This is a genomic window from Nitrincola lacisaponensis (assembly GCF_000691225.1).
Taxonomy (GTDB): domain Bacteria; phylum Pseudomonadota; class Gammaproteobacteria; order Pseudomonadales; family Balneatricaceae; genus Nitrincola; species Nitrincola lacisaponensis.
Genome location: NZ_JMSZ01000032.1, coordinates 518,130 through 575,800, shown reverse-complemented (window position 1 = coordinate 575,800; position 57,671 = coordinate 518,130). Strand labels below are relative to the sequence as shown.

At 51.5% G+C, this 57,671-nt stretch carries 36 protein-coding genes (2 of these 36 cut by a window edge); 8 read left to right on the top strand and 28 right to left on the bottom strand.

From position 1 onward, the window contains the following. Nucleotides 1–267: the 5' end (the start) of a ribosome biogenesis GTPase YlqF gene (gene ylqF, locus ADINL_RS12575; protein WP_193364968.1), read on the bottom strand. The gene continues 642 nt to the left of window position 1, outside the view; 267 of the gene's 909 nt are visible here — the first part of the coding sequence; its start codon is at nucleotides 265–267; its stop codon lies beyond the left edge, outside the window. A gap of 115 nt (nucleotides 268–382) precedes the next feature. Between ylqF and ADINL_RS12570 the strand changes: the two genes are divergently transcribed. After that, entirely contained in the window at nucleotides 383–1,606 is a 1,224-nt protein-coding gene (locus ADINL_RS12570; RefSeq protein ID WP_036548401.1) for an EAL and HDOD domain-containing protein, read from the top strand. A gap of 33 nt (nucleotides 1,607–1,639) precedes the next feature. Here the strand turns inward: ADINL_RS12570 and ADINL_RS12565 are convergent, their stop codons facing one another. The 8 genes from ADINL_RS12565 to sohB form a co-directional block, all read right to left on the bottom strand. Continuing rightward, a complete protein-coding gene (locus ADINL_RS12565) occupies nucleotides 1,640–2,452 on the bottom strand; it encodes an amidohydrolase (RefSeq protein WP_036548398.1) in 813 nt (270 codons plus the stop codon). Continuing rightward, a complete protein-coding gene (locus tag ADINL_RS12560) occupies nucleotides 2,453–4,033 on the bottom strand; it encodes an HDOD domain-containing protein (RefSeq protein WP_204368239.1) in 1,581 nt (526 codons plus the stop codon). It abuts the gene before it with no gap. Nucleotides 4,034–4,124: 91 nt separating this feature from the next. Then, nucleotides 4,125–5,783, bottom strand: coding sequence for a thiol reductant ABC exporter subunit CydC (gene cydC / locus ADINL_RS12555; protein ID WP_036548393.1), 1,659 nt, complete (start codon nucleotides 5,781–5,783; stop codon nucleotides 4,125–4,127). Continuing rightward, entirely contained in the window at nucleotides 5,780–7,528 is a 1,749-nt protein-coding gene (gene cydD, locus ADINL_RS12550) for a thiol reductant ABC exporter subunit CydD (RefSeq protein ID WP_036548389.1), read from the bottom strand. Before cydD ends, cydC begins: the two co-directional genes overlap by 4 nt. A gap of 25 nt (nucleotides 7,529–7,553) precedes the next feature. After that, nucleotides 7,554–8,558, bottom strand: coding sequence for a beta-N-acetylhexosaminidase (gene nagZ, locus ADINL_RS12545; RefSeq protein WP_036548387.1), 1,005 nt, complete (start codon nucleotides 8,556–8,558; stop codon nucleotides 7,554–7,556). Nucleotides 8,559–8,566: 8 nt separating this feature from the next. Then, nucleotides 8,567–9,052: a L,D-transpeptidase gene (locus tag ADINL_RS12540; protein WP_036548384.1), complete on the bottom strand. Its 486-nt coding sequence runs from the start codon at nucleotides 9,050–9,052 to the stop codon at nucleotides 8,567–8,569. After that, nucleotides 9,052–9,708 (bottom strand): TetR/AcrR family transcriptional regulator, encoded by a 657-nt coding sequence (locus ADINL_RS12535; RefSeq protein WP_036548381.1) that lies wholly within the window; start codon nucleotides 9,706–9,708, stop codon nucleotides 9,052–9,054. Before ADINL_RS12535 ends, ADINL_RS12540 begins: the two co-directional genes overlap by 1 nt. Nucleotides 9,709–9,806: 98 nt before the next feature. Further along, nucleotides 9,807–10,871, bottom strand: coding sequence for a protease SohB (sohB, locus tag ADINL_RS12530; RefSeq protein WP_204368238.1), 1,065 nt, complete (start codon nucleotides 10,869–10,871; stop codon nucleotides 9,807–9,809). Nucleotides 10,872–10,963: 92 nt separating this feature from the next. Here sohB and ADINL_RS12525 point away from each other — a divergent pair, with 92 nt between their 5' ends. After that, nucleotides 10,964–11,287 (top strand): SCP2 sterol-binding domain-containing protein, encoded by a 324-nt coding sequence (locus ADINL_RS12525; protein WP_193364967.1) that lies wholly within the window; start codon nucleotides 10,964–10,966, stop codon nucleotides 11,285–11,287. On the opposite strand, the gene nudC is transcribed toward ADINL_RS12525, so the two are convergent. Genes nudC through ADINL_RS12505 form a run of 4 tightly spaced genes read right to left on the bottom strand, consistent with a single transcriptional unit; the run spans nucleotide 11,277 to nucleotide 13,876 of the window. Further along, entirely contained in the window at nucleotides 11,277–11,861 is a 585-nt protein-coding gene (nudC, locus tag ADINL_RS12520) for an NAD(+) diphosphatase (RefSeq protein ID WP_051632789.1), read from the bottom strand. The two genes, ADINL_RS12525 and nudC, sit on opposite strands and share 11 nt — an antisense overlap. Nucleotides 11,862–11,904: 43 nt before the next feature. Beyond that, the gene (gene dnaQ, locus ADINL_RS12515; protein ID WP_036548379.1) at nucleotides 11,905–12,657 is read right to left on the bottom strand and encodes a DNA polymerase III subunit epsilon; all 753 of its coding nucleotides are present in this window, start codon (nucleotides 12,655–12,657) and stop codon (nucleotides 11,905–11,907) included. Further along, complete coding sequence (gene rnhA, locus ADINL_RS12510; protein ID WP_036548376.1) at nucleotides 12,657–13,103, bottom strand: ribonuclease HI; 447 nt, start codon at nucleotides 13,101–13,103, stop codon at nucleotides 12,657–12,659. The genes dnaQ and rnhA overlap by 1 nt, the downstream gene beginning before the upstream one ends. Continuing rightward, on the bottom strand, nucleotides 13,100–13,876 hold the full coding sequence (locus ADINL_RS12505) for a class I SAM-dependent methyltransferase (protein ID WP_051632788.1): 777 nt from the start codon (nucleotides 13,874–13,876) through the stop codon (nucleotides 13,100–13,102). Before ADINL_RS12505 ends, rnhA begins: the two co-directional genes overlap by 4 nt. 118 nt (nucleotides 13,877–13,994) lie before the next feature. On the opposite strand from ADINL_RS12505, the gene gloB reads away from it, so the two are divergent. The 5 genes from gloB (at nucleotide 13,995) to ADINL_RS12480 (ending at nucleotide 19,971) form a co-directional block, all read left to right on the top strand. Continuing rightward, on the top strand, nucleotides 13,995–14,774 hold the full coding sequence (gene gloB / locus ADINL_RS12500) for a hydroxyacylglutathione hydrolase (protein ID WP_193364966.1): 780 nt from the start codon (nucleotides 13,995–13,997) through the stop codon (nucleotides 14,772–14,774). Nucleotides 14,775–14,837: 63 nt separating this feature from the next. After that, nucleotides 14,838–16,055 carry a transglycosylase SLT domain-containing protein gene (locus ADINL_RS12495; protein WP_051632787.1) on the top strand — a complete coding sequence of 406 codons (1,218 nt, stop codon included), beginning with the start codon at nucleotides 14,838–14,840 and terminating at the stop codon, nucleotides 16,053–16,055. Nucleotides 16,056–16,061: 6 nt separating this feature from the next. Further along, nucleotides 16,062–17,858: an extracellular solute-binding protein gene (locus tag ADINL_RS12490; RefSeq protein ID WP_051632786.1), complete on the top strand. Its 1,797-nt coding sequence runs from the start codon at nucleotides 16,062–16,064 to the stop codon at nucleotides 17,856–17,858. After that, the gene (locus tag ADINL_RS12485; RefSeq protein WP_036548373.1) at nucleotides 17,858–18,949 is read left to right on the top strand and encodes a microcin C ABC transporter permease YejB; all 1,092 of its coding nucleotides are present in this window, start codon (nucleotides 17,858–17,860) and stop codon (nucleotides 18,947–18,949) included. Before ADINL_RS12490 ends, ADINL_RS12485 begins: the two co-directional genes overlap by 1 nt. A 2-nt stretch (nucleotides 18,950–18,951) precedes the next feature. After that, nucleotides 18,952–19,971: an ABC transporter permease gene (locus ADINL_RS12480; protein ID WP_239644385.1), complete on the top strand. Its 1,020-nt coding sequence runs from the start codon at nucleotides 18,952–18,954 to the stop codon at nucleotides 19,969–19,971. A 13-nt stretch (nucleotides 19,972–19,984) separates the two neighbouring features. On the opposite strand, the gene ADINL_RS12475 is transcribed toward ADINL_RS12480, so the two are convergent. Both ADINL_RS12475 and ADINL_RS12470 read right to left on the bottom strand, forming a co-directional pair. Further along, a complete protein-coding gene (locus tag ADINL_RS12475) occupies nucleotides 19,985–20,464 on the bottom strand; it encodes a DUF4442 domain-containing protein (protein WP_036548367.1) in 480 nt (159 codons plus the stop codon). A 67-nt stretch (nucleotides 20,465–20,531) separates the two neighbouring features. Beyond that, on the bottom strand, nucleotides 20,532–21,302 hold the full coding sequence (locus ADINL_RS12470) for an EAL domain-containing protein (protein WP_051632785.1): 771 nt from the start codon (nucleotides 21,300–21,302) through the stop codon (nucleotides 20,532–20,534). A gap of 146 nt (nucleotides 21,303–21,448) precedes the next feature. On the opposite strand from ADINL_RS12470, the gene ADINL_RS12465 reads away from it, so the two are divergent. Then, the gene (locus tag ADINL_RS12465) at nucleotides 21,449–22,432 is read left to right on the top strand and encodes a glutathione S-transferase family protein (RefSeq protein WP_036548363.1); all 984 of its coding nucleotides are present in this window, start codon (nucleotides 21,449–21,451) and stop codon (nucleotides 22,430–22,432) included. Here the strand turns inward: ADINL_RS12465 and ADINL_RS16805 are convergent. The 13 genes from ADINL_RS16805 to ADINL_RS12405 form a co-directional block, all read right to left on the bottom strand. After that, nucleotides 22,429–24,177 carry a PAS domain S-box protein gene (locus ADINL_RS16805; protein WP_036548361.1) on the bottom strand — a complete coding sequence of 583 codons (1,749 nt, stop codon included), beginning with the start codon at nucleotides 24,175–24,177 and terminating at the stop codon, nucleotides 22,429–22,431. The two genes, ADINL_RS12465 and ADINL_RS16805, sit on opposite strands and share 4 nt — an antisense overlap. Nucleotides 24,178–24,200: 23 nt before the next feature. After that, nucleotides 24,201–24,791 carry a methyl-accepting chemotaxis protein gene (locus ADINL_RS16055; protein WP_051632784.1) on the bottom strand — a complete coding sequence of 197 codons (591 nt, stop codon included), beginning with the start codon at nucleotides 24,789–24,791 and terminating at the stop codon, nucleotides 24,201–24,203. Between the two features lie 23 nt (nucleotides 24,792–24,814). After that, on the bottom strand, nucleotides 24,815–25,825 hold the full coding sequence (locus ADINL_RS16050; RefSeq protein WP_051632783.1) for a methyl-accepting chemotaxis protein: 1,011 nt from the start codon (nucleotides 25,823–25,825) through the stop codon (nucleotides 24,815–24,817). Nucleotides 25,826–26,097: 272 nt separating this feature from the next. Continuing rightward, complete coding sequence (locus ADINL_RS12450; RefSeq protein WP_084154507.1) at nucleotides 26,098–26,592, bottom strand: invasion associated locus B family protein; 495 nt, start codon at nucleotides 26,590–26,592, stop codon at nucleotides 26,098–26,100. Nucleotides 26,593–26,806: 214 nt separating this feature from the next. After that, nucleotides 26,807–27,550, bottom strand: coding sequence for a SapC family protein (locus tag ADINL_RS12445; RefSeq protein ID WP_036548357.1), 744 nt, complete (start codon nucleotides 27,548–27,550; stop codon nucleotides 26,807–26,809). Nucleotides 27,551–27,578: 28 nt separating this feature from the next. Further along, a complete protein-coding gene (locus ADINL_RS12440; RefSeq protein WP_051632781.1) occupies nucleotides 27,579–28,304 on the bottom strand; it encodes an efflux RND transporter periplasmic adaptor subunit in 726 nt (241 codons plus the stop codon). Between the two features lie 3 nt (nucleotides 28,305–28,307). Continuing rightward, nucleotides 28,308–30,287 carry a preprotein translocase subunit SecA gene (locus tag ADINL_RS12435; protein WP_036548353.1) on the bottom strand — a complete coding sequence of 660 codons (1,980 nt, stop codon included), beginning with the start codon at nucleotides 30,285–30,287 and terminating at the stop codon, nucleotides 28,308–28,310. A 4-nt stretch (nucleotides 30,288–30,291) separates the two neighbouring features. Continuing rightward, the gene (locus ADINL_RS12430) at nucleotides 30,292–32,448 is read right to left on the bottom strand and encodes a PqqD family peptide modification chaperone (RefSeq protein WP_036548350.1); all 2,157 of its coding nucleotides are present in this window, start codon (nucleotides 32,446–32,448) and stop codon (nucleotides 30,292–30,294) included. Then, a complete protein-coding gene (locus ADINL_RS12425) occupies nucleotides 32,448–34,256 on the bottom strand; it encodes an efflux RND transporter periplasmic adaptor subunit (RefSeq protein ID WP_051632779.1) in 1,809 nt (602 codons plus the stop codon). The genes ADINL_RS12430 and ADINL_RS12425 overlap by 1 nt, the downstream gene beginning before the upstream one ends. Beyond that, the gene (locus ADINL_RS12420; protein WP_036548347.1) at nucleotides 34,240–34,524 is read right to left on the bottom strand and encodes a DUF3467 domain-containing protein; all 285 of its coding nucleotides are present in this window, start codon (nucleotides 34,522–34,524) and stop codon (nucleotides 34,240–34,242) included. The genes ADINL_RS12425 and ADINL_RS12420 overlap by 17 nt, the downstream gene beginning before the upstream one ends. A 21-nt stretch (nucleotides 34,525–34,545) precedes the next feature. After that, complete coding sequence (locus ADINL_RS12415) at nucleotides 34,546–41,961, bottom strand: filamentous hemagglutinin N-terminal domain-containing protein (protein WP_036548344.1); 7,416 nt, start codon at nucleotides 41,959–41,961, stop codon at nucleotides 34,546–34,548. A gap of 14 nt (nucleotides 41,962–41,975) precedes the next feature. After that, a complete protein-coding gene (locus tag ADINL_RS12410; protein ID WP_161667753.1) occupies nucleotides 41,976–44,072 on the bottom strand; it encodes a ShlB/FhaC/HecB family hemolysin secretion/activation protein in 2,097 nt (698 codons plus the stop codon). An 11-nt stretch (nucleotides 44,073–44,083) separates the two neighbouring features. Beyond that, nucleotides 44,084–57,671: the 3' portion of a VCBS domain-containing protein gene (locus ADINL_RS12405; protein WP_036548339.1), read on the bottom strand. The gene runs 4,886 nt beyond the window's last position; only the last 13,588 of its 18,474 coding nucleotides appear in the window; the start codon falls outside the window, past its right edge; its stop codon occupies nucleotides 44,084–44,086.

The following is a 57,671-nucleotide window of genomic DNA, read 5'->3' as shown; positions in this document are numbered from 1 at the left end:
TTGATCCAGCGCAATGGCTTGCATCCCTTCCTGCTGATTAAAGTGGTCCAGCCAAACCTGTGTAACTGCCGGATCCGCCAGATCCTGTTTATTCAGAATTTTCAGAACAGCTTTGCCTTTGCGCAATTGGTTTACCAGCGGGTTTTCACTGGAGCGTGGCAGGCGGGCATCCAGCACTTCGATGACCAGGTCAATTTCACCCATCACCTCGGCAATTTCTTTACGTGCCTTGTGCATATGACCTGGAAACCAGTTGATTTGACTCATATTTTCCAAACTATTCAAACTTAAGTGGAATCAGAACGTCTAACTAGTGCGCTCTAACTGCAAACATTATACACTTTCCTTAATCCCTCAGTAGACAATAAGGTTATCCCGTACCATGAGCAATCAGGCTCAGATGCTTCTAACCCGCCAGCCAATCTTTGATGCACATCAGAAAGTTGTTGCGTATGAACTCTTGTGCCAGACAGATTCTGTCCAACAACTGGTCAGCACTGAGGATGACAGTCTGTCTTCAGCGGCTGTACTGGATGCCTACACCAGCATTTCTGATCAGGGCGAAGTAAAACGCGTGCCGGCATTTATTGCACTGTCCTTTGCTCTGCTGCAGCAAACCGGTCTCCCAGGCCTGCCGAAAAAACAGGTAATCCTGGAGTTCAACCTGCGAGGCATTGACCCCAAAGAGGCTCTCAAGGCACTGGTACCGCTGATCAATGAAGGTTACCGCATTGCCGTCAGTGGTATTGATCAACCTGAGGCCTATGCATCACTGCTGAAGCTGGTGTATCTCATCAAGGTCAGTGTTGCCGATAAAACACCGACTGAAATCGAGGCTTTGCGTCAGGATATGGCAGTCTGGAAACGCCCGCTGATGGCAACACATATCAGCGATTATGAAACACTGGAACTTTGTGTAGAGCACAAATTCAGCCTGTTTCAGGGTAATTTCCTGAGCAAACCTCGGGCTCTGCCAGGCCAGAAAGTTAAAGCCAATCAGGTGGTGCTGATTCAGCTGTTACAGATTTTGGGTGATCCCAAAGCAACTCCGGAAAAAATTGAAAAGCTGATTCTTCAGGACCCGGTACTCACATATAAATTGCTGCGCATTGTAAACTCGGCCGCTTACGCGCTGGTGCGTGAAGTGGAGTCTGTGGCTCAGGCAGTGGTTCTGCTGGGCCTGGAACAAGTACGTAAATGGGCAACAGTCATTTCTCTGGATGCCCACACAGGCAAGCCTGAAGAGTTGACCCGTAACCTGCTGACGCGTGCACATATGTGCGAACTCATTGCCAAGCAACAGAAACGCCAGCCGGTATCCGCCTATTTCATGGTCGGCATGATGTCAGGCATACATCTGTTGCTGGATATTCAGCAAGACGAGCTGCTGGTGCAGCTGCCACTGGCTGATGATATCAAGCAGGCAATTGCTGATCAGAGCGGTCCTCTTGGCAGCATTCTGTCACAAGTCATGAGCTATGAGAGCGGTGAATGGGACAAATTGCCCGCAGATTTTGATGGTGAGCTGTATGAAAACGCTTACCGAGAGGGATTGCGTCTGACACGCGAATCCATGCAGGCACTGTATGAAAGTGCCGCACACTGAAGCTGCAGACTCGGGTAAGGATGCACAGTCCGCTTAGAATACCAGAAAGCGATCTGCATCCTGCCAGGCTGGAAACTGCTCCCGAAAGCCGTTCAAGGCAGCTTTGGAAAGCTGGCAGGTTTGAATGAAGGCCGTGCCTGCCGGATGATCGCACAAGGGTACTCCCTTGAAATCGACCAGCATGGAATCACCACTATACTGGTTACCCTTGGCATCTTCGCCTACACGATTGACACCGATGACATAACTCAGGTTCTCTATTGCACGTGCCTGGAGCAGGGTCCGCCAGGGATGCGCACGGGGTGCAGGCCAGTTGGCTACACACAGTAGCAGATCATACTCAAAGGGTTGTTCATCGGATGACTGCTGCCGTAACCAGACAGGAAAACGCAGGTCATAACACACGCTCAACAGAATACGGAATCCCTTGAGCGTTACCACAACACGCTCATCTCCCATCGCGTAACGTTCATGCTCTCCAGCCATGCGAAACAGGTGACGCTTATCATAGAACACCAACGCCCCGTCAGGGGTTGCCCAAACCATTCTGTTGAAATACTGACCTTCTTCCTGAACAGCCACACTGCCTGTAATGACACATTGGCGCGCCCTGGCCTGCGCCTGCATCCACTGAATCACATCACTCTGATCCGATGCTTGCGCCATCTCGCGGGAGTTCATGGTAAATCCTGTAGCAAACATTTCCGGCAAGATGATCAGATCTGTTTTATCTCCATTCAGATCACCCAGCAAGGCTTCAATACGGCTACAGTTTTCCTGCGGCGCTTCCCAACGCAAATCGCACTGAACCAGTGTACATGCCAGCCCATGATGATCATTTGACATCTATTTCTCCTGCTGTTTTTTAAGAGGTGCGCTGGTCAGATGCTTGCCCATTTCCAGAGCAATGCGACACTGTACCAGGAACTGATTAAAGACTTTGAAATCACGATCCTCTACCGGACCGGAGGTCTCAGTTTTATCGGCATACAGCAGTCCCAGGGTTTTTCCCGATACAATCAGTGGCGACACGATCAAACCACCTGGCATTACACTGTGCAAATAAGCTTTGGGTAAACGGTTTTGCCAGCCAGGATCACGGGCATCAGGCACCAGCAGTGCAGCGCCACGATCCAGTATATGAAAAAACAGACGGTGCTGCGGATCTTCACGATTAAGCTGAAAATAGACCATTAGCGGGTCCAGCTGCTCTCCTTCGAGCAATTTGGCTACCAGCTGTTTACCACCCTCGACACTGAGACAAAATACCACCCGCTCCAGGGAACTGCTGGCTTCAATGCCTTCGACACAGGTCAGCAATATCTCGGTTGTCGGGGCCTGCCCCGTCATCAATTCGCTCATTTTCTCAAGATACTGGAGTTGGCGCTGATTGTACTCAGCCAGGCGCTGACGCTGCTCGGCGGCATAAGCATCTTCCTGCTTTTGCTTGTTGCGTTGCTGCTCCTGGCGAGCATGGACATAAAATGCAACCTTGCGGGTCATTTCATCCAGTGACTCATTACCACTGGCCGCAACTGGCGGAATCAGGGCTCTGTGTGACAAACCGTACTGATCAATATGATCACAGAGTTGACGAACGGAGTGATTCAGCGTTTCTTCGAGTTTTTCAGGGGGAAGACGAGTCAGCTCAGCCATATGCACCAATTGCTCAGTGTACTCATCCCCCTGAAGCTGAGGAGAGCGCTGATAAATCTGCTCAAACAACTGGTGACAGCCTGAGACAATCTGCTGGTTCAAACGCTCCTGTTCGGAGCAGCCCACCGGCGCCTCTCCGGTTCTAAGGCTGCTGACAACCCGTTTGGAGAATCCCCAGCTTTGAATCAGATCGCGGCCAATACTGACAAACTCACCGCCCAGAGCCTGTTGCTGGATATTGACCCAACTGAGACGGCGCTCCCTGCGCATAATCTGCATGTCACGGTAGAGTTCAGGCAGAGTGAAGGCAACCACGATTTCACCCAGGCTGAACAGCAGCCCACAGATATAGGTTTCCTCGACATCCTCGACCCCGGCAGACAATGCCAAATCACGGGCTGTTGCAGCATTCAGTACGGCCGCGACAAGCAGATCCTCGACACTGGTATCACGCTCCTGATCAGCAAAGCTTTCAATCAGCTTCAGGGTCATACACAGGTTGCGGATACGTTCAAAACCGATAAGCACCACGGCCCGAGAGATAGCCGTGACCTTGCCACCACTGCGGTTGTAATGGTTTGAATTGGCCAAACGCAGCAGTTTGGTGGTGAGGTTGGCATCTTTCATCACTGCAATAGCGAGTGCCATCGCATCCGTATCACCGGCACTACTGATCTGACGGATCTGATTCACCGTTGCACTGAATACCGGCAGGTCACCCAGCCGATCAAGGCGTGCATAAATGGTGTTCATGGTTTCCTGATACTTCAAGGAGATACCGCCCTTAGCTGAAGTGACCTGTCTGGTAGACTCACTGTTTACAGCATAGTCCGGCTGTCGCCGTCACTCAAGCCCCTTGAGATCAATCAATACGACGACCACGATCCAGCTGAATACACTGATCAAACCTCTCCAGCCCCTGACGATGATGTGTAATCATCAACACTGTTTGGCCAGGCCGATAATTTAGCAGCGTGTCCAGTACTTGCTGTGCCGTATCCATATCCAACCCTTCTGTCGGCTCATCCAGAATCAGGACAGGAGCTGGCTTCAACAACGCCCTGGCAACCCCCAGGCGCTTGCGCTGACCACCGGACAGGCGGTTACCCCCCTCGCCGACCTCTCTCTCTAAACCTTCACTGCCCAGCATATCAACCAACTCCAACTGCTCAAGCAGTTGCATCATCTCGACATCAGTCGCATCCGGGTTCCCCAGACGCAGGTTGTCTCTGACACTACCGGCAAAAAGCTGTACCGGCTGGGATAAGACTGACAATTGCTGGCGTAGTTGAGCTTCCGGGTATGCCTCAACAGGCACGCCACCCAGGTATATCTGCCCCTGCTGATACAGCCAAAAGCGCGTCAGTAAATTAATGACTGAACTTTTACCGCTACCGGTATGGCCTGTCAGGGCTATTTTTTCGCCCGGTTTAATATGCAGGCTCAGTTGCTGGAGTACAGATGTTGAGTCATAGGCAAAACTGACCTCCTGCAATCTGATTTCACCTGGCGCTGTGGGCTGGACAGGTTGAGCCGGAAAAACAATATCACTGCGCTGTTCAGTAATCTCTAGCAAATTGGCAGCCGCTGCACGCGTTTTACCCAGATATTGGAAGGCCATGGGTAAAGGTGCAACCGCTTCAAAACTGGCCAGCACACAGAACACCACCAGTGCCAGCCAGGCAGGTGCCAACGAACCTTCGGTGACCAGTGAAACACCAATAATCAACGCCAGCAGGGTTGTCAAACCCGCCGCCAGCGCCATCAGCCCGGTCACCAGACCGGTAATCAGGCTCATGCGCAACTGGGTGTCCAGTAAAGACTGCTGACGCTGTTCCAGCAGTGCCTGCTGGGTATCCAGTGCCTGATAGAGATGCAACTCACTCATGCCCTGCACATAACTCAGGCTGGCCTGGCGCAGGGCTGATGCTTTTGCAACCTGTGACTGCCCCAGCGTGGCACCCAAACGGTGCCCCAACATGGGAATCAGAATACCGGCACTCAACAGCGCAACCAGAATCAGCACACCCAAAGACGGTGCAACCCACCATAAAAACCCTGATACCAGCAAAGTGGTTACTGCTGCAATCAAGCTCGGCGAGAGCACTCGCAGATAAAGATTATCCAGCGAGTTGATATCGGTGATAATCCGATTCAGCAGATCAGCTGAGCGGTAATGATGTAAACGTGCCGGGTTCAGGGGCTCCAAGTGCCCATAGAACCAGCTGCGCAAGTCTGCCAGCAGACGGAAAGTAGCTTCGTGAGTAGTGATGCGTTCAAAGTAGCGCCCTGCTGTACGAGCAATGGCAAAGCCCCGGACACCACCGCCAGGTGTCATGTAATTAAATGCCTGAGCTGTCGCCACCGAAACGCCCGCAAGGGCGGTCGCTGCAATAAACCAACCTGACAGGGTTAGCAGGCCGATACTGGCAAACAGGGTTAAGAGTCCTAGAAAGCTACCCAACAAGACCCAACCCAGATGGGGCTTCATCAAACGGATAAAGGGGGCCAAACTGCTCATTCACTGCCCTCCTTCAGCTGTGCTGTCGGTGACTCTATAGCCGCTTCAATACACTGTCCCTGATGTAAATGCAGAATACGCTGCGCCAGACGCAATGTTGTGGGACGGTGTGTCAGCAGAAGAGTTGTACGCCCCTGACATAAGTGCTCCAGCGCCTTCAATACCTGTGCCTCACTTTCCTGATCCAGACTCGCTGTTGGCTCATCCAGTAACAGCACCGGAGCATCCTTTAAAAATGCACGGGCCAATGCGAGGCGTTGTATCTGTCCGCCCGAGAAATTATTACCGGCCTCTCCCACCTGGGTATTCAGCCCATCCGGCAAGCGTTGAATGAACTCACTTGCAGCAGCCTTGTCACAGGCATTCTGTAACGCGGCATCAGAAGCATCAGGCTTCGCCATAAGAAGGTTGTCACGAATAGACCCAGGGAACAGAGTAGTATGCTGACTGACGAAGGCTATACGCTGCATCCAGTCTTGCCGAGACAGACTTGAGAGGGGCTGATCGCCAATCAGAACCTGCCCTTCGGCGGGACGTTCAAATCCGGCCAGCAGATTCAGAACCGTTGACTTTCCTGCTCCGCTGGGCCCCACCAGCGCCACACATTCGCCTGGGTTTACCCGGAACGAACAGTGTTGCAGCACAGCAGATGACTGACCAGCATAACTGAAGCTGACCTGATCCAGAGCCAGTCCAGGTAAACCCTTGCCCATCGGCACACTGCCACCGGCTTCAAGACGCTCCGCTTCGTTAAGCAGATCGAGGATACGTTCAGCAGCAGCCGTGGCTTCCTGCTTGGCATGGTAATGCGTACCCAGCTCACGTAGCGGCAGATAAAACTCAGGGGCCAGTATCAACAGAAACAAGGCGTGGTAAAGCGTGATTTGCCCGCCCCAGCTACCAAAATCCAGCAACCCCAGAAAACTGAAGCCCAGGTAAACCGCCAGAACAGCAATCGAGACAGACGCAAAAAACTCCAGCACAGCCGAAGACAAAAATGCCAGCCGCAAAACCTGCATGGTGCGCAAGCGAAACTCTTCCGCATTACGGGCAATAATCTGTCGTTGAGCCTGACTCTGGGAAAACAGTTTCAGTGTCGCCAAACCCTGAACAACATCAAGGAAATAAGCACTCAGTTGAGCCAGCGCCTTGAAGTTGCGACGATTGGCTTCGGCAGCCCGGGTGCCAACTAACGCCATAAACACCGGAATCAGTGGAGCAGTAATGAGAAAAATCAGTGCAGCAGCCCAGTTAATCGGTAATACGAACACAAGAATAACCAGAGGCAGCATGACCGACAGTGCCATTTGCGGCAGATAACGTGCGATAAAACCGTCCAGCGCCTCAACCTGCTCTATCAGCACGCTACTTAGTTCACCACTGCGCTGCTGTCGCGTATAAGCTGGCCCCAGTGCGGCCAGTCGCTGCAGTAACTCGGCACGTAAACGCGCACGGACGCCCACGGAGGCACGCTGACCACACCACTCGCGCAGCATGCCGGCCAGTACACGTACGATCAATGCCAGCAGGATCACCACTAGCCAGGGCCAGAGATCCGGCAACTGAGCCTGATGGAAGAGTGTTGCATCAACGGCCCGAGCCAACAGATGCGCTTGAAGAATCAGCATCAAGCCAGCAAAAAGACCTGCGGCGATGCTAAGGCGAATCCAGCGTTTTTCATCCCCAACCAGCCCTTTGAGCCAACGGGATTTTTCACGGCTGGAATCGCGACTAGATGCTTGCATGGGTTCTCTTAGACAATACGTTTAATCAAAGACACTCGGCGGCGAGTTTTCGGGCCTGCTGCAATCGCTCTTCACGCCCAGCCTGAGACACGGGTTTACCACGCATGGTTGCTATGCGGGGATTAAACACCGCTGGCTGAGACTGTAACCAGGTCAATACTTCAACGGCTCGCTCGGGTTGGTTGCATACTAGCACCATATCACACCCGGCCTCTAAAGCCCGGCGACAGCGTTCAACATAACTGCCGGCAAGGCTGGCGCCTTCCATCGTCAAGTCATCACTGAATATCACACCCTTAAATCCTAACGCACCACGCAATTTTTGTTTCAGCCAGTAGGTTGAAAAACCGGCGGGCTCAGCGTCTACCTGACTGTATACGACATGTGCCGGCATAATCGCATCCAGCCCCTTGTCGATCAACGCCTTGAACGGGCAAATATCGGCCGCGTCCAATGCCGCTTCAGCACGCTCATCCACTGGAAGTTCAAGATGGGAATCAGCTGTCACCCAGCCATGGCCGGGGAAGTGCTTACCGGTTGCAGCCATGCCTGCCTCATGCATCCCTTGCATAAATGCAGTTGAAAGGCTGATGAGTATCTGAGGGTCTGAGGAAAAAGCACGATCACCAATCACTGAGCTCTGTTGCCAGTCAATATCCAGCACTGGCGCAAAGCTGATATCTATATCAAACTCACGCAATTCGGTGGCCATCAGCCAGCCCAACTCTGTTGCCAGATAACGGGCACGTTCAGGCTCACGGGTATAGATCTGCCCAAGACAGGCCATAGGCGGCAGTCGGGTAAATCCTTCACGAAACCGCTGTACGCGACCGCCTTCCTGATCTACGGCGACAATCAGGTCTGTACGGACTGCACGAATAGCATGCATCAGCTCATTCAGCTGCCCGGGGTTCGTATAGTTACGACTGAACAGAATCAAACCGCCCACTTCCGGCTGCTGCAATCGCTGTGCTTCTTCATCTGTCAGCTGGGTACCCACCAGGTCCAGCATCAAGGCGCCTGTTGTCATGTAGCCTCTCATTCAGCCGTTATCAGGACCCGACAACCCGTCGGAACCTGTTGGAAAAGTTCAGTAATGTCACTATTACGCATACGGATACAGCCATGCGAACGGGGTTCACCCATAGGTTCAGTATCCGGAGTGCCATGAATATAGATATATCGGCGCATGCTATCGACACTGCCGAGTCGATTATACCCTGGCTGCTCACCACACAACCAAAGAATGCGCGTCAGAATCCAGTCTCGCTGAGGATGCTGAAGTGCCAGCTCCGGACTGTAGATTTCACCGGTAAAACGTCGCCCAACCAGCACCGCGTTCTGCGGCAAACCGGCGCCAATTTTAGCACGGATTCGGTGCCGGCCAAGTGGCGTACAACCAGAGTTTTCCTGGTTACCTGGACCCCGACTGGCGGTAGAAACTGAAAAACTGCACAACACACGCTCGTCATCATAGAGTGACAAGCGTTGCTGCGCGATAGAGATGTGAATATGCAGCGACATCAGATACGGGAGAAATAAATTTTTTCGCCACGTGCCTGCATGCCAGCCGCCAGAACAGGAATCATGCGGTGCAGAATCCGCTCAATTTCAGCGCTGTCTTTGAAGCTGCTTTTTTCCAGCGTCAACAGCATGTGGTAATTCGACAGGGTGAAAACAATCGATCCCAGCAGAAAGTGCAGGCGCCAGAAAAACTCATTGTCTTCCATCGGCGCGGCGTCCTTACGCAGACAGTCCAGAAACGTCTGCAAGCGGTGCCAGTACTCCGTAACGAAAAACTCACGCAACTCTTCCTGGTTCTTCATGTACGCAAGCTCCAGCAAACGCATGAAAACAGACAGAGAGTAAGTATTGATCTGACTGACATTCAGCAGCGCGCGCATCAGAATCTCAAGCAGCTCTTCGATACGTACCGGAGAAGAATCCAGCAGCCGGTCAGCCAGGGCTGTTTCAATTTCGGCACAGAGCGGCTCCATGAGTCGCTCACAAACCGCATTGACCAGCCCCTGCTTGGAGCGAAAATGATAATTAACAGCCGCCAGGTTAACATCTGCAGCTGAAGTGATCTGTCGCATGGTGGTCTCGGTAAAACCCTGCTCAGCAAACAGAGCTTCCGCAGCCAATATAATCCTTGTGGCAGTCTTGACCCGACGCTTCATCACTCCCTCCGTGCCTTTTCTCTAAAAAGATGAACTCGCGTTTGAAACCATTTTCTCCGATATTATACAAGCTTGTATGTAAATGTCATTGATTATTATTACATTAGTGGTCGCTGACTAATGCGCTGCCACCAGCGCATCAGGACGCGGTCTGACGAATCGGCCGCCAACTCACCCAGCCGATCCTGCAGCCCCTTTTTATGCTCATAATGCACTTTATACAGATCTGCATCGTTTGCAGCCTCACACAAGTACTCATCACTGGTCATCAATCCATCAACCAGCCCCTGCTCCAGCGCCTGACGCCCATACCAGATCTCCCCTGTAGCAACCTTGGCGATATCCATGGATGGACGGTATTCACGCACAAAATCCTTGAATAGCTGATGTGTTTCTTCCAGCTCTTCTATAAATTTTTCACGCCCTTTTTCGGTATTCTGGCCAAATACGGTGAGCGTGCGCTTGTACTCGCCCGCCGTCAGTACTTCGTAATCGATATCATGCTTTTTCAGCAACCGGTGGAAATTAGGCAGCTGAGCTACCACACCAATTGATCCGACCACTGCAAACGGAGCCGCCAGAATGCGGTCTGCAATGCAGGCCATCATATAGCCACCACTGGCAGCGACCTTGTCAACGCAAACAGTCAATGGGATCTTCTTGCGACGCAGGCGTTCAAGCTGGGAAGCAGCGAAACCATAGGCATGCACCATACCTCCAGGACTCTCCAGATTCAGCACCACTTCATCCTGCTCAGGGCGCGCAATCGACAAAATAGCCGTAATTTCTTCACGCAAATGATCTGTCGCAGAAGCACTGATATCACCATCAAAATCGATGACATAGATTCGCTTTTTGTCCTCTTCTTCCAGCTCGCCCTTCTTGGCAGCCTTGCGTCGAGCCTTGGCATCTGCTTTTTCCTGCTTGCGCTCCTGCTTGATACGCTGACGCAGTAACTCTTCATCCAGCACAGACTCTTCCAGCGCTTCATACATATCCTTGTACTTGTCATTCAGGTTTTTGACATCTATATGCCCTTCTGCCTGATGATGCCGGCGACGACTGGCAAGACTGACCAGCAGCACCACCACCAGCAACAACGCCACGACCAGCGTCGCCGTTTTGGCCAAAAACAATCCATACTGGGTTAAAAATTCGATCACAAGGTTCTCCACAAACAAGTGTTGGCATCCGGTTCGCTTTCGCGGTGCGCTAATGTACCATAGAGCATAGAAACAAGCCCGGAAGAGACTGCATGACGACACATATTACGCTGGAAAAGATTGTTCGCAAACTGCCTGAAAAATTCAATCCGTCACAGGCCAATGGTTTTAAAGCCGTATTTCAATTCAAAATCAGTGATGCAGACGCATTTTTTCTGGAAATTGACGAAGTTGACTGCCAGTCTCACTATGGCGAACATGGCGATCCAGACATCACATTACTCATGGACGAAGCGACCTTGATTCGCGTCATGACCGGAGAGCAGGACGGCATGAGTGCTTTCATGAAAGGCCAGCTTCGAGCAGAAGGCAATGTCATGCTGGCAACCCGGCTAAGCAAGCTGTTCAACCGTTAATACGGTACTGAACAAATGCCTCAATCAACTGGCGGGAAATCGAAAAACTCGATGGCAGATCTGGCAGGTTTTCACGATCAAACCAGCTGGCAGAGAGAATTTCTTCTCCGTCCGGTTGAATCTCACCACCCGCGTAATCGGCAAAATAACCCAACATCAGCGAGTGCGGAAAGGGCCAGGACTGGCTTTTGAAGTAACGAATATTACACACCTCAATACCCACCTCCTCCTTGACCTCTCGCATCACCGCTTGCTCGGCGGTTTCACCTGGCTCAATAAAGCCTGCCAGCGTGCTATAACGCCCTGGCGGGAACTTGGCAGCATGGGCAAGCAGGCACTGCTCGCCACGCAATACCAGCACGATGATACAGGGCGAGACAGGCGGATAATGCACATGCCCACACCCAGAACATAGCCGCGCTATTTCCTCGTCAGGATGAGGTAGCAGCGGTGCTGCACAGCACTGGCAGAAACGAGCATGCTGCTGCCATCGCTGCAGCTGCGCCTGACGGGAAAGCGCAGCGTAGTGCTGCTCATCTTCTGCACCAGACAAGGCTTCTCGCAACAAGTCCATGTGTACCTCTTACCTGCCAGGGATTAACTTTTAGGGATAGGTTTTAGGAATTAGTCTCTGCAGACACTGATTCTGTCGCAGAGGATTCAAACTGCTTCCACAGGCAATTTCCACCAGATTTTTTCTCCAGCGTCTCCAGAAAAGCCTCATGCGCAGCCAGCTCAACATCAGATGCAGAGATAACCTTGAGCTGCATGCCGGCTGTATCTACCGGACGCATACTACTGATCCCACTCTCTTCACCACCATCTGTATCGCTGCCAAGCGCCAGAGCTGTCTGCCCCCCCGTCAGCAGCAAATAGACTTCAGCCAGAATTTTCGAGTCAAGCAACGCACCGTGTAACTCACGGTCAAAGTGCTCAATACCGAAGCGCCGACATAAAGCATCCAGGTTGTTTTTCTGACCCGGAAACTTCTTTCGGGCCAACAGCAGGGTATCGGTTATCTTGGGGCAGATATCTGCCATACGCTCAGTGTAGCCATTGCGCGCCAATTCAGCATCCAGGAAGCCAATATCAAACGCTGCGTTATGGATAATCAGCTCTGCGCCACGTACAAACTCGATAAAAGCGTCACTTACAACCGCAAAGCGAGGCTTATCAGCCAGAAACTCATTGGTGATGCCATGTACAGCAATCGCTTCAGCCTCAACCTCGCGATCCGGCTTGATATACTGATGGTAGTGGTTGCCAGTCAAACGCCGCAGTTGCATTTCAATGCAACCGATTTCAATAATATTGTGACCTTCTGCAGGGTCGATACCGGTTGTCTCGGTATCCAGTACAATCTGTCTCATCAGGCTTTCCGTCTTCCAAATTCTTCCACACCACGATTGGCAAGCGCATCGGCTATCTCGTTTTCAGCATGACCACTGTGCCCTTTAACCCAGCACCACTCAACCTGGTGCCGGTTAACCTCCTCATCCAGCGCCTGCCATAAGTCGACATTTTTCACTGGCTGCCTGGCCGCTGTTTTCCAGCCATTACGCTTCCAGCCAGCCAACCATTCGGTAATTCCTTTACGCAGATATTGAGAGTCTGTCGTCAATCGGACATGACACGGGCGTTTCAGGCAACGCAAGGCCTCAATGGCAGCCAGCATTTCCATCCGGTTATTGGTGGTATCTGCTTCTCCACCATAAAGCTCTTTTTGCTTGCCTGCATAGCGTAGCAAAGCCCCCCAGCCACCGGGGCCTGGATTTCCTTTACAGGCGCCATCGGTAAAAATTTCCACTAAACTCAAACTGACTTACCCCTGGCGGATTTATGTCGGGCCGAAGGCTCGGCCACAGGAAAGCTGATAAGTTTACGCGTTTTCCAGGCAGGTTTTAATGGGGTCATACCCATAACATCCTTACGCACCCACATCATCAATACCACACCACTGTAGGTTGGCAATCTGGAAACCCAGGATCCCAAAAAGCCCAAGCGATGATACCAACGGGCATTTTCGATAGGTGGCTGATGGAAATCACTGACACTTTTTAACTCGGTCAGATCCAGCAAGCGCATCCAGTCATGTAAACGCCAATGACTAAACCCCTGAGCAGCCCAGGGCAAGGGACGACCTGCATGAAAACGACGACACAGCCCCCAAAAACTAGCAGGGTTGAAGCTGACCACTAACAAGTGCCCACCCGGACGCAACACCCGGGATGCTTCCCGCAGGACTTGATGTGGATGCTCTGCAAAATCCAGCGCATGGTGCAAGATAACGACATCCAGACTGCTATCTGCCAAGGGTAGCTCATTGGCTTCTGCAACGAGGTTATGCTCATCCATACCGAGCACCATCTGCGGACAGAGCATCACCTTGTGCGAGACGGGACTGGCATCAAACAGTCTGACGGACGGATCGTAACCCACTTGAACCAGATGATAACCAAACGCACCATGAACCAGCGTATCCGCCATTTTGCGCTCACAGGCCGCCACCTCCTGGCCAAGTGGTGTAGCGTACCAGTGACGTATCGCTTCAGCAGGGTGTAGAGCTGTCTGTTGAGAGTGTGAATTCATGCTGCGCCCTCACGCCTTTCATCCAGAGATTCTGAGTTTATTTCTATACCGACTAAACATGCCGCTCCTAATTACAGTACAATCGATTCAGGCTAAAGTTTCATCGACGGAGCAAATCATGCTGAATCTGACCCCTATTCCTGCATTTAGTGACAACTATATCTGGGCCATTAGCGATCCTGAACACCCGGATGCCGGTGTCATTATCGTTGACCCAGGCAGCGCTGAGGTTGTTCAGCAATGGCTTCAGGAGCACCAGCAGACACTGGCTGCGATTTTAGTCACGCATCATCATGCCGACCATACGGGGGGCGTGATCGAACTGCAACAACAAAACAATTTTTGCCCTGTTTACGGACCTGCCAACTCCACATTTGAAGGTATTACCCAGCCCCTGACAGAGGGAGACCTCATCTACTTGCTGGATACCGGCTTTGAAATCAAGGCAGTTCCCGGCCACACACTGGACCATATCAGCTATTACGCGTCCAGTGCAGGTCTTTTGTTTTGTGGCGACACACTGTTTATGGCTGGCTGCGGACGCCTGTTTGAAGGAACTGCCGAGCAGATGCAAGCAGCTATGGACTATTTCGCCAGCTTGCCGGATGACACAAAAGTTTGTGCTGCGCATGAGTACACCCTCTCCAATCTGGCTTTTGCACATGCCGTCGAACCCGAGAATCAGGACATCGGCATCATGACTGAAAAGTGTCGCAGCCTGCGTGAGCAGGGACTTCCAACACTACCTTCGCTGATCGGAATTGAAAAAGCCATAAACCCCTTCATGAGAACATCTGAAACCTCTGTTATTCATACAGTTTACGGCCATACAGGAGAGCATCCTGAAACCCCGGCACAAACCCTGGCCCTGCTTAGAGAATGGAAGAACAGTTTTTGATTGCGTCTGACGTGCTGACTGATAGAATGTGCGGTTAAGTTTATATTCAGCTTCAGGATTCGCATGTCTAGACTTCAAACAGGACTCAGAACTGGGCTGCTTGCCGTGACTGTCGCCGCTGTTGTCAGCGGTTGTGCCTCACAAAGCCAGCAGTCCGCGCAGGAAAGCACCCTGCGCCCAATGGAACAGACACGATTGATCGCTGGTATGCACTACGGCAGCCTGTATCAACGCAATCTTCTATTCGGATTGGCTCAGCCTTCGCAACCTGAAACAGCCTGGGACCTCACCCGTGACAATTTGTCACTGGAGCTGGATCTTGAAGAGGCCCGTCTGGCACGCGAGCTGGCATGGCTGGAGCAAAATCCAGCTCACGTCACTGCCGTCAGTCAACGTGCTCTGCCTTATTATCACTATATTCTTGAGCAGGTGCTGGAGCGCGGCATGCCTGCCGAGGTTGCTCTGATTCCCTTCATTGAAAGTGGCTATAACCCCTTTGCGGTTTCATCAGCACGTGCAGCTGGGCCTTGGCAGTTTATTCCGGGCACCGCACGAAACTTTGGTCTTGAAAGCAACTGGTGGTATGACGGTCGTCGCGACATTGTTGCCTCTACAGATGCCGCGCTGAATTACCTGTCCAAACTGAATGATATGTTTGAGGGTGACTGGCTGCTTACATTTGCTGCGTATAACGCCGGAGAAGGTAATGTCCTTCGGGCCATGAACCGCAACCGTGAGGCCAATAAACCATTGGATTACTGGTCTTTGCGTCTGCCTGCTGAAACCATGCGTTACGTACCCAAACTGCTGGCTACAGCGCGCGTCATTCGCGATGCCGACACACTGGGAGTTGAGCTGGAAGCCATTCCTGCTGAACCTTACTTCGCTCAGATCGATACCGGAGGCCAACTGGATCTCTCTCAGGCTGCAGCACTGGCAGAAATAGATCTGGATGAGCTGAAACGACTCAATCCAGGTTTCAGTCGCTGGGCTACTGCACCCGAAGGCCCTCACCGCCTGCTGGTACCCGTCGAAAATGCAGACCAGTTTCAGACTGCACTAGTGCAACTTCCTGTTGAAGAACGGGTCAATTATCAACACTATACCATTAATAGCGGCGATACCCTGGGTGCTATTGCCAGACGCTTCGGTACAACCGTTTCGGCACTCCAACAGGCCAACCAAATGGACCATACCCGACTTCGGGTAGGCCAGACCCTGCTGGTACCGGCGGGTAACACCGACCTCGCACTACAATCCGCCAGGGCAGGATCAGGTTAACAAAGAATGATAAAAGGTCTGCAACACTTTACGCGTATTACGGCCAGTATTGTTTTAATCAGCTTCAGCACCTGGAGCATGGCAGACCCTGAATATACCCATGGCATTGCCATGCATGGGGACCTGAAATACCCTGCCGATTTTACCCACTTTGACTATGTGAACCCTGATGCTCCCAAAGGCGGACGGGTTGTTCAATCCTCAATTGGCAGTTTCGACAGCTTTAATCCCTTTATTGTTAAAGGCACGCCCGCTGATGGATTGGGTTTGCTTTATGACAGTCTGACCAGCAAATCGGATGACGAGCCTTTTTCGGTCTATGGGCTCCTGGCCAAGCGCATCCGCCTGCCAGATGACCGACGCTGGGTCGAGTTTGAAATGCGCCCCGAAGCCCGGTTCAGTGATGGCAAACCGGTCACTGCAGAAGATGTCATCAACACCTTCCGCCTTCTGCGGGAAAAAGGCAGCCCTTTTTATCGCGCGTATTATGCCGACATCGTCGACATTCAGGCGCTTGGCCCTCATCGGGTCAGATTCGAGTTTGCTGAAACTGAAAACCGCGAGCTGGCCCTGATTGTCGGTGAAGTACCCATTTTACCCAAGCATTACTGGGAGACACGTGATTTTGAAGAATCCAGCCTGGATATTCCCATTGGCTCCGGCCCCTATATTCTCAGCAGCTATAATCCCGGACGCTCAGTAACCTATCGCCGCAATCCAGACTACTGGGGTGTAAATCTGCCTGTTCGCAAAGGCCGTTACAATTTTGATGAATGGGTGTTTGACTACTACCGTGATGGCACAGTAGCTCTCGAGGCATTCAAAGCTGGTCAATATGACTATCGTACCGAACATTCAGCAAAAAACTGGGCCACAGGTTACACCGGTTCAGCCCTGAACCAGGGCCGCATCATCATGGAACAGATTGAGCATCAGAACCCGGTCGGCATGCAGGCCTTTGTCATGAACACTCGGCGCTCACTGTTTTCAGACCCTCAGGTACGTCACGCATTGGCACATGCTTTTGATTTTGAATGGACCAATCGAGCGATTTTTTATGATGCTTACAAGCGCAGCCACAGTTTCTTCTCCAACTCCGAGATGGCCGCAGAAGCATTACCTGATGATGCTGAGCTAGCTATTCTCGAACCGATCAGACATCTATTACCGGAGCAGGTGTTTACTGAAGTCTATCGCGCCCCGCAAACGGACGGTGACGGCAATATTCGAACCCAGATACGCGAAGGCCTGCATCTGCTGGCGGATTCAGGCTGGACCCTTGAGCGCGGCGTATTGCGTAACGAGCAAGGACAGCCCTTTCGGTTTGAAATTCTGATCATTCAGCGAGACCTGGAACGACTGATTGCACCCTTTATACGCAACCTTGAGCGCATGGGTATACAGGCACAGATTCGTGTAGTAGATATTTCCCAATACATCAACCGGTTACGTGAGTATGACTTTGACATGATCATTACCAGCTACGGTCAATCCAACTCTCCCGGTAATGAACAACGTGAATACTGGCACTCCAGTAGCGCAGAGCGCCCGGGCAGTCGCAACCTGATCGGCATTCGCAATCCGGCTGTAGACCACCTGGTCGAACAGTTAATTCAGGCACCGGATCGTGAACAACTGGTACTGCGCGCTCGTGCGCTTGACCGAGCACTGCAATGGCATCATTATGTAATTCCACATTATCATACAAACAGTTACCGCATTGCTTATTGGGATAAGTTTGGCATTCCCGAGACCCGTCCCAAGTATGCAATCGGCTTCGACACCTGGTGGATTAAACGCTAATGGGCGCTTATATTGTCCGACGCTTGTTGCTGATCATTCCAACCCTGTTTGGCATTCTACTGCTGAATTTCCTGATTATTCAGTTAGCTCCCGGAGGCCCGGTTGAGCAAACCCTTGCACAGCTACAGGGTTTTGGCGATACGACTGGTGAACGGATTGGTAGTGGCGGTGGCTCGGATATGGCCTCAGCACCTTCATCAGAAGGCACTGGCTACCGTGGTGCACAAGGACTGGATCCGGCGCTTATTGCCGAGATCGAACGCATGTATGGCTTTGACAAGCCCGCTCATGAGCGTTTTATGCAAATGCTGATCAGCTATCTCAAATTTGACTTTGGCACCAGTTTTTACAGCAGTAAAACCGTGATGGAACTGATCATTGAAAAAATGCCTGTTTCCATCTCGCTGGGGCTCTGGACAACCCTGATTGCCTACCTGGTTTCGATACCCCTGGGTATTCGCAAAGCTGTCCGAGATGGCAGTAGCTTCGATATGTGGACCAGCAGCGCCATCATTATTGGCTACGCCATACCCAACTTCCTGTTTGCCATTTTACTGATCGTCCTCTTTGCGGGCGGCACTTACTTTGACTGGTTTCCATTACGCGGACTGACATCTCCCGGCTGGGAAGAGATGACACTGCTGCAGAAAATAGGTGACTACTTCTGGCATCTGACTTTGCCGGTGCTGGCATCTGTTATCTCCAGTTTTGCAACACTGACCATGCTGACCAAAAACGCTTTTCTGGACGAAATACACAAGCAGTATGTCTTAACAGCCAAGGCCAAAGGCCTGGCTGAAAATCGTGTGCTCTATGGCCATGTGTTCCGCAATGCCATGCTATTGATCATTGCCGGCATGCCAGCCGCCCTGATCGGCATTTTCTTTACCGGCTCGTTGCTCATTGAGGTGATTTTCTCTCTGGATGGTCTGGGGTTGCTGGGCTATGAAGCCGTCATACGCCGCGATTATCCAGTGATATTCGGTACGTTGTATATTTTTACACTGGTCGGATTGCTACTCAAATTGATCAGTGACATCACTTATACGCTGATCGATCCGCGTATTGATTTCAGTAGTCGGGAGGGCTGATCATGTCACCGATCATGCGCCGTCGTCTGGATGCATTCTGCCGTAACCGTCGTGGCTTCTGGTCATTGTGGATTTTTTTGGCGCTTTTTGTGATTTCTTTGGGTGCCGAGCTGATCGCCAACAACAAACCGATACTGGTGAGCTTTGAAGGCACTCTCTACAGTCCAATTCTGAAAACCTACTCCGAACTCGAGTTTGGAGGCGAATTCGATGCTCCGGCAGATTTTCGTGATCCATTCATTCAAAACCTGATTGAAGAAGCTGGTGGATGGATGCTCTGGCCAATCATTCGCTATAACTACCAGACTATCAACTACGACCTGCCCTCTCCCGCACCTTCTCCGCCTTCATGGGAGAACTGGCTGGGAACAGATGACCAGGCGCGTGATGTGATGGCCCGTGTGATCTATGGCTTCCGTATTTCAGTTCTGTTTGCACTGGTGCTGACACTCGCCAGCTCAGTCATTGGTGTCGCAGCAGGTGCTGTACAAGGCTATTATGGTGGCAAGGTTGATCTGCTGTTTCAGCGATTTATCGAAATCTGGTCTGGACTGCCAGTGCTTTTCCTTCTGATCATTCTGGCAAGCCTGGTGGAGCCTAATTTCTGGTGGCTACTCGGTATTATGCTGCTGTTCTCCTGGATGAACCTGGTCGATGTCGTACGGGCAGAGTTTTTGCGTGGACGCAATCTTGAGTATGTTCGTGCCGCACGGGCACTGGGGCTGAGCAACAGTACCATTATGTTCCGCCACGTACTGCCTAACGCCATGGTCGCGACCTTGACGTTTATGCCATTTATATTCAATGGATCGATTGTCACGCTGACGGCACTGGACTTTCTCGGATTTGGACTGCCGCCCGGATCACCATCTTTGGGAGAACTGGTGGCTCAGGGTAAAGAAAACCTGCACGCTCCCTGGCTGGGACTCTCGGCGTTCTTCACTCTGGCACTCATGCTGACGTTACTGATTTTTATTGGTGAAGCCGTACGTGATGCATTCGACCCCCGCAAAATCAACTGATTTTGCGGTCGGGTTACACTTTACGATAAGCTGGTTTCAGGCGGACATAGACGCGGCGTATCACCTTAGCAACCAAAGTGCCCTGCTGGTCGCGGATATAGACGACAAACTCCGGAAAATACTTGTCACCTTCAGCGGTCTGCTGACGTATCTCATGCAACTGTTCGTCTTCCAGGTGAAACTCAGCCGTCAGGCGCCCTACCCCTGGTGAGATAAAATCGATTTCTGCAGAGCTGTCCCAGATCAGATAGCGGTCAAACCCCAGGCAACCAAACAGCAACAAGGCATAAAAAGGATCCGTCATGGAAAACAGACTGCCGCCATACTGGGTACCGTTGACATTGCGTGTCCAGGGACGCCATTTAAGATCTACACGCGCGTAACGAAAGTCATTACTCAGCTCAACCAGGCGTATACCACTGAAAAACATCGGCGGCCACAGATTCATGGTCCAGCGAAACAGACGCGGATAACGGAAAAAGAAGGATCTCATGCAAGGGTCCTGACAGTCAAAACACCATGCTAGCACCCCAAGCAGAGGTCACGTATGACAAATCAGGTCAAAATAGCTGAGTAGAAAAGTCAATTTCAGGCAGTATTTCAAAACCCGGGCGTGCAAAGTAATAGCCCTGCATCAGTTCGACACCCAGGCTCCGGAAAAACTCGACTTCAGCGAGAGTTTCTATGCCTTCAGCCAATACGCGGATATTCAGCTCATTGCACATACCCACCAGATACTTGACGATAATCTGCTTGGTAGGGTTTTGGTCAACGTCACGCACCAGATCCATATCGATCTTGAGTACACGTGGCAAAAAATCTGCCAGCAGGTTTAACCCTGCATGGCCGGCTCCAAAATCATCCAGTGCTGTAATAAAGCCCTGTTGCTCGTAATGCTTGAAAATTTTTGTCAGATGTTGGCGATCATACACCCGCTCTGACTCAACAATCTCAAACATCAGGTTTTCAATGGGAAAACCTGTTTCACGTGCCGCCGCCAGCGTACTGCGGATACAGTGTGCAGGTTCATACACCGCATTTGGCAAAAAATTGATGCTGAGAACCTTGTTTAACCCCAGCTTGCTTGCCAGGTGGATCGCTTTAACACGGCAGGCCTGATCAAAAGCATAACGATTGGCATCGTTCACCTGGCTGAGTACACTCCAGGCCGACTCACCCGCCGGGCCACGAACCAGTGCTTCATAGCCAAATACCTGCCGGGACTGCAGATCAACAATTGGCTGAAACGCAAAACTGAACTCAAACTCCAGCGGCACATAACAAAAACCGCACCCCACCTGGGTAATTTCTTCGGGAAACTCTGTCGCCAAAACTCAGGCTCCTGTTCAAACAAAAACGGCCGAAGATACAATATCAGCATTCATTTATATCTTAGCACAGCACTTGCAAAACTGAACTAAACTTGAGAGGTTAACGTAAGTTAAGCAAATTATTACGCAATTTTCATGGAGTCTTCGTGGGTTTATTAAAACAAGGTCAATGGTTTGACGAATGGTATGACACAGAATCAAATGATGGAGAATTCATTCGCACAGATGCTCAGTTCAGACACTGGATCACGACAGATGGCGCTGCAGGCCCATCCGGTGACTCAGGTTTCAACGCTGAATCAGGTCGATATCACCTGTATGTGTCACTGGCCTGCCCCTGGGCCCACCGCACCCTGATTTTTCGTCAACTCAAGCAGCTCCAGCCACATATTACCCTGTCCATTGTGAACCCTTATATGGCCGAGCATGGCTGGACCTTCAAGCCCTCTGCAGGCAGCACGCATGATCATCTGTTTGGTTATGACTTTCTGCATCAACTCTACACGCATGCACAACCTGACTACAGTGGACGTGTGACGGTTCCGGTGCTGTACGACAAACAGCGTGATACGATCGTCAGCAATGAATCAGCAGAGATTATCCGCATGCTGAACTCGGCCTTTAATGACATTACCGGCAACCAGGAAAATTATCTGCCACCCAATCATCTGAAAGAGATCGATTCCATCAATGCCCGGATCCTGAAATATATTAACAACGGTGTTTACCGCGCAGGCTTCGCCACCCGGCAGGATGCCTATGAGGCGGCAGTCATTCCGCTCTTTGAGCTACTCGAAAGCCTTGAGGAACATCTGGCTACACAAAGATACCTGCTTGGAGCACAAGTCACGGAGGCAGATTGGCGTTTGTTTACAACACTGATTCGCTTTGACTCAGTCTATCATGGGCATTTCAAGTGCAATCTGAAGCGTATCGCAGACCTGCCCGCTTTACACGCCTATATGCGCGAACTCTACCAGTGGCCAGGCATTGCCGAAACCGTGGATTTTGCACAGATCAAAACCCACTACTATGCCAGCCACCAGATGATCAACCCGACACGCATTGTACCGGTCGGGCCAGAGCAGCATTTATGGCTGCCCCACGGGCGTGAGCAGTTACAGGGTTAACCGTTAATACGCTCCAGCGAGTCAGCCAGTTGATCAATTCGGGTTCGGGTTGCTTGGACCAGCCCGCCGATCTGGTCTGCTGACTCAGACGAGCGACTGGCCAACTCGCGCACCTCAGAAGCGACCACGGCAAATCCTCGACCAGCTTCTCCTGCCCGCGCTGCTTCAATTGCGGCATTCAATGCCAGCAGGTTAGTTTGCCCGGCGATACCGGAAATGCTGCCAACAATATCGCCAATCTGGTTGCCTACCTTCAAGAGCTCCTGCATGGCCTGTCGCGTTTCTTTCAACGCTATCTGACGATCCGTGATATCAACTCCGAATACCACATAGCGGGTTACTTTACCTTCAAAATCCTTTAACTCACAGACTCGCGCATCAAATGAGCGCTGCATACCCTGCTGATCACTAAAGGTTACAATCAGGCTTATCTGACCGCCCCGATCCAGCTCCACTTTGCTACCTTGTGCATGCAGCTGCTTCCATATGCTGTCTGAAGCCTGCTGGGCAGCCTCACGGCCACCTGCTTTTTGCAGAAACAGAGCATTCATATGTGCCAATTTACCATCAGGACTCCACTCAACAACCATCAAAGACTCGTTGATCAGACCGAGACGGTCCATCGAATCCTTGGCAGACTGCTTGATCGACGTAATATCGGCCTGCACAGACACAAAGCGGTCAAGTTGCCCTGTTGTATCAAATACCGGATTAATGGACATGGCTATCCAATAGGGTTTGCCATCCTTACGATAATTCAGAATCTCTTCATAAAAAGGCTCATGTCGTTTCAACCTGTCACGAATCCGGGCCACTGTGTCCGGATGCGTATCACGGCCCTGCAAAAATCTGCCAGGCACTTTCCCTCTCACCTCGGATAATGCATACCCCGTCATCTGCTCAAAGCCATTGTTAACATAGATGATCTCGCCCTTGTGATTGGTAATCACGACAGAATTACTGGTTTCATTGGCCACCAGAGAGAGCATCTCAATCTCTTCCCGACGGGACACCTCATCGGTCACATCCTTGACAAAAGCAGTGAACAGAATATCGGTACCCACAACGACTTTTGCCAGTGTAATCAGCCCCCAGCGTACCTCGCCGTCACGCGTATGAATGGGCAACTCAATCGGTTTGCCAATCAATCGATTGACACCTGTTTCACGATTTCGATTCACGTATTGGTCATGCTGACTACGATGCTCTGGCGCTACCAGCATTTTAATGTTTTGACCCAGCATCTCCTCACGAGTGAATCCCCACATTTTTTCTGCAGCAGGGTTCACGAAAATAATATTATTCTGACTATCGATAGTGATCACTCCATCATGTGCCTGATGCAGCACCTGTTCAACGACCGAACGCTCTTCTCGCTCTTTGCTGCAATCACGCGCAAAAGCCGTATAGTAGGTATGCTTTCCCATCCTGATTTCAGACAGCGTAAGATTGATCCAGGTTTTGGAGCCATCTTTGCGCTCAAGCTCCAACTCCCGAGACGAGCCGATGATACGATTTTCACCGGTTCTACGATGATGATTCACATACTCATCATGACCTGACTGATGCACTTTAGGTACAATAAAGCTGACATTTTTCCCAATGACTTCGGCCGATTTATAACCCCAGAGCTTCTCAGCCGCAGCATTAAAATACACAATACGATTGTTCTGATCGATAGTGACAACTGCTATAACGGTTTGATCCAGGGAGCGCGTTGACAGGTCTGACTGCTTAAACCACATATAAAATCCTATACCTCACGGCGTTAAATTCTGAATTGATCAACCTGATGCCGCAGCTGCTGAGCCAACTCTGACAGTTGTTGGCTCGCCAAGGATGTCTGCTCAGCGCCTTCGACAACCTCACCCACTGTTTTGACGACCTGATGAATATTTTCATTAATGTCATTGGCAACTGCCGTCTGCTCTTCTGTTGCAGATGAAATGTGCACATTCATATCGACAATCGCACCAACTGCACCACTGACTGTCTCAAACGTCTCGCCATTGATTTTCGCATTTTCGACGCCTTGCTGAGCGGCCTGATTCGACGCCTGCATCTGCTTCACGGCCTCTTTTGCGACAGATTGAAGTTTAGAAATACTGTCCTGAATACGCTCAGTTGACTGACGGGTACTGGCAGCCAGACTACGCACTTCATCAGCAACCACGGCAAAGCCCCTGCCGGCATCCCCTGCACGTGCCGCCTCAATGGCTGCATTCAGCGCTAACAGATTGGTTTGTTCGGCAATACTTTCTATGACATCCAGCACTTCCGAGATCTGCTCTGCCTGAGTATCCAGTTCAGCTATCCGATTGGCCGACTGGTGAATATTATGCGCCAGGGCTTCAATCATTTTGATGCTTTGACGTGTGCGCGTCAGCCCCTGACCGGCTGCTCATTAGCCTGATCCGCCGAGCTGGATGCACTTTGTGCATGGGTAGCAACTTCAGATATGGCTGCAGTCATCTGATTAATTGCTGTAGCAATCATGGTTGTCTGGTCTTCCTGATGACGAGCGCTGCCACTGACCTGCGTGCTGATAGCACTCATTTCTTCTGCTGCTGCGGCCAGCTGCTCACTGGCTGAAGCCAGATTATTAATGAGTTGCTGAAAATGACCTATCAACTGGTTGAACGCTTTGCCTAATACGGCAAACTCATCGCTGCCCTCTACCTGAGTACGCAGGGTCAAATCCGAATCACGACCAATAGCCGTAATCGTCTGAAGAATGCGGTTGATGGGGCCTTGAATGGAAGCCGAAATACGCCAGGCAATGAGGCCTGTCAGAATGACAGCCATAAAGCCCATCACTATAAACAGGTTACGGTCACGCATATACTGTCGCTCTGCTGCGTGGCGCAACTGTGACGCTTCGGTCAGCTGTAAATCAGTCAACGCATTGATCGCATCTGACAAGGGATCAAAGGCCTCAAACAAGCGAGTATTAAACTGTTTTGCATCCATGGAGCGCAGCTCACCACGGTCTGCCGACTGCAGAAGCTCTTGTATCAGCCTTTGAGCACTACCAAGGTGCTGATTGACAAGATTAGCCAAACGCTGCTCCTCAGCATCCATATAGGTTGTCATAAAACGTGCCCAGGCTTCAGTTCCCTGGCTGGATGCTGTATTCAGCTCTGCTCTCAATTGATCCTGAGTCAAGATCTCGGCCCGATATTTCTGAAATGCATCAACAACCGCAACCGCGTAGCTATCCGCAACAACCTTGAGATCGCGCAATGGTACAACCCGGTCATGATACAAAGAGTCCGTATTCAGACTTAGCTGACGCATATCCTTGATTGCAATAACATAGCTGACTGTCAGCACTAGAAGCGGGAAAAGGCTCAGCGCCATCAGGCGGGTATTAACCTTTAGTTGATTGAGCATTTCCAACTCCTTATTTAGACCTTGTTAAATTAAGTTTAATGTACAACAAACTTTAAACGAAGTAACGCTCGATTCAGATCACAATTGATGGATTATTTATTGTTACTAAAAGAGTTTCAGACTCTCTATAGAAGTGTATGAAACTAAAGAAATAGTTTTCACAGAGAATGAATGAGGACAGGTTTGACGATCTGCAAAATATAAAATGGCAAGCATCGCCTGATTACAGGATATGGATGCTTACCATTAACAGTGATGACTGCTGTGAAAAGCTACTTAACAGACTGACTTGCGCGGGTGAATCCCATCAGGGACATTTCCACAACCAAGGTCTGATCCGTATTGAATGGACGGAAGCCTACTTTGGCGACCTGCCCGGCTCGCATTGCGGATAAACGGGCATCATCCAGTGGAACAGCGACCAGGCACCCCTCCTGAATACAGGTCAGAAAAGGTGCTGTAAATTCCGCACCTTCATCGACCTGCATCACGATACCGGGTCGCAGATCTAACCCAAGTGGTAACAGCAATTGTAAAATCAACTGATTTTCCAGCTTACTGACCGTCGCGCGTAACAAGCGGGTATTCCCCTGCTCATTTTCCATATTCAACGTCTGCTGAATTTCACAGCGTTGCTGACCCTGAACCTCTGCGCAAATGCCCATCCAGTCCTGGTATTCTGTAGTTTCAGGTGCTTGCGCAAAGGCAACAGATGCCATTAAAAAAGGCGCTATTAGCGCTGAGCGAAGTGATATAGGTTTAATCATGATGACTCGCTGTGTAAGGTTGAACGCAAAAATAGGATAGTGACAGAAACAGTTGCGCTCTACCAGAACCTGTCAGAACCTCCCTGTTCATTCAGGCCCATCTCCTGTTACACATAACTCTTGAGGGGAAATAATTATGTTTTAACCTCAGTCTAATCATGGGCTGAATCAATGTCCTGAACAAAAAATGAATAATTTAGTATTTTTTTAAGTATTAATGCACCTGATCCTCATCAGACGGATGTTTCACTGCCCGAATCCCTTGCTTAAGCATAGCCAGGTTTTCTGTCCGCGATAAAGATGTCAGATGAGCATAGATCGGGGCCAAATAGTGCTGATGACGGATTTCCAGAAACAGTTCATCTGACAGGTTGGCAAATCGCTGTTCATTGATGACATAGCAACCTGTCACATTTTGGATTTTTTCACCAACCCGTACCTGCATATTGAGTGGCGAAAACAGATTGTGACTTTTCAGGAAACGACAAAAGGCCTCAGTCATTACTTCCATCTGTTGCAGCTCGCCCAGAAAGCGCTTGACCTGTTCAACCACCTCGGCTGGCTCACCTGAGTCGGAAAATAGTGGATTACCTTCTTGCTGACTGACCAACTCTGACTCCTCATCCACACAGACAGTAAAGATATCATCCTCGCCCAAGCGTGCCAGTGCGAATGGATAACGTCGTATGACTGCAGGGATATAAGCAGCTTGCCAGTGCCCATCTTCTGTTACAAACAGGTTTTCATTCTGTTCCAACCCCAAAAGTGCTGCCGGATAAAACTTGTCATGATGGGTATCTTCAATAAACACAATGGGGTAAATTGCGGACGCTCGTGCAAATTCATGTACCATCACAGCCGCCACATGAACGTTGGCAGCAAAGCGGAATCCATTGATTGGCTGGATACGTAATGACTGGTGATGCTCTTTATTCAGTGGAACCAGTTTCTTAAACATAAACAATTCTCAAGCGGGTTAGTTAAAATTACAGTGATTCAAGTGTGCAGCTTAGCCCTGCAGGAATTCGAGAGTCGGGATTTTCCAGAGATAAACGTACACGGAAGGTACTACTACCGGCATCAATGATCGGGTCAACCGTGATGACCTCTGCCTCATGAGTTGTTTGCAGATGCTGCAAATGTACCCGGTAACGATCGCCAGGTTTCAAGTAACCGAACTGATCCAGCGTCATGACGACTTCGACATATAAAGGATCAAGCTTTACCAAACGAAAAATCTGACTTTTCTGAATCAGATCTCCCACATCCGCATAGCGTTCAACAATGACTCCGGAGAAAGGGCTGACTACACGTCGTAACTTCAACTGCTCTTGCTGAACGGCTAACTCCAGCCGGGCCAGTTGCTGTTCGGTACGAATATCATCCACGTCTTGCGCCGGTATCAGGTTTCCAGATTGCAGTTCTTGAATGCGCTCGAGACGTCGACTGGCATAACTCTCTCGCGCACGCTGCATGGCAATCATTGCCAACTCGACAGAAAGGTCGAGTTCCGCGAGAATAGCGCCCTGTTCAACTTTATCTGCGCGATCTGCATTTACTTTCGCCAAGACCCCCTCGACCGGAACGCCCAGTTCCGCATCCAGGGAGGGCTCCAGCAAGCAACTCAGTACAGACAGTTCCAATGACTGAACTGGAGCACTGAACACCAGAGCGAAAAGCCAGGCAGTGAGCGGTATTTTTCTACAATACATGACTTACTCCATTTTACCGGTAAAGGATAATGACCGGCGCAAGTTAAACTCAGCTTTCAACAGCTTGGCTCGAATACGACGGTGCAAGCGCTCCAACATCCACTGTGCAGAGCGATAATAACTCCGTGCCAGAAACTGAACACAGGTATTATCCGGCAGTGTGCGCAGCAGTATGCGCAATAGACGATTCAGTCCAGGCAACCAGTTCACCACCAATTCATCTTCCAAGGATAATATTTCTTGCCAACTGCCGGGCTCTCCCTGACGGGCACAACGTCCAATAAGCTGGCGATCGATGCGCTGGTTGTCATGTAGCTCGGTAATCAGCACATGTAAACCTCCGAGCTCTGCCACACCAGGCTCCAGTTTGATATCCGTGCCTCTTCCCGCCATGTTGGTTGCTATTGTGACTCGTCCCCGCTGGCCTGCCTGAGCGATCACTTCCGCTTCGGTTTCATCCTGGCGGGCGTGTAAAAGTTGATGCTCAATACCCAGCTTCTGCAGACGTTTTGATACGATATCCGCTGTTAAAATTGAACGGGTGCCCACCAGCACCGGCTGACCTCGCTGTTGACATGCCAGAATACAGGCCTCAACAGCTTGCCATTTCTGCTCAGCATCCGCATAAGTCTTTCCGGGATACTGAAGCCGCCGACTGGGCCGGTGCGGAGGGATCCTGACCATTCGAAGGTTATACACTCGACTGATCTCTCCGGCGATTTCCTTACAGGTACCTGACATGCCTGAAAGCAGCAGAAACCGGCGAAAAAACAACTGAAAACTGATTTTAGCCAAGGTCACTCGTGGTGGCGTCAGCGTCACGCCCTCCTTCACCTCAATCAGCTGCTGCATCCCCTTTTCCCAGGAGCGATCAGGCATTACACGCCCAGTATGCTCATCAACAATCAATACCTTATCATCACGTACAATATAATGGATATCACACTGAAACCTGTGTAACGCGCTCAGGGCTTGCAACACCGCTTCTTCTCGTCGAAAACGATTGCACCACAAGCCTTCTGCATTTTCGGCCAGCCGGTCGAGTAATTGACGTCCTGCCAAGGTCAGATCTATCTGCTGACGATTTTCGCCAAACTGAAAATGGATTGGCTGTTGCAGCTGGCGTGCATAGCCAATGGACTGACTGTAAAAGACGTCCTCTTCAGCAGAGCCACCCTGAGATGAAATAATCAAAGGTGTGCGTGCTTCATCAATCAATATACTGTCTACCTCATCTACAATGGCAAACTGCAACCCCGGCAAAAGAACCTGTTGTTGCCAACGCCCCGTATACATATCAAGCAGCATTTTCAGTGGTGACACACGGTCTTCCAGTGCGATACGGTCTTTAAGGTAATCAAAGGTCAGGGTTTTACCGGTACAGTAGACAATATCGGCCTGATACGCCTGCCGACGTTCGGCCGGACTGGCATCTTCAAGTACCCAGGCGGTCCGCAAGCCTAGCCACTGATAAAGAGGCCGCATTTCGGTTGCATCACGTTGTGCAAGATAATCGTTCACAGTCACGACCTGCACCTGTCTGCCAGACAAGGCAGCAACGGCCGCCGCCAGTGTTGCCGTCAGAGTCTTGCCTTCGCCGGTATTCATCTCAATCAAAAAACCCTGTACCAGCGCATAGCCACCACGTATCTGTACATCATGATGTCTGAGTCCCAGCGTTAACTGAGACGCCACTCTGACGAGTGCAAACGCCTGTGCCAGATGAACTTGCTGTAAACCCTCACGGCGCAGACGCAAGCGCACATCACTTAGCGCCTGCTGTATTATGTCAGGTGCCAAGCCCTGAAGCCTGGCCTCCTGCAACGCAACAGCACGCACAAAAGCTATTTGCCGCGACTCACGCATATGGATCCAGCGCTGCAACAGACTGGCACAACGATCCCACACTCGCACCAGCCAGGGATCTTCGTGCCAGTCTGTTCGCTGTGGGTATTGAACGCTACGAGTCTGCAAGGCGTACATAGCATCAAATCCCGAAGCGACGAATAAAGAGTTCACGCAGAATACGGTACACCTGTTTCGCAGCAGGCTCATCACTGTGAGCAAAGCGCACATAGACTCGCCCGCCCAATGCCTGAACACTAAAATTCTCTGGCTGCAGGAGTTCCAGTTCGAAGATAAATACGGGATTCAATGTCTGAGGCCGGCTCCCTGGTACGGCATCCGGGCTTAACCCGATACGCCCGCCTCCCTGTAATGAAAGAGCCATACTTGGCAAATCGCGCGTTGCCGCTGGGACAGCACGCTGTATCCCCAACGGATGAAGTTGATGCACTGAGTCGACTGTGCGCATGCTGATGCTTACACTATCACGGCGAATACGGTCGACATCTGCCTGTTCAACAGCTACCAGCAGCGTGAAGCGAGCAGGATCCAGAACATAACCGATTACATCACCACGATAAAACCAGCGCCCCACAAAGTCGTCCGGAGATGCCATAACAAAGTCACCAGCATGAGGGCTGCGAATTTCAAAAGCAGCCATACGCTGTTCCAGTGTGAGGATACGCTGCTCTACATGTGAGCGCTCCTCCAGCAGGTTTTGGGCCAATACTCTGTCTGTTCCTCGTGCCAGCAGTAACTCAGCATCCAGTTCCATCAGGCGCGCGCGAGTTTCCTGCAGTTCTGCCGGTAATACCGGCTCATCACAATAGAGCAAGGACTCATGCGCCTCAACCAGACCTGGACGACGTAATAATTGCTGACCAAAGCAATCTGTTCTCGCACGCAGCTGTGATTGTTCAGGCATCCACACCACTCCCTCTACAAAGGTCGCTGAAGGCAAGGGCTGAAAGCCCAGCAGCCATACCAGCAATGCCAGTATTGAAGCACTGACCAGATACAGGCGCGGACGCTTTTCACTGATCAATGGATCATTCAAAGCAGTCTTAAGAGTACGACTTAACGGCATGATAATCATAAGAAAAAATGCGTAAGCAGCGAGTAACACACCAATTACAAAAAACTGTGACGCGACAAAAAGCAAAATCATACCGACAATAAACATACGGTAGATAAACGACAGCAAGGAAAAACTGATCAGCCAGCCTGACTCTCGAGGTGTCAGACGCGGTGGCTGTAGCCCGCGATCGAGACGCAAAAGATAGCGCTTGAGCAAATAACCCAGATACTGATTCGCCTTGTTACCCAGATTGGGAATTTCCAGCCAGTCACTGAGAATGTAGTAACCATCGAACCGCAACAATGGATTCAGGTTAAACAACAGAGTGACTACACCTGCCAGTATGACAACATCATGCAGGAAGACCCTGAGTAAACCGGGTTGTGTCCAGGTCCAGATCCAGAGTGCGATGCTGGCAACGAACAGCTCGATCATCATACCGGCTGCGCCAACCAGCATCCGCTGGTATTTGCTCTGAAAAGCGATTGCATGGCTGGCATCGACATAGGGAATCGGTACCATTACCAGAAACATCAACCCCATTTCATGGCATTGACCACCAAAAAGCTTAATGGCAATACCGTGCCCCAGCTCATGAATCGCCTTGAGCAGTGGAAACACCAGAATAAGGGTGAAGATATACTCCGGGGTAAATACCAGCCGGGTCAGATCGCCGGTGAGTTCAGACCAGTGTAACGCCGCCAGGCTGACGCCAAACACCAATGTAATCAGCCAGATCAACAGTAATAGTGGGCGCATCCACTGAGGTATACCACCAATCAGCCATTGCAGAAAACGATCCGGGTCAATCAATGGCACCCGCAACGCCAAAGGATTGGCGATATATTGCTTAAGCCGATTACGTCGCGCTTTTTCAGCACGCTCGGTCAGCTCTTCTATATCAGGAGTACGGTTACTGGTCAGCACACCAATCTGGTTCAGTTGAGTCATGAGCTGCAACACTTCGTCCTGACTGGGTGCATCATCCTGTAACTGCTCGACAGCCTGCTTCCAGATCTCATCTAAGGTTGACTGACCATCAACGCGGGACAATACAGCATAGGCAGCAGGGTTCAAACGCAGAAACTTGCCACTGGCCAGGTCCTGAACAACATGCCACCGCTGACCTCGATAGACATGACGAAATATACGGGTCTGGGTGCGCAAACGTGGAACCAGATCAGCCAAACGATACCAGGATGTCGAAAATAATGCTGACATTAGCGTCCCAACCACCGCCACCATTGCAGGCGTGTCCAGTCCACCAGTGTCCGCGTCCAGATCCAGATCAAACGCCGTTCGCTGACCTCAACTTTTGCAACCCCCTCCATGCCAGGCCGCATCGCCGGTAGCAGCTGGAAAATTTCAGCTTCTACCCGGAACAGATTTTTTCCATCTCGAGCCTCAGCAACAGGTGTGACTCGAATCACTTCGAAATCGATACGGGTTTCCGGAAAGGCTTTCAACACCAGCTGTCCCTGCTGCCCTTCACGTATGTGCGCCATATCAGTTTCGGACAGATCCAACACCAGACGGTATTCATCCAGTGGTGCCAGCTCAAACAGCACCTGCCCCTTGGTGACTGGCAAACCCAGGTCCTGGGACAGATCTCCTTGAGTAATCAGTGCGGTAAAGGGCGCACGAATCTGAGTACGACTTAGCAGTGTATTGGTCAGCGCCAGCTGAGCTTCAGCCTGTTCGACCTGAGCTGCAGCAACACGCGCCTGGGCCGTATCACGCTGGGCCTGGGATAGCCGCATTTGCCGCTCATATTGTGTCAGTTGGCTTTGCCAGCGCAGCTGCTCAAGACGCAGATCGCGATCATCCAGCTCAGCCAGTATTTCGCCTTCAGTCACTGTCTGGCCCGCACGATAATATGCGGTCATCACATAACCATCAAATGGAGCCGACAGGCTGCGGTTCATGGCACCTTCCAGTCGCGCATCGGCTGACAGGCGAAATGTGCCTTCGGCAATATAAAAAAATGCACTGACAGAAATGCATAACAGCAGCAGTAATTTGGTACCGAGATAGCGAGGTCCAAACAAACGCTTTCCAAGCTGTTTTGTCAGGCGTCCCAAATAACTTGGAAGAGATAACTCAGATTGACGCTTTTCCAGCAATATACGACCAAGCACACTGGCAATCGACTCAGCCAGCTCGGGCTGTCGATCATCAGGTGGACTCGACCACTCAAAGCAGATGGCGCCGTAGTTATCAGCATCCGTAATGAAGGGCACCGTCAATACAGTATGATTGCCCTGCTCGCGAATCAGTGCCTGGTGAGCCTGGAAGGTATCAAGGCCGGTTTGCTGTGCCGGCCAGAGTAAACTCTGCCCCTGATCAACGGCCTCATTCATGGCGCTTTCAATCGCCTGAACCAAATCAATACGGCGCGTGAACTCAGCGCTATTGGACAGAGTATGCATACGCACACTCTGTCCTGCAGCGAATCCCAACGAAATTCGATCACAGTTCAGATTGACAGCGGCCTGGGATAACACAGCCTGACAGGCATCCTGCAGAGAATGTCCACCGATTGACGACATCAGCAAGTCCAGCAGCAACATCAGGCGCTCACTAAGCTCGCTGTCACCCGCATGCTGGTAAGTCTCAGTACGCGTCAGAATCCAGCCCAGCCCCCATTGCAGCCATTGGCGCTGGGCAGCAGAAAGGCTTTTTGCAGACACACCGAATACACCCAGCAACGCACCACCCTGCTGAATCGGGACCACCCAGTAGGTAAGCGTATCACTGCGCTGGCTCAAAGGGCGACGCATCTGCATGACCTGTTCACACAGACGCATCAGTACCGCAGAACAGGGCGTATCCTCCGGGTGTGTAATCACCGGCCGGAAAGGCCCCTGATCAGCAGGTCCCAATACCAGCACGGCCTCTTCCAGGCTACTCAGCTCCTGCCGCAACAATGCCAACCAACGTATAAAAAAATCTGGCTCAGACGCCTGTTGCAGCTGTCTGAGCCAGTCGTTGGCTGATTCTGCTACGGTGATATCAGAGTTTGATTTCACCGAATCTGGTTTCATATTCTTTCAGACCCATTTCCAGCAATACCTTCAAACGCTTCGCCGCATGAGGTGTCAACAGAATACGATTGGAGAGTTTGACATTCACGTCTGTTTGCCCGGTTTGCCAGGCCTGATTGGAACCAAACAGCAACATGATCTCTTCACGTGTGCCCATCACATTACAAACATTGGAATAACTTGTTTGCATTTCACTGTCATCCCAGTGAATCTTGGGTTGAGCTGGCGTGTTTAACTCGTTTGTATCACTCATTCAATATCCCCTAGGGAGCTGTTAGATAGTCGTTATATCTGTCTCGTCTTCCGCTGCAACCACCTCAATCAGGATATCAACCCATTGAGGTTCACTGCTCTGCGGATGCTGCATCGCCAACCTGATCATCAAAGGCGACGGACTTTGTGGCAAACTGCCTACCAGACGCAAGGAAGGGCCCTTCCCAAGCAGTTGCAGTGTATCCGGTAATGGCGATCCGTCAATCAGTGCAACACCAACCAGCTCGGCATCACCCAGGATGCGCCCCAGCAGGGTCTGGAAAGGACTGTCAGCACTGACCTGCATAGCGACCGGTGCCACCAGAGTGCGCCCGCCTGTAGAATGGGAAGTCAGACTCGCATATCCTGCTTCAGCAGGTAAAACCGACAGGGTCATGCCATAGCTGGTAGCAGGATCAGATTTGATCACCTGCGCCATGGACACCCGCACCGGACTTGGCTGCAGATAGACGCCAGCATCGGTTAACGGATTACCACTGGTTGCATTATCCAGCCCAGGCAGACGCAGATACTGCTCAGGATCAGCTATCGGTGTACCCACCAGATAGCCGTTACCCGCCAGGGTCACACTACCCGGCTGCTGCACATCATAAGACGTGCTGAAGAAACTGAAATCCGGAACCAGTCCGGCCATACGCTCAGTAAAGCCGGTCACATTCCGGTCATAGATCAACCAGCCACCCTGGGTCTGAATTGCATTCGCGCCCTGTCCAGTCTGATTAAAGAACTGATTACCTGCCGACAGAATAACAGGTCGTGACGCGCTGGCATCAGCAATCACAGCCTGAGTCAGTCGTAAATCCTGCTGGGCACGTATCCAGACCTGATCAGCCTGGACACCATCTGTCAGCACCTGCCCCACTTCCAGGCTGCCCAGCCCGGCATACATCAGGCTACCACCGAGATCAGCCGCCAGGGTTGCTACCTGATTGGAGCTCTCTGGACGGAACAGGGTTGTAGAGGCGGTGTTCATCGCATTCTGCGGCTGAGTAAGCAGCGCATCACCAGAAGCGGACAGTTGCAACTGATTCGTGGTAATAGATCCGGCGCCCGCTGTACGAAGTATAGAGCCCTGCTCAACATCAAGCACAATGCGCCCAAGCTGGCGTGAGCCAGTCGACAGCTGCTGAGCCAGTTGCAGATCGCCAGCACCTTGGGTCTCCAGGGTAATATTTCCACCGGAGGTGCGAATACCATCCGTTTGCCCAAGGCTCTGATTGCCTCCCAGTGTGGTAATGACACGGTCAACACTGAAACCACCCTGATTGATCAGTTCAAACGCTGCGTTAGCGTGCGTCAGCTCCACCGCCACTCGGTTCAATTGATTATCCGCATGATTCAGCGAACTGCTTTGTTCAGCCAGCAGTCTCAGCGCATCTGCATGGATCGCAGCATGACTGGAATCTACTCCACCCTGCAGTGCTTGCAGTGTCACGACACCATCTGCCTGATCTGCTTGCAGCGATTGCAGCAACGTCAGATCACCTTCAACACTCTGCAGTGTGATATCCGTTCCTGCGCTGACCCCTAGCAGGCCCGATACACTGTCCACCTGCAGGCTGCCCAGGTTGGTATAACTGGTACCTGCTGCCGATTCAGCAGCCAGGGTTGTGACGCTGTTATACTGGTTTTCCAGACGCAGATCACCGGTTCGGGAAACCAGTTGCAGTCCTTGTGTCAAAATAGCACTGCCGCTGTCCAGCAACTGGCTGATACTGGCAGCTGCGAGCTTGACGATACCTGTAGCTGTAGTTGTACTGACGCCTGCATTGAGTGCCAATGCCTCATTCACATCCAGATCAATGAGACTGCCCGAACCTGCAGTCATACCCGCAATTGAGGCAATGCTTCTATCCAACAGGCTACCGGCGTTAACCGCACTGACCTGAGCAATCGCCAGATCACCACCTTGATGTGCAATAAACTGACTGCCAAGACTCTGCGACGCCAACTGAGCGGCACTGGCAATTTCAATTCGCTGGGTCTCGGTACCGATCTGAGCACCACTGCTCAGCAATACCTGACCCGCTGTTGCCAGCTCAGTCTGAGTGCCGCTCAGGGTATTGGTGCGGATAGCGCCTCCTGCAACCAGCTGTAAAGTGCCCGTTGCAGAGGTCAAGGTTGCACCATTGATTTCGATACTGCCGGTATCGGCTGTACGCAGATCGATATAGCCGCTGCCATTGGCATTCACCGCTGAAACAATACGAATATCGCCACCCTGAGTGGTCAGCGTGATATTGCCGTTTGCCTGTTGCGTGACCAGACCGGCCCGATCTGTGACCGTGCCACCCACCGTCTGTGCACTATTCAGAGCACTGGCCTGCCCTACTGTAATTGCATCCGCCCCAAGGCTGCGCAGCCATAGACTGCCGTTACCCGCAACCGCCGCCAGTGTATCCACACCCGACAGTTCAATCCGGTTCGCCTGTGTACCGATAGAGCCACCTGCCTGCAACATGACATTACCGGCAGTGCTTACTTCAGCTGTCGCATCAGTAGCCGACTGGGTGGTTATATTCTGGCCCGCCACCAGTTGCACTTGCCCCGTCGCACTGCTGACCGATGCCAGCTGACCCGTTTCCGGCGCAAATATCAGATTGGAGCCGGCACCACCGGCACGCAAATCAACAGAACCACTGCCCAGGGTGCTCACATCTCGCGCTACCGTCAGGGAACCACTCACAGTAGCCAGTGAGATATTACCGTTTTCAAGCGCTTGAATGCCCGCCTGCATCCCTCCTGAGATAAAGGTTTCTGTGAGGCCTGTAACACTGCCCAGCGTCATGGCCTGAGCATTAAAGACAGTAATATTTTCATCAGATGAATTAACTTTTGCTGATAAGGTACTGATTTGGTTTGTCTGATTTAACAGAGAAATACTACCCTGATCTGCCAGCAAGACAGCTCGCTGAGCCCGAAGCTGAGAACTGCTATCCACGGCTCCCTGTAGCAGATCACCGTCAGTCACCCGTATTGCCAGCGTCCCGCCACTGGCACCGGTCGCACCTCGCAAACCCTGTCGATCAGACAAGGTTGTATTCACTTGTCCTTCCAGACTGCTGGAAGCAGTGTCTGCCCGATACTGGGTAATGGAAACACCCTCAAGGGTCAGTGTTTGTGCGTTGTTAAACTCCAAACCGGCTGTACCGGTAAAGTGACCCGCCAGGGCTGCAACACGGTTATCACCATGTAATGCAGAAATACCTGTCGTCGCAGATAGCCACAGATTATCGGCTTCGATAATTGCATTGTTATCCTGAACAATACGTCCGCCACCCGTCACCAGACTGACCTTGCCACCCAGCACTGACACTGTTTCAGACTGACGCAGAGTACCCGTATCCAGCAGCAGCTCCAACTGGCGCCCACCTGTTAGAGTCATACCTGTCACTGTCTGTGCAGACGGTGTCGTCAGGACCGCGTTAGTCAGGTAGTCGATATCATCCAGCCAGGTCGATTGATTCTCAGTAATTCGGAGTGCCTGATTGTTACGCAGGGTAACATCACCGTCTACCTCGGCTGACAAACCTGCAATCTGGTTGCTGGCTGTAGCAATAAACTGACCCGCCCCGATCAGATTCAACTGATTGGCGGTGATCAGCCCCTTGGCCACTAATGCCCGCTTACCCAGAGCATCAGCGACCAGGGTTAACAGGCCATATTGGGTTGAGTTAGGCTGCCGCTGAACGGTCAGTGCCGAGTTGACCACCATGTTTGCCTGATAGTCAGTACCATGCGAACCACTCAAAAAGGTGACATCATCCCGGAAAGTGACAGGTGCATTTACCTGAATCTGCCCACTCAGATCGCTTCGGCCCAACGTAATGGCTTCAAAGCCACGGGTATCGCCACCTCCTGCGACCAGGTTTGCAGGTGCTGCAGTAAAGTTGATACGCAGGTTACTGCCAGAGATACTGACAGTTGCAGCCTCATGTCCGTTGAGTTGCTGAATAGCCGTCTGTACGCGATCACGTAGCTCTGTCAGGTTGGCGGTGAAATCAATCGCAACGGTTTCCTGCTCCCCCACCAGCAGGGTGAAATTCCCACCGGCATTACCCTGTATCGACAACTGCTGTACATTGGTAGAAATGTTACTTGCTGTAACGACGGGTCCTGGCAGGAATATGCCCACGGCGCTGCCATTAAACCAGTTTTCACCCAAATACAGTGTCCGGACACCATTCAGCTCAGGACGACTGCCCGCATTGCCCAGATGAATATTGGTGTCATCATGTTCCGGACGAATCACCAGATGGCCACTGCTGGATACCTGCAAACGCTGGTCAGAGGTATTCACCAACTGCATCGAATCCGCAACAAAGACAATATCACCACTGGCAGCACTGCGGTTCTGATCACGGCCAATATACATGGCATTGCCAGCAGCGAAGATACCATAGCTGTTTTCGCCCTGATCTGATGTCTTGCCGCCGGATGCACCCAGCAACAGGATATTGCCGGATTCAGAAATCACACTGGTATTCAGGTCTTCCATGCGAATACCGTGGTTTTCCTGAATAAAATTCTGGTTACCACCACCGCCACGCCCGGTGAGCTGAATATCACCTGAGACGGTACGCAGCAGCACACCTGATGACAACATCAAGCCGTTATAGCGTGTACCACCCGTTGGGTTCACCACAGCAGATGCATCACCATCAATGATCAGGTTGCCACTGGTAGTGGCCAGCAATGATCGTGCAGCACTGCCTTCACCAATAATCACGCCATCTTTGTTTCCGGCATTGGTCTGCGTCGATACACGTCCAGTCACCTGGATGTCATTACGGCCTGATTCGATACGTGTCGCGGCACCCGTGATACGCACCCCGGCACCTGCAGACAGCGCCAACGGCGCACGCCCACTGATATTGATTAAACCATCAGCATCAATGCCACGACTGTCCAGCTGGGCATTTTGCAGGAACACACCATCGGTACGGCTGTCACTGTCACCGGCAAAACCCACGGCAAACCCATCTGCATCAGCGTTATTGGCAACCTGCGCATGTGTTGAGTCACTGGCGCCACCCAGATAGATATCACCACCATTCGAGCGAATCACGGCTTCCTGCAGAATAACCGCACCGCCCTGTGCTGCGCTGGCCACAAAGGGGTTCAGAATGACATCCATCCCCTCTGCTCGATCGGTCACAATGCGTTGATCCAGCAGTTTAATGGAGCGGTCGGCGTTGATCACCAGTGACTCGGCGTCAGCCATACCACGAATATCAAAGGTATCCTGAACATAATCTGTATAACCGGTCACACCCGATACCGTACCGCCACGCACATTGATCACGGTATGAGCCGCCGTCAGTTGCAGCTCAGGCGTACCCAGGGTAGAAGCTGCCGTAATGACGGCACCTGAAGGTGACAGCAGATTGATCTCACTGGCATTCAGGGTAATTGTCTGAGGACCCAGAAAGTTTAACTGACGCAAGGCAGCCTGATCATTTCCACCGATGACATTACTGGCATCACTGCCCAATACAATGGCGCCAGCAGAGGTACCACGCGTATCCAGCGTCAGCGTCTGAGGACGCAGTGACTGATTCAGCGCCGCAACACTGTAGATATCACCCTCAACAATGATATTTCCACCCAAACCGGTAAACCCACCATCAGACTGACCCTGAGCACCCAGGGTAACGCTGGCATCACTGGCGGCGAGCAACAGATCCTGCTTGAACAGAATATCACCCGAGGTATAAGGTCCGACTCCGGTCACAGTACCGGTAATTTGCGTGCTGACCGGATTGGATGCGCCCATTTGTGCATCTTTCCAGAAAGTCACAGTACCGCCATTGGTGGCCAGGCGGCCATTGATAAAGGCAACACCGGTCGTCTGTGATGCCGTGCCAAAGTCGAGATGCAACCTTCCAGTGGTCGCCGATATATCAATGCCATTATTCAGGGTGATATTACCGCCTGCCTCAAAAGTCAGACGCGCATCACCGCCCGCGGTTTTGGAAATGCTGGCAGCAATGGTGATATTGTTCTCAGCCTGCAGCGTCACATTACCACCTGAGTTCAGGGTGTTCTGAATAGAGGTATTGCTGACATTCACATCACCCGCACCTGCGCCGTCCCACCCGACACCACCTGCAGAGACAACCGTAATATTGCTGGGGTCGAGCAACCATAATCCACCCGATCCCGATGGTGCAGAGACATCTACCTCTCCGCTAACGCCCAAAGCACCGCGGCTGGAGGTTTCCACGGCACCACCCTGCCCATCACCCGCGCCACGTGCAGAAATCACCCCGGCATGTGTCGTCAGTTCAGAAGACCAGAGCACAACCTGCCCGCCATCACCCTGCTGTGTTGCATCAGCACTGATACTGGCCCCGGAATCGATATGTACCTGACGCGCCTCGGCAATCGCGGCATCCTGCCCTTGCCAGCCGCCGCCCAGATATACCTCACCACCCGCATTGGCACCGCTGACATCCACATCACCCGTGACCTGCAGTCGATCACCCGTGGCACTGATGAAGCCTCCTGTCTGACCGGATTCCAGTCCGCTGGCCTCAATGCGACCAGCCAGGAGTACATCACCCTGCCCCCCGTCTATAACGATACGGCCATCATGTTTAGCAACTGAGCGAGCACGGATAATACCTGTCTGATTAACCGCTGCTGCCAGAGCTCCAGTAGCCTGATGGCTCTGAATAAGCACTTTGCCGCCATCCGCAACCAGTGCACCGCTGTTCTGGATAGCGGCTGTAGCTGTTTCTCCATCGACACGGATACCCACCAGTCCGCCAGCCGTCAGTTCAACGCGTGCCTGATCCCCGGCCAGCAAAGCCACCGTCCCCTCTGACGACTCAATCCGGCCAGTATTCGTTACCTGATCTGCTGCCAGTATGACGAAGCCACCCGTGCGTGTATGAATTTGTCCCTGGTTGATTACCTGGCCACCTGCGGAAAGATTATCCAGCTGCAGATTACCCTCAATAAAGTCCTGATCAGCTATATGCTGACCTGCCGCCATCAGTCCGCCAACATCCACGCGAGCAGACTGGCCAAACATAACTCCCGCCGGGTTGGTGATAATCACATTACCCTGTGCATTAATCTGCCCATGAATCTGACTGGGATCTCCCGATGTCACGCGGTTCAATACAGTTGCGTTAACATTTGGCTGATGAAAGTTGACAGTGGCCTGACTGCCGACATTGAAGCTGTTCCAGTGGGTAATCATGTTCTGCGTGTTCTGCTGAACATTCAGTACATTACCTGCCTGTGAGATAGCCCCCTGTCCATGTACGATCTGCCCGCCTGCTGGCAACTCATTAGCAGCCGGCGCAGCCCATGCAGCCAGGGGTGAAACAGCTGAAGCAATCAGCAGTGGCAACAACCGGGGAGTAAAGCTCCGAACCGAGGCGATCTGTTTAATGTTCTTTTTCATGGTCTATGCCTCTATCAGAATAACAAGGTACCAATCAGCCAGATACGCCCTGACTGATCCGTGCCATCACTGTCGGTACCACTGGCGGTGGGATTGGGATTGCTTCGATCTTTCTGGGCATACACCAGACGGACATTGCCAGTGTCGCTGTAGGTCATACTCAGCCCCACACCATAACCGCCCAATTCATAGGTGTTCGGCCCGGAATAGGCCGGAGCACTGCCTGAATTGGCATATTGCGTGACGCCGCCGATGTCATAAAAACCAAAGGCTTCGAAATTGGCGTCCCCCTGGTTCCCCAGATTACGACGCAGTTCCAGATTGGCTAACCAGCCATGATCACCGATGGCCTCACCCACGGGCCAGGCGCGTACACCCATCGGTCCGCCAAGCTGGAATTTTTCCGCACTGTCCAGATTACCGCTAGCCAGCTGTCCGCTCAGGCTGGCATACACAAACCATTGATCGGCTGGTAATGCCTGCAAACGTGATATATTGAAATTACCCTTGGTAAAGCTGCCTTCAGTACTGCTATCCCCGCTGCCTTTTAATGACAGATCTCCCTGAGTCAGTGATATTCCCCAACCTGTCCTGCCCTGATAGCGGTCTATCTGGCTGCCACTCGCACCTAATGTCAAACTGCTGATATCACGCTGATTATCAAAAAATCCAAAATCCGGATAATTGTTCTTGTAGGTTTTATGATCCAGGCTGGCAAACAGGTCGATCGTCTGTGCAGCACTGCGTGCCAGAGGGTAGTTGGCAAACAACGAGAAAGATTCAGAGTCACTGCTCTGGTTCAGCGGGGCAATACTGCCTTCTTTAAGTTCGACATCCAGCGCAGCATAAGATGCACCCACACGCAGCCCTGAATAACCAACCGGTGCATGTACACCAAGTTTATAGCTGTTGGTACCATCAGATCCGGTATAGTTGACAAAAAATTGTTCACCATAGCCCATAGGACTGTTCAAGTTCAGATTGATACCCAGTCGCTCTTCACCAGAGAATTTGCTGCCATAGTTATCGACTGTCAGCGCGGTGGTTAATAATGGCTGTTCTTCTACCTCGGCAATAACCTGAGTAGTGCCCGCTACAGAACCAGGCGCCAAATCGGCCTGGACACTGCGAATACCCGGCATTTCATTTAACAGACGAACTTGTCTCTCTAATGCATTGATATTTATAGGCTCACCAGCAACCACGCCTTCAGCCAAATACCCAGCGATGACTTCAGACTTGATCCGCTGAGTATCCGCCACTGTGATCCCTTGCTGACCAGATAATCCATCCACAACACCTTCGAGTACCTCTATCTGTACCCGCCCCTCAGCAATTTCCTGGGGTGGCAACCAGGCCTGAGCCAGAGCATATCCCTGGTCACGCAACAACTGAGCTACGGCTTCGGCCGCTTCACTCAACTCATCCACGCTCAGTGCCCGTCCAGACCAGGGAGCCAGGTGTGCCTGTACTTGAGCGTCATCCAGAAGCGTCACACCACGCACATCAAACCCGGCAACCTGAATACGAGGCGCTCCGTCCTGATAGGAATCAGTAGGCGCCAATCCTTCAATTGCAACAGCTACCTGCTGATTTTCAAGAAACTGCATCTGGGAAAAACGCAATACCGCCTCAGGGTGGCCATGCTCGCGTAAATGCTCCAGCAATGTCAGTGCTGCCAGCTGGAACTCGGCAAAGGAAAGCTGACGTTCCGTCCAGGGAGTCATAACAGCCATGAGCTCCTGCTCATCAAACAGCTGAGCATCCAGCATGCGGACCGCATCCAGCGAAAAACGACGCTGTTCCAGGTTTTCAACCGGAGCAGTCAATACTGGATCCACCTGAATTGGCCGAGGAGCCCTGACAACAACACGTCCCTGCATACGCTGAGGTATACGCATATCACTGCGATTAGGCTGAAGCTGATTGACAGCAGAATCCGGATCATAGAAGACACTGGTGACCTGGTAATTGGCATCACTGGCTTGTACAGCCGTATGCACAGGTACACAGACCATACCAATCAACGCCAGTCGAATAGCATAAGTGAGATAGTCTGTTGCATGATATTGCGATGTTTTACTGACCTGCATGGATAATACTCGGTTCATAGTGTCTGATTTCATCCGTTCCAGCCCCAGAAAATACGTCCAGGACGGGCTGTTAACGCGGCACTCTGAGCCACGGCCTGAAGTTCCTGCAGACTGGCGGCATCATCGATCTCTGTTTCGGTTTCATCCTCCATAATCAATACGTCATCCATGTCATTTGTTACCTCAGCATCACTGTCAGAAGACTCATCTGATAGCAACAGGTCACTGACCTCTGCCTCATTGGTGATGCCTTCCTCTGGGACATTGGATTCATCTGGCCCCGCAGTTTGAGACGGTGGCTGTGTTTCCATCTGCTGCCCCTGCTCCATCAATCCCTTCATCAGGTCAGTACGCAGCTGCACCCCGATTATCGATGGGTTAACCGTCTGAGACTGTACAAAGCGCTGCTGTCCCAGGGTTTGCAGACTGACAGCAACCACCGGGGTTGTGTCATCATCAGATACGTCGGTGTCTGTAGTCAGCCCTGAACTGTAGTGTGTCTGTATAGAAGTGGTTGATGCAGTTGCTGCCCAGTCGATCATTCCTCCAGTGTTTAGTGCATCAGCTGCCTGGCCTGCCTCGCGGACACCTGTTTCACCAGTGATGCGTACTTCGACTGTGAAAGCGGTTCCATCAAGGGTATGCAGAGTGAAACGATCATAGACCACCTGATCTCGATTCAAATCACGTAATGCCTGACTGTCCGCCTGCAGCTGGTACTGCCATTGCCCCTGAGCTGTCATCTGCAGCTGGCCGTACACGCTGTTCAACGTGGTAGCCTGGAAGGCTGACTGATCCCGATCCGCATCCACAACAGTCAAGCTGCCCGAAGCCCTCTGGGTTTGTTTTTCAACCACAGCTCCGCTGAACTGACCGGACACCTGCGCAGGATTATTCACACCGATCAGCGTAATATGGATCTCTTCTGATGCCGTACCATCCAGTGAATACACCCGGAAGGCTTCAACACGTATTTCACCTTCGTGAAGGAACTGGATATCACCATTACGTACGCTGTATACCCAATCGCCCTCAGCACTTAACTGCAGATGGCCAATGGCACCCGGAGCAGCTTCAATACGCAGCAAATCAAAGCGATCCTCACCAGCATCGGGATCGATGACGCGCAATTGGCCTTCAGCACGCAATTGAAGCTCGGCATCCAGTGCATCTTCGATCAGTTCAGCAGATACATCTCCTTCGATAGATGCCACATCATTGACACCCACAACGGTGATCGCAATCTGGCTGACAGCACCATCCAGTGTCTGCACCAGAAACAGATCCACAGCCTGCTCTCCTTCACGTAGCGACTGTGCCTTGTCATTATCCAGCAGATACTTCCAGTGACCATCGGCATGCAGTTGCAGGACACCGTAAACACCACTTGTTTCAGCTGGCTGGAATACTGTGCGTTGTTCGGCGTCATTCGGATCCAGTACACGACCTGTAAGACTCAGTATCTGTGCATCTTCCTCTATCTCAGCCATCACATCAGCAGGAGTATCCGTGCGCCCATTCACCGTGATAATAATGGTGGTCGTGCTGCCATCGATGGTTGTCACAGTGAAATACTCTGTACGCTGATCTGCATCCGTCAGCGCCTGTACCTGCACATTCAGCTCAGCATTAAAGCCACTGGCATCATGTGCGAGGTGATAGCGCCAGGCACCATTCTCAAGTACGGTCAGATAGCCATACAGACCAGCCTGGCTGTTCTGCTGTGTATCGAAGGTCGCCAAACCGCCTTCCAGGGCCGGATAGGCAATACGGCCAGAAACCTGGTTCACCACATCTTCTGTTACACTGCCAACCCCAAAATAGGTGTACTCAGTCGGATCTTCGGGATCGACCGGGTCGGGATCATCCGGGTCAACGATTGTCACAGGGCGGACAAAGTCACGCCCGGGGCGTGTCAGGTAGATACCGTTCTCATCAGCCAGCCCCGTGGCATACTCTCCATCCAGAGAAAAACCCAGTTCACCCTCATCACCGAGCACCACGACGCTTACAACACGTGTCAGCAGGTTGATCGAGCCGCTGCCCGGAAGCAATCTATGTGCATTACCCTGGCTACCCGTCAAGGTATCGAAGCCAGGGCCACCAATGACAAAATTAATACCCGTATCCGGAAGGATGAAATGTGTATCGGCAGTGCCCGGTTCAACCTGGTCAGGACCAGCACTTTGCAGCAGCACGGCAACCCCTTGATCAAAGTTGACCTGGGCACTGGCACCACTGATGACACGCGTCGCATCATCATTGCCGGTGACGATCACCGTATCACGCCCCATGCCCGCAAACAGGAAGAGCTCACCACCTGTGACTGTCAGGTTATCCTGCCCCCCCTGCTGCGCAGCAGTAGAAAGCAACTGAATCAGTTCGCCATTACCATTGCTGTTAAACACCGCATTACCGGCATCCCCGAACAGAATGGTGCGATCACCTGCTTCTGTATTCGCGGTGATACGATCGTTGCCTTGGCCACCAAAGAGGATTTTGTCACCCGCTCCCACACGGATCGTGTCATTTCCACCTGCAGTTGGTACCAGAACACCGGCAAACAGGTGCTGGCGCTCGCCAGCCGGATCGATACTGCGGCGATAATCCAGATTATCACCCGAAACAACATCATCACTGCGGGTAGCGCCCTGAATGATGATCTCGTCATCTCCCATCCCGCCTGCGACTACGTTGTAATCGGTTATGGCATATCCTTCACGGTCACCAGACATACTTAACGTAATCCGGTCATTACCGCCCGTAGCCAGTTCACTGTCCAGCGTCGTGAAACTGGTGAGTCGTCCGAGGGCATCAAACGCCATACTGACGTTATCACCGGCAATCGCCCGTTCGATAGGCTGAGCTGCAGAGCCCCGGTTAGAACTCAGGGTAATATTGTCAGATCCGACACCACCGATGACATACTTGTCACCGTCAATTCCACTGCCCACACCCAGTTCAATGGTGTCATTCCCGCCCTGGGCAATTGACAAGCTGGTCAATGAACTCAGATAGCCATCTGCTGAATAATTGATACGGCCATGGTCGCCAAACACCACACCGGTGCCTTTGCCTGCACGAATATTATCACCGCCGGAACCACCGATAATGACGTAATCTCCTGCGACAGTATGCAGCGTACCACCAGCGCCGAGAGTCGGATCAAGACTGGTCACCAGCTGTCGATGACCATTGTGCCCGGCTATACGCTGGACCTCGCCGTTATCACCAATCAACGTGACCCGGGCACGCTCACCCGATATACGAATCGCATCCGATCCCACGCCACCCAACGCAATGACTTCACCCATATCACCGGTATTGGCACCCGGAATGCCAATATTCATGACATCATTACCACCGGTCGCCGCAACCTGGTCCAGTGTAATGATACGTGTCAGGCTGGCCGCCTGCTGACGAATATCCTGTACCGGCGAAAATACCAGGCGGGCATTATCACCTGCCAGAATACGGAATGCGGTACGGTTGGAATTGATATTGAGAGTATCACCGCCAAAACCACCTACAAACGTCACATCACCATCACCGATGGTCACGGTATCGCTGCCACCCGCATTAAACGCCAGACTTTCAATACGTTGAAGCGCCCCACCAGAGAACAGAATTTCACCCGAATCACCCAGCAGGATGCTGCGATTGTAATGATCTGCAATCAAGGCGTGTTGATCATCCGAATCAATTCGCAGCGTATCATTACCGAAGCCACCAATCAGAATATTGTCACCCGAGCCAACACGGATGTTATCGTTGCCGCCGGAATTGGGCACCGTGCTAATCAAGGACAGCATCTGGTAACTGAGCGCCTGACGGTTGTACTGACCGTTATCACCAAAAATGACGTTCTCAGCCATACTGCCTGACTGCACCAGAATCTGATCACCACCCATACCACCAAAGACGACATTCAATCCCAGGTAAGCCGTGGTGTTTTGACGACCAATCGTGATCTGGTCTGCTCCGCCTGTCGCTGCAATCTGATCTGTTGTTACCAGATTGGTCAGCCCTCCCCTCAGGTCAAAGGTCGCACGCAGGTTATCACCTGCGATATAACGACCCGTACGACCACGGGCTTCTTGAGCCGGAACAGTCAGTGCGCCAGCAAATCCGGTCACCACTGCTGAAATTCCGGTGACACCTGCCAGAAAACCACCCTCGGCATCCCAGGCAACACCAAAGGCTTCCGGCGTTCCTTCGGCATCAATCAGAATCTGGTCATCACCTATACCGCCACTGACCAGTTTGAAGCCTTCTCCCAGGGTGATGATGTCATTGCCACCCAATACTTCGTTTTTGGATTGCGCCAGACGTAAAACACCATTGGATGCAACGGCATCATACAGAAGCTCGGCATTGTCACCGAAAACAATATGCGTGCCATCCAGCGCGGTGATTTCATCGGCACCAAAGCCACCCAAAATCACCTTACCGCCATTTCCGGTGACCAGGATGTCATCACCGCCTTTGTCATCCTCCAGGGTGCGCACACTCTGCATCAGGTTAGGTTTACCATTACCTGACACCGTCCAGCGAATCTCGCCATTATCACCGATAATGATGTCTTCACTCTGGGCCTGCCCGCGAATCAACTGTCCATCCTGATCATAGTGTGCCGAAATCAGAATCGTATCGGACCCCATCCCACCCAGAATAAAGTTGCTACCCAGGTGACGCAGAGCGCTGTCTGCACCATCACCTATGCGAATAAAATCATCACCACCCGTGCTGTTCTCAACATCAAGTGTCTTGAACAGCACTACGCCACCATTTGCATCCGTTTCAATACGTGCGTGATCACCGGCAATGAAGCGTGCATTCTGAGCGGTTGAACTGGAGGCTGACATAATGATGGCATCACTGCCTGCACCACCAAAGATAATGGCTGAACCACTGTCCATCTGAATCAGGTTATTACCACCTGTGCCACCCATCTCATTGACCGGTGCTTCGACAAAATCGAGCATGCGCAAACCTTCTGCATTCAACGCAAAAGTCCGCTGATCCATTTTGAATCCAATACGACCATTATCACCGAGAATGATATTCAAACTATCAGCCCGGTCAGCAGCCGTAATGCGATCATTGCCATTGCCAGCGATGACAAGATTATTGCCTCCACCCAGGAAAATGACATCATTGCCACCACCGGCCGCGCCAAAACTTTCCATATAAAGAGGCAGGTTGTAGTTGAAATCAACACGTATCAGGCCCAGATCGGCCATAATGGTGTTATTGCCTTCACCCGAGAAGATACGATCACTGCCAAGTGATCCCATCAAAATATCATTGCCTGCGGCACCTCGCAGTACCTGACTGCCACCACCCTGACTGATAGATTCGAGTGTTTTATCTTTCCAAAGCCACATGCGCCCATCATTGCCATGACCTCCGGCCAGCCCGGCCAACTGCAGGCTGGTATAATCACTGACCTGAATTGCTGCGGCTGAGTTATCGCCATTACGGTAGGTACGGAAGCTATCCGCCACCAGCAGATTGTGGCCGCCAGTCGCACTCAGGCTGTCACTGCCACCATTACCGACAATCAGGTTGTTATAGCCATTACCGATCAGCAGATCATCTCCGGCACCCCCAAACATATTATGGAAACCACGAACCGAGATGTTATTACTGCCACCAAACCGGCTGTTGCCCGTCTGATCAACCTGTACGCTTTGAGTGAATTCAGAAAAATCGATAGTGTTACGAGCATTGGCATTATCACTACCCGTATCACCACGCAAGCTGCCGCTCACTGATGCACCTGCCTGAATCCGGAAGACATCGCTGCCTTTACCTCCCAACACGTTTTCAAAGCCGGTAAAGGTAAACCCTTGTCCCGAGGTTTCTGCAGCGCCCTGTTGAGTACCGTTGGCAGGCAAATTGACCTGCCCCATACCACTGGTACTATTGGTTACCCAGCCGGCATTCAAACCGGTCAGTGTCACCATCAGGTTCTGGGCATTACCAGAGAAGTTCAGCCAGTCATTCCCCTGACCTCCCTTGACCAGATCAATCTGCGTACTGACTTGCCACTGTGCCAGATTACGGCCTTGAACAGCATTTAACGCTGCATCATCAAAGGTAACGCTGCGGGTTTGAGCACTGAAATCCAGAATGTTGCGCCCTTGGGTGTCATTAAGGGTGACCTGGCCCCACTCACCCAGGAAACGGTAAGTGTCATCACCTGCCTGACCTTCCATAATGGTCTGGCCACCCCGGGCAATCAACATATCATTGCCACTGCCACCATAGAGACGAGCCACGCCATCCGTACCGCCGATCAGTACGTTGCCACTGGCCGCATTACTGGCATAGAAGGTGTTATCACCGCTACCTGCAACAAAATAGACGGGAATGTCACCTAGCTCTCGTGCATCAAACACATCCGTACCCACACCACTATAGCCATGCACAGCAGTGGCACGACGGTAGGTCTGGGTGTACTCCTGTCCATTGGGCAGAACGGCGACAATCTCGATATTGCTGCCAGACAGACTTAAGGTGTAATGCTCATCGCCGTCTTCAGTACTTTTACGCAAACGATCTGAAGCATCAAAGCTGATTTTTGGATAGCCATCCACCCCAGCAAAGCCCGAGCCTGTATTGAGTACCAATACAGTACCGTCCATGGAGGCCAGTACTGGATCCTGATCACAAAAATTCAGTGACCACTCAAACAGCGTGATATCCATAAAGGTGTGTTCCCACACCCGTACATACTTGATCAGTGCCAGTAATTCCAGATAAGCACGAATAAATGCAGAAGCGCGCATGTCGATACTCACCAGCCCTGCCGGATTTTTATCGAGTATCGCGTAGATTTCTGAACCGCGAACCTTGCCGTCCTGATCAGGATCACAAAGATCCAGAGTTCCTTCGAAACGGATACCGCCCTCTACACCACCACGGGCAATAAAGGCATTCAATTCAGCAAACGCAACCAGCTCTGCTGACAGAATAACCTCAGGCTGATCCACGCCTTTGGAATCTATATTATCGCTAATATAGAAACCATCCATGATATCGATGACATTTTTGCTATCTAGGAACTTGATCACACCATAGGTATCGAACCCAAGTGTGATAAAGGCTTGCAATTTGATTTCACCACCGACGCCGACAAACAGAGGCGGATAAACCGGGAAGCTTTTACGAAAGCCGACCGCAACCTCTAAATCTGGCGGAGTATAGGTCACCAGATCAATAGGCTTACCGAATAGTAATCCAAGAACTGCATCTCCCGGATTATCAATAATCGGGAATTGCAAAGCATTAGCAGGTTTTTCCAGTGCGGCAAAAAAATCATTCATGCCGTCATCCAGCGAAATGGTTGTTTCACCCGGAATCGCCTTGGCGACGGAGCCGAAGTCAACCACACCACCGATATAGTTGAGTACATTATCCAACGCAAACTGTGAATGACTGTTCCCAGCCAGTAACAGTACATCAAAGACCGGCAGTTTAACTGTCGAGCCGCCAGCATCTATGACTGCTTTAAGGCTGTTGATGGTATCGAACAGACTGATCAGCGAAACGATAAAGTCTATTTTGGCATTACCACCACTGATCTTGGAGAAATCAACCGCCATGTCCACCAGCGAGTAATTCTTGCGCATCAGGTCGGAAATACCGGGAATCGGCTTGGTCAACTGCTCTATCACCGGTGCAAACGGGTCTGTGACTACCGAAATAACATTAATGACCGGTTCGAGGAAGTTGGAAAAAAACGTCCCCATATCCAGTGCAATATCGGTCATCCATACACCAGGTTGATCGGCAAACAATGAATAATAATCACTCGATGTCAGCGCTTCGAAGCGTTCCATCCATTGCTGCCACTCGGGCTGATCCGGATCTTCTTTGGCCGCAGACCAGGTCAGGTGAAAGTTACCCTCAATCGCTGGCAACAGATCTGGCTGAATAGCATCACCAAAGCCGACGCCAAGACGCATATGCAGATTAATCTGGGCATAGGCTTCCCAGTTTGTCTCAAACAGGTCACTGAGATCATTCGAAGTCAGTACATTGTACGTCAGACGCCCATCACTGCCGCCAAACGTACCATCCAGAAAATCATCCAGCTCACCCGCAAGCCCATCACTCAGCCCCCAGGTATCGCCGGAGCTGAATCCCAATGAGGCATTATCTGTCAAATCAATTTCAAAACGCGCCAAAAACTGGGTACGAGATCCCTCATAGCCGGTTTTGCCATCAAACAGCGTGTCACTGACACCCCAGGCATCAAAGTTGGACTGATCGTCATACCAGATGGTGCCGAAGGTATCGTCTTGCCAGGCTTCACGATCACCCCAGACGCGTCCTTCATTATCCTTGATCCAACCCGAGTAGTTATCCGTGATGGTGCCATTCATAAACATCAGCTCAGCCTGAAGGCTGGCAGGTGCGCGCAGCGCCTCATACTGAGGGACATAACGACCAAAGCGATCAGTCATCAATGCCTGCTCACCATCAACCATGACAGCAATGCGTTCACCATTGCCATCCAGTTTATAGATCGGTATCGGGTCGCCAAAACGATCGGTTTTGAGCAGTAACTCCCAGCCACCGGTATCTGTCAGCCGGGTTGCCTCCTGCTTGTACTCATACTGGCCGTTACTGGTCTGGCGTCGGTAAACAAACTGCCCCGCGGCACTGAGCAGGGCTTCATACTTGATTTGCTCACGTTCATCTACGACTTCAGTTTCATATTCCCAGGCCAGTTCATAAAGCGTATTACCTGCGGAATCCAGCTTGGGCTGATCGGTATACACGACTTCGTATACATACTGCCCGGCATTTTTAACAAAACGCTTTTCGATCTGTTTTGTGTCCAGGTTGAAAAACTCTTCAACCACACGCTGCTCATAGAAATTGGTTTCATTCGGTGAAGGAGCCAGATAGGCATGTATCTGGAACTGGATTTCAGCCACTTCAACATCATCATCCAGTGACCATAGATTGCTGATGTGCGGATCCATCGATACCAGAGCATCAGCATAGTCTGCTTCTTCTTCGGAGCTCAGTGGCAATCCATCATCATTCAATATGCGATTGCCATCTGCATCAATCGGGAATCCGGCTGCATCACGCAAAATACCGGTATCGATAAAGCCAGTCGCTACCCAGGACTTGCCGTATAGAGCCTGACTATTTTCAGCAAACTCCGTCACCTGACCAATACCTGCATGCCCCGGCATATTGGCAACCAGATAAAATCCCTGATTGACATCCAGTCCGAATCCCAGGAAAAAGTCCCAGTCCAGACTGACACCCAGACCGCCATCAATGGCCAGGTTCAGACCTGGAACGCCGATATCAAAATCAACAGACAAATCTGGCAGCGCAATGGTCTGACCAAGGTTCATCCGAAACTGAACAGCACTACTCTGAGCAAATACCAACTGTTCTGAGGCACGAATCTGCTCGGTTGTGTAGCTGATAAATTTCAGTTCGCGCAAATCACTGTCATTGATAAACTCTTCACGGACAGCTTCAATGACCTCTGTAGTCAACTCGCCATCCCAACCGGGGAAAAGCGCAAGGAAGGTGTCGGATGCCAAATAGGCCTCAATCGCCGCGGCCTGATCATCTGTCAGGAAATCCGGATCACCGGCCATGTTCTCGCGATACCAGAAACCGCCAAACAGGTCCTGATAGGTCAGATCCACAATGACCTGGCCGGCAATTCCCAAAAAGCAGGGTTTGAGCTTGTCGGCATCCAGTTCAACTGCTTCAGCACCTACACGTGGTTGAATCTCATAGACGGGAGGCTCGCCCTCAGCAGCCACATTGACACGTACGGCAGCATAGTATTCAAACAAAAGGTTGCCATCTTCGTCCTGACGTGGGTCACCCTGCTCATCCAATTGAGGCACGCGAATAAAGGCTTCACCAGTGCTATCCCGGAAAACCGGGTTACCGTCGGCATCCGTTTGCTGCAGACGCTCACCGGACGCCACCCAACCAGTACGCTGTCCCCCTTCGGTCAGGTTGCGAATCGCCCAGAGCTGCTCCGCTTCCAACAATCCAGTCAGCTCAGGAATATTGACAAAGGTGTATTGGTCAGAATCCTGAGCAATATACTCAAGCACGATATCATCCGGTGTGATGATACCGTCACCATTGTAATCACGCAGGAAGTTCAGATAGGGATTATCCGGGTGATACAGCAGATCGAACAACACCATACGCAAGGCATTATCCAGACTACCGTAATTGAAAATGACGGAGTTAAGCGCGTTGGTCAATGTACTGACAAAACCTTCACGCAGGCCAGCAACAAACTGGGTCATCTCTTTCAGAGCTTCCGGACCAATGATCGGCCCGACCAGTCCGGATGTCAGCGTATCAATTACGCTCTGGAAAGCCCCCAGCACGGTATCCAGCGTTTCCACCACAAATGCCGGATCACTCAGCAAAAAGAGTAATGGCGCGCTTTTCATTCTGACGCCATCCGGATCGCAGAAATCTTCACCCAGACCGGCATTCTGAAGCACTTCCAGGAAGGTCTGTTGCCAACCGCCCAGATTTGGAAGAATGATGCTCAGATCAAAGCCGTCACTGCCTGGCTGCACTTCCGGTGCATCAAAAATGGGTAATTGTATACCCTCACTGGGCTGGGTTGTTTGCCCTTCTCCACCGGTCAGTGGATTGCCCGGAGTCAGATCGAGGCCGGGCAAACCCGATTCATCAGCGGTATCACCCGGGACACCGTCCTGATCCAGGTCACTGCTGCCCGAGCTGGCCAGCGAAGGACGGGCGGCTTCGAGCACTTGTGTATTCAGACTGAGGCTGTCACCGAGCATCCGGTTCAAGATTTTCCCCAGGTCACGCAAAGCAATGTCAGCAGTACCCACCGGCATAGGATTGACGAACACCGGCAACTCCTGAGTCGTCAGGTCTGCCAGACGATCCGATACGACAATACTCAAAGGCAGGCGTGTTTCAATATCACCCGTCAACGACAGATCGAATGCCTGCTGTTTAACCGCCTTAACCGCATTGACCCCATCGGTATTGGGCAGGTTACCCGGCAAAGGTAACAGAGAAGCGACCACCAAATCAGCATATTCACCCAGATACAGCCGCCCTGCCGCATTGTTCAGCGCGTATCCGCCCTGCAGATCCAGTTCAACCTCACCACCAGCAATCTGTAAGTCATACAGCGTTACAGGAGAGGTGAAATTCAACGTCTGATCGGCATCATTGAACAGACGGAACTGCATAAATGTACCCGCCTGGCTGCCACCTTCATCACGTGCATCAAACAGGAACAGACGGCCCAGATTTGAGTTCTCCTCTCCGCCTTGTTCTACAGCCAGATCGATACCCAGTTCCAGATTAAAACTGACTTCACGGAACAGTCGCATCAGGCTTTCCCGATTCGCATCGGTAATACTCAGGGCAGGCCCCAGCAGTTCTTTCAACAGCGCCTGATCAGCCGCCGAAAACATCTGGATCAAACGTGCATCGGCCAGCAGCAGGTTAAACTGCTCCAGTGAATCAAACTCCAGCGTAAACGGAATGTTCATCACCAGGGCCTGGCGATCTGTATCCAGATAAAAATCAATCACCTGGCTTTCCAGACCGAACGCTGACTCCAGCAGGGCTTGCAGAGTTTGCAAACTGGCCTGTTCAATCTGACTGAGTGCTTCATATACCTGATTGAAATGCTGCTGCAGCGCCAGCAATTCATGCAAGGATTTGTTCAGTGTCGGCAATTTCTGGCCAAACAGATTGAGTTCACCCATATTGGCCAGATTACCCAGCAAGGATGCCAACTGGGTCAAGTCATCCAGCAGACCATCCCAGTTTTGCACTGCCAGTCCCTGATACAGACCGAAATCGGGTAGTTCACCCGTAGTGTCAGCAGTTGTGTCTGCATGCGTCAGTGTATCTGCAGCATTACCCAGATTCAGCACCAGTGAGCCATTCACATCTGGTGCAGCCAAAAGCTGGCCAAACTGATCCTTAAACCCTTCCGGAATACTGACCTGTATGGCATCCAGGGTAATCGCCGCTTGTGTAGCATCGGACCAGACTAAACCATCAGCCGTAAACTCATCCACCAGCAAACGGTTACGTAGCGTCATCTGTACTTTTTGCTGTTCAGCCCGAGTAGCACCTTCACCATGTGCAAACGTAATGAAACGCAGCTTGTCGAAACGGCCAGAGTCATCAGCAACCACAAATACATGGCCTGCAAACGGATTAACTGCTTCATTAAAATGCGCATCCAGCGCTGCATGAATCGCGGCATTCAAATCAGCAGCAAGATCTGCAACGGATGTATTATCCTGCGTGGCAGCCTTACGCAGTACAACTTCGAGATCAAACGCTTCATAATTTTGATTATTGAGGGTAAAGCTCTTGAAACCGATCGTCAGCCCGACATCCCGTAGTGTCTGCCCTAACTGATTGAAGGGAGTGAACAGCAAACTGGCGCTATCCCGTACTGGCGTATCAGCCGTCAAACCCAACTGCGCTCCCTGTACCAGCACGCTGTCCAGTGCAGCATTAAAGTCCAGTATCCCGGCATTGCCCTGGAGCACATCCACCAAGGAATACTCGAATGCCCCCTGATAAGCGCCCTCGGTAATGCTCAGATCGCCAAAGATCAGCTTGAGTAACCCTTGCTGCCCGGATGCTGATCCATTGGTCTGCATCTGAGCACTAAACTGACCGGCGACCTTGGCATCTTGCAGTTTCATTGCCACAGCAGCGGTTTTGATGGCCTGTCGGGCAACCAGCCCCAGTTCGCGATTACCTATATTACCCTCATCTGCCATCTCTATCTGGGCACGTGCAATGGTATTACCCAGAACCTGCAGTTCCAAATAATAAAAGTGCTGCTCGTCAGGTTCGGCTTCAGCATTGCCAAAATTGATCTCTAACCCGGTATCAATCTCAGTTGAAATAATATTCACACGGATCAGCTGTCCCAGGTGAACATACCCCAGCCCACCCTCTAGAGTACCCAGATACGCATGGGCAGAAATATCAGTTGTATTGAGTACTTGCTGAATATCAGCACGCAGATCATCCACGGATGTATTATCAGCTGTCAGTGCAGCAGCCACCGTAATATCAATCGATTCGGCATTATCCAGACGCAGTTTGAAAACAGCATCAGCTGTCAGTTTGCCATCAGACGGCAGTGTAAAATCAAAATCGGGCGCAGGGCGGATGGCATTTTCCATGCCAATACTGATACCTAACGCATCCAAACCCACAAAGCCCATTCCGGTGCTGGGTTGCGTCAGCACAATCAAATCCACAGCAGCAAAAGTACGCAGCTGTAGCTGACCTTCTGCTGTCTGTTCGAAATACAGCGCTCCGGCAAGATTCTTATACCCTGCCAGTGGACCGGTGCCTGAAATGGCTGCCAGCTCCGCATTCAGAATGGTTACCAGACGATCAGTGGTCAGAGTGGCGCCAAATACGTTATTAAAGGCAGCATTAATGCTGTTCCTCAGCGTATCTGCCGTCACCCCAGGAACCACAGACAAGACACGCTCAACACCATTGATCTGAATGACGACCTCAATCGAACCTTCCAGCGCAGCGATGGCTTCCACATAATCCTGGTTCGAGTTA

Coding starts and splice junctions, on each gene's coding strand:
- ADINL_RS12570 (WP_036548401.1), top strand. CDS start 383: ATGAGCAATCAGGCTCAGATGCTTCTAACCCGCCAGCCAATCTTTGAT.
- ADINL_RS12565 (WP_036548398.1), bottom strand. CDS start 2,452: ATGTCAAATGATCATCATGGGCTGGCATGTACACTGGTTCAGTGCGAT.
- cydC (WP_036548393.1), bottom strand. CDS start 5,783: ATGAGCAGTTTGGCCCCCTTTATCCGTTTGATGAAGCCCCATCTGGGT.
- cydD (WP_036548389.1), bottom strand. CDS start 7,528: ATGCAAGCATCTAGTCGCGATTCCAGCCGTGAAAAATCCCGTTGGCTC.
- nagZ (WP_036548387.1), bottom strand. CDS start 8,558: ATGACAACAGGCGCCTTGATGCTGGACCTGGTGGGTACCCAGCTGACA.
- ADINL_RS12540 (WP_036548384.1), bottom strand. CDS start 9,052: ATGTCGCTGCATATTCACATCTCTATCGCGCAGCAACGCTTGTCACTC.
- ADINL_RS12535 (WP_036548381.1), bottom strand. CDS start 9,708: ATGAAGCGTCGGGTCAAGACTGCCACAAGGATTATATTGGCTGCGGAA.
- ADINL_RS12525 (WP_193364967.1), top strand. CDS start 10,964: ATGACGACACATATTACGCTGGAAAAGATTGTTCGCAAACTGCCTGAA.
- nudC (WP_051632789.1), bottom strand. CDS start 11,861: ATGGACTTGTTGCGAGAAGCCTTGTCTGGTGCAGAAGATGAGCAGCAC.
- dnaQ (WP_036548379.1), bottom strand. CDS start 12,657: ATGAGACAGATTGTACTGGATACCGAGACAACCGGTATCGACCCTGCA.
- ADINL_RS12505 (WP_051632788.1), bottom strand. CDS start 13,876: ATGAATTCACACTCTCAACAGACAGCTCTACACCCTGCTGAAGCGATA.
- gloB (WP_193364966.1), top strand. CDS start 13,995: ATGCTGAATCTGACCCCTATTCCTGCATTTAGTGACAACTATATCTGG.
- ADINL_RS12495 (WP_051632787.1), top strand. CDS start 14,838: ATGTCTAGACTTCAAACAGGACTCAGAACTGGGCTGCTTGCCGTGACT.
- ADINL_RS12490 (WP_051632786.1), top strand. CDS start 16,062: ATGATAAAAGGTCTGCAACACTTTACGCGTATTACGGCCAGTATTGTT.
- ADINL_RS12485 (WP_036548373.1), top strand. CDS start 17,858: ATGGGCGCTTATATTGTCCGACGCTTGTTGCTGATCATTCCAACCCTG.
- ADINL_RS12480 (WP_239644385.1), top strand. CDS start 18,952: ATGTCACCGATCATGCGCCGTCGTCTGGATGCATTCTGCCGTAACCGT.
- ADINL_RS12475 (WP_036548367.1), bottom strand. CDS start 20,464: ATGAGATCCTTCTTTTTCCGTTATCCGCGTCTGTTTCGCTGGACCATG.
- ADINL_RS16805 (WP_036548361.1), bottom strand. CDS start 24,177: ATGTGGTTTAAGCAGTCAGACCTGTCAACGCGCTCCCTGGATCAAACC.
- ADINL_RS16055 (WP_051632784.1), bottom strand. CDS start 24,791: ATGATTGAAGCCCTGGCGCATAATATTCACCAGTCGGCCAATCGGATA.
- ADINL_RS16050 (WP_051632783.1), bottom strand. CDS start 25,825: ATGCTCAATCAACTAAAGGTTAATACCCGCCTGATGGCGCTGAGCCTT.
- ADINL_RS12450 (WP_084154507.1), bottom strand. CDS start 26,592: ATGATTAAACCTATATCACTTCGCTCAGCGCTAATAGCGCCTTTTTTA.
- ADINL_RS12445 (WP_036548357.1), bottom strand. CDS start 27,550: ATGTTTAAGAAACTGGTTCCACTGAATAAAGAGCATCACCAGTCATTA.
- ADINL_RS12440 (WP_051632781.1), bottom strand. CDS start 28,304: ATGTATTGTAGAAAAATACCGCTCACTGCCTGGCTTTTCGCTCTGGTG.
- ADINL_RS12435 (WP_036548353.1), bottom strand. CDS start 30,287: ATGTACGCCTTGCAGACTCGTAGCGTTCAATACCCACAGCGAACAGAC.
- ADINL_RS12430 (WP_036548350.1), bottom strand. CDS start 32,448: ATGTCAGCATTATTTTCGACATCCTGGTATCGTTTGGCTGATCTGGTT.
- ADINL_RS12420 (WP_036548347.1), bottom strand. CDS start 34,524: ATGAGTGATACAAACGAGTTAAACACGCCAGCTCAACCCAAGATTCAC.
- ADINL_RS12415 (WP_036548344.1), bottom strand. CDS start 41,961: ATGAAAAAGAACATTAAACAGATCGCCTCGGTTCGGAGCTTTACTCCC.
- ADINL_RS12410 (WP_161667753.1), bottom strand. CDS start 44,072: ATGAACCGAGTATTATCCATGCAGGTCAGTAAAACATCGCAATATCAT.